The 57,671-nt window shown below is 54.8% G+C and carries 46 protein-coding genes and 1 pseudogene (1 of these 47 running past the window's edge); 28 read left to right on the forward strand and 19 right to left on the reverse strand.

What is annotated here, in order from left to right:
* The 5 genes from rpsA to lpxK all read left to right on the forward strand — a co-directional run.
* On the forward strand, window positions 1-1,531 hold the 3' portion of the coding sequence (gene rpsA, locus JEM67_RS09280) for a 30S ribosomal protein S1 (protein ID WP_004942650.1). It extends 143 nt beyond the left edge of the window; 1,531 of the gene's 1,674 nt are visible here — the last part of the coding sequence; the start codon falls outside the window, past its left edge; the stop codon is at window positions 1,529-1,531.
* A 62-nt stretch (window positions 1,532-1,593) separates the two neighbouring features.
* Entirely contained in the window at window positions 1,594-1,878 is a 285-nt protein-coding gene (ihfB, locus tag JEM67_RS09285) for an integration host factor subunit beta (RefSeq protein WP_004942652.1), read from the forward strand.
* A 253-nt stretch (window positions 1,879-2,131) separates the two neighbouring features.
* Window positions 2,132-4,453: a ComEC family protein gene (locus tag JEM67_RS09290; RefSeq protein ID WP_199635145.1), complete on the forward strand. Its 2,322-nt coding sequence runs from the start codon at window positions 2,132-2,134 to the stop codon at window positions 4,451-4,453.
* Window positions 4,454-4,488: 35 nt separating this feature from the next.
* Window positions 4,489-6,237 carry a lipid A ABC transporter ATP-binding protein/permease MsbA gene (msbA, locus tag JEM67_RS09295; protein WP_199635144.1) on the forward strand — a complete coding sequence of 583 codons (1,749 nt, stop codon included), beginning with the start codon at window positions 4,489-4,491 and terminating at the stop codon, window positions 6,235-6,237.
* Window positions 6,237-7,217, forward strand: a complete 981-nt coding sequence (gene lpxK, locus JEM67_RS09300) for a tetraacyldisaccharide 4'-kinase (RefSeq protein WP_199635143.1) — start codon at window positions 6,237-6,239, stop codon at window positions 7,215-7,217. Before msbA ends, lpxK begins: the two co-directional genes overlap by 1 nt.
* A gap of 1 nt (window position 7,218) precedes the next feature.
* Here the strand turns inward: lpxK and hglS are convergent, their stop codons facing one another.
* Window positions 7,219-8,625 carry a 2-oxoadipate dioxygenase/decarboxylase HglS gene (gene hglS / locus JEM67_RS09305; protein WP_199635142.1) on the reverse strand — a complete coding sequence of 469 codons (1,407 nt, stop codon included), beginning with the start codon at window positions 8,623-8,625 and terminating at the stop codon, window positions 7,219-7,221.
* 527 nt (window positions 8,626-9,152) lie between these two features.
* On the opposite strand from hglS, the gene cspE reads away from it, so the two are divergent.
* The 6 genes and pseudogenes from cspE (at window position 9,153) to JEM67_RS09335 (ending at window position 13,391) form a co-directional block, all read left to right on the forward strand.
* A complete protein-coding gene (gene cspE, locus JEM67_RS09310) occupies window positions 9,153-9,362 on the forward strand; it encodes a transcription antiterminator/RNA stability regulator CspE (RefSeq protein ID WP_020826136.1) in 210 nt (69 codons plus the stop codon).
* A 220-nt stretch (window positions 9,363-9,582) separates the two neighbouring features.
* On the forward strand, window positions 9,583-9,804 hold the full coding sequence (locus tag JEM67_RS09315) for a cold-shock protein (RefSeq protein WP_006320799.1): 222 nt from the start codon (window positions 9,583-9,585) through the stop codon (window positions 9,802-9,804).
* A gap of 111 nt (window positions 9,805-9,915) precedes the next feature.
* A complete protein-coding gene (locus JEM67_RS09320; protein ID WP_199635141.1) occupies window positions 9,916-11,142 on the forward strand; it encodes a winged helix-turn-helix domain-containing protein in 1,227 nt (408 codons plus the stop codon).
* 275 nt (window positions 11,143-11,417) lie between these two features.
* Entirely contained in the window at window positions 11,418-11,600 is a 183-nt protein-coding gene (locus tag JEM67_RS09325; protein ID WP_199635140.1) for a Trm112 family protein, read from the forward strand.
* A complete protein-coding gene (kdsB, locus tag JEM67_RS09330; protein ID WP_013812301.1) occupies window positions 11,597-12,346 on the forward strand; it encodes a 3-deoxy-manno-octulosonate cytidylyltransferase in 750 nt (249 codons plus the stop codon). The genes JEM67_RS09325 and kdsB overlap by 4 nt, the downstream gene beginning before the upstream one ends.
* A 149-nt stretch (window positions 12,347-12,495) precedes the next feature.
* Window positions 12,496-13,391 (forward strand): annotated as a pseudogene (locus JEM67_RS09335) (YcbJ family phosphotransferase).
* Here JEM67_RS09335 and elyC read toward each other — a convergent pair.
* Window positions 13,388-14,161, reverse strand: coding sequence for an envelope biogenesis factor ElyC (gene elyC / locus JEM67_RS09340; RefSeq protein ID WP_199635555.1), 774 nt, complete (start codon window positions 14,159-14,161; stop codon window positions 13,388-13,390). The pseudogene JEM67_RS09335 and the gene elyC overlap by 4 nt on opposite strands.
* A 151-nt stretch (window positions 14,162-14,312) precedes the next feature.
* Here elyC and cmoM point away from each other — a divergent pair, with 151 nt between their 5' ends.
* From cmoM to mukB, 4 genes are read left to right on the forward strand one after another with little or no spacing between them, the layout of a single operon-like run.
* Window positions 14,313-15,098, forward strand: coding sequence for a tRNA uridine 5-oxyacetic acid(34) methyltransferase CmoM (gene cmoM / locus JEM67_RS09345; protein WP_199635139.1), 786 nt, complete (start codon window positions 14,313-14,315; stop codon window positions 15,096-15,098).
* Window positions 15,095-16,417 (forward strand): chromosome partition protein MukF, encoded by a 1,323-nt coding sequence (mukF, locus tag JEM67_RS09350; protein WP_013812305.1) that lies wholly within the window; start codon window positions 15,095-15,097, stop codon window positions 16,415-16,417. Before cmoM ends, mukF begins: the two co-directional genes overlap by 4 nt.
* Entirely contained in the window at window positions 16,398-17,126 is a 729-nt protein-coding gene (mukE, locus tag JEM67_RS09355) for a chromosome partition protein MukE (protein ID WP_006320785.1), read from the forward strand. The genes mukF and mukE overlap by 20 nt, the downstream gene beginning before the upstream one ends.
* Window positions 17,123-21,571: a chromosome partition protein MukB gene (mukB, locus tag JEM67_RS09360; protein WP_013812307.1), complete on the forward strand. Its 4,449-nt coding sequence runs from the start codon at window positions 17,123-17,125 to the stop codon at window positions 21,569-21,571. The genes mukE and mukB overlap by 4 nt, the downstream gene beginning before the upstream one ends.
* Window positions 21,572-21,697: 126 nt before the next feature.
* Here mukB and JEM67_RS09365 read toward each other — a convergent pair whose 3' ends face one another.
* Window positions 21,698-21,919, reverse strand: coding sequence for a hypothetical protein (locus JEM67_RS09365; protein WP_006324566.1), 222 nt, complete (start codon window positions 21,917-21,919; stop codon window positions 21,698-21,700).
* On the opposite strand from JEM67_RS09365, the gene ldtD reads away from it, so the two are divergent.
* The 3 genes from ldtD (at window position 21,918) to JEM67_RS09380 (ending at window position 25,079) form a co-directional block, all read left to right on the forward strand.
* Window positions 21,918-23,636, forward strand: coding sequence for a L,D-transpeptidase (gene ldtD, locus JEM67_RS09370; protein ID WP_233527588.1), 1,719 nt, complete (start codon window positions 21,918-21,920; stop codon window positions 23,634-23,636). The genes JEM67_RS09365 and ldtD overlap by 2 nt on opposite strands.
* 181 nt (window positions 23,637-23,817) lie before the next feature.
* Window positions 23,818-24,366 carry a YcbK family protein gene (locus JEM67_RS09375; RefSeq protein WP_006320781.1) on the forward strand — a complete coding sequence of 183 codons (549 nt, stop codon included), beginning with the start codon at window positions 23,818-23,820 and terminating at the stop codon, window positions 24,364-24,366.
* Between the two features lie 65 nt (window positions 24,367-24,431).
* Window positions 24,432-25,079 carry an MBL fold metallo-hydrolase gene (locus tag JEM67_RS09380; RefSeq protein ID WP_004942704.1) on the forward strand — a complete coding sequence of 216 codons (648 nt, stop codon included), beginning with the start codon at window positions 24,432-24,434 and terminating at the stop codon, window positions 25,077-25,079.
* Window positions 25,080-25,148: 69 nt separating this feature from the next.
* On the opposite strand, the gene JEM67_RS09385 is transcribed toward JEM67_RS09380, so the two are convergent.
* The 5 genes from JEM67_RS09385 to JEM67_RS09405 all read right to left on the reverse strand — a co-directional run bounded on the left by JEM67_RS09385 (window position 25,149) and on the right by JEM67_RS09405 (window position 32,783).
* The gene (locus JEM67_RS09385) at window positions 25,149-26,339 is read right to left on the reverse strand and encodes an amino acid aminotransferase (RefSeq protein ID WP_013812310.1); all 1,191 of its coding nucleotides are present in this window, start codon (window positions 26,337-26,339) and stop codon (window positions 25,149-25,151) included.
* Window positions 26,340-26,583: 244 nt separating this feature from the next.
* Entirely contained in the window at window positions 26,584-27,693 is a 1,110-nt protein-coding gene (ompC, locus tag JEM67_RS09390) for a porin OmpC (RefSeq protein WP_304621737.1), read from the reverse strand.
* Between the two features lie 301 nt (window positions 27,694-27,994).
* Entirely contained in the window at window positions 27,995-29,395 is a 1,401-nt protein-coding gene (asnS, locus tag JEM67_RS09395) for an asparagine--tRNA ligase (RefSeq protein ID WP_013812312.1), read from the reverse strand.
* A 226-nt stretch (window positions 29,396-29,621) separates the two neighbouring features.
* Window positions 29,622-30,827, reverse strand: a complete 1,206-nt coding sequence (gene pncB / locus JEM67_RS09400) for a nicotinate phosphoribosyltransferase (protein ID WP_199635137.1) — start codon at window positions 30,825-30,827, stop codon at window positions 29,622-29,624.
* 255 nt (window positions 30,828-31,082) lie between these two features.
* Window positions 31,083-32,783, reverse strand: coding sequence for a GGDEF domain-containing protein (locus tag JEM67_RS09405; RefSeq protein WP_199635136.1), 1,701 nt, complete (start codon window positions 32,781-32,783; stop codon window positions 31,083-31,085).
* Window positions 32,784-33,230: 447 nt separating this feature from the next.
* Between JEM67_RS09405 and pepN the strand changes: the two genes are divergently transcribed.
* A complete protein-coding gene (gene pepN / locus JEM67_RS09410; RefSeq protein ID WP_199635135.1) occupies window positions 33,231-35,846 on the forward strand; it encodes an aminopeptidase N in 2,616 nt (871 codons plus the stop codon).
* Window positions 35,847-35,887: 41 nt separating this feature from the next.
* On the opposite strand, the gene ssuB is transcribed toward pepN, so the two are convergent.
* From ssuB to ssuE, 5 genes are read right to left on the reverse strand one after another with little or no spacing between them, the layout of a single operon-like run.
* A complete protein-coding gene (gene ssuB, locus JEM67_RS09415; protein WP_199635134.1) occupies window positions 35,888-36,664 on the reverse strand; it encodes an aliphatic sulfonates ABC transporter ATP-binding protein in 777 nt (258 codons plus the stop codon).
* A complete protein-coding gene (ssuC, locus tag JEM67_RS09420) occupies window positions 36,661-37,455 on the reverse strand; it encodes an aliphatic sulfonate ABC transporter permease SsuC (protein ID WP_199635133.1) in 795 nt (264 codons plus the stop codon). Before ssuC ends, ssuB begins: the two co-directional genes overlap by 4 nt.
* A gap of 11 nt (window positions 37,456-37,466) precedes the next feature.
* Window positions 37,467-38,615, reverse strand: a complete 1,149-nt coding sequence (gene ssuD / locus JEM67_RS09425; protein ID WP_199635132.1) for an FMNH2-dependent alkanesulfonate monooxygenase — start codon at window positions 38,613-38,615, stop codon at window positions 37,467-37,469.
* A gap of 17 nt (window positions 38,616-38,632) precedes the next feature.
* Window positions 38,633-39,598: a sulfonate ABC transporter substrate-binding protein gene (locus JEM67_RS09430; RefSeq protein ID WP_199635553.1), complete on the reverse strand. Its 966-nt coding sequence runs from the start codon at window positions 39,596-39,598 to the stop codon at window positions 38,633-38,635.
* A 34-nt stretch (window positions 39,599-39,632) separates the two neighbouring features.
* On the reverse strand, window positions 39,633-40,211 hold the full coding sequence (ssuE, locus tag JEM67_RS09435) for an NADPH-dependent FMN reductase (protein WP_013812320.1): 579 nt from the start codon (window positions 40,209-40,211) through the stop codon (window positions 39,633-39,635).
* Between the two features lie 258 nt (window positions 40,212-40,469).
* On the opposite strand from ssuE, the gene pyrD reads away from it, so the two are divergent.
* Window positions 40,470-41,480 (forward strand): quinone-dependent dihydroorotate dehydrogenase, encoded by a 1,011-nt coding sequence (gene pyrD, locus JEM67_RS09440; protein WP_199635131.1) that lies wholly within the window; start codon window positions 40,470-40,472, stop codon window positions 41,478-41,480.
* A gap of 174 nt (window positions 41,481-41,654) precedes the next feature.
* On the forward strand, window positions 41,655-42,203 hold the full coding sequence (locus JEM67_RS09445) for a cell division protein ZapC (protein WP_013812322.1): 549 nt from the start codon (window positions 41,655-41,657) through the stop codon (window positions 42,201-42,203).
* Window positions 42,204-42,209: 6 nt separating this feature from the next.
* Here JEM67_RS09445 and JEM67_RS09450 read toward each other — a convergent pair whose 3' ends face one another.
* Window positions 42,210-43,313: a YcbX family protein gene (locus tag JEM67_RS09450; protein WP_199635130.1), complete on the reverse strand. Its 1,104-nt coding sequence runs from the start codon at window positions 43,311-43,313 to the stop codon at window positions 42,210-42,212.
* A gap of 103 nt (window positions 43,314-43,416) precedes the next feature.
* Between JEM67_RS09450 and rlmKL the strand changes: the two genes are divergently transcribed.
* The 6 genes from rlmKL (at window position 43,417) to rmf (ending at window position 51,471) form a co-directional block, all read left to right on the forward strand.
* The gene (gene rlmKL / locus JEM67_RS09455; protein WP_143760061.1) at window positions 43,417-45,537 is read left to right on the forward strand and encodes a bifunctional 23S rRNA (guanine(2069)-N(7))-methyltransferase RlmK/23S rRNA (guanine(2445)-N(2))-methyltransferase RlmL; all 2,121 of its coding nucleotides are present in this window, start codon (window positions 43,417-43,419) and stop codon (window positions 45,535-45,537) included.
* A gap of 5 nt (window positions 45,538-45,542) precedes the next feature.
* A complete protein-coding gene (locus JEM67_RS09460; RefSeq protein ID WP_199635129.1) occupies window positions 45,543-47,450 on the forward strand; it encodes an ABC transporter ATP-binding protein in 1,908 nt (635 codons plus the stop codon).
* A gap of 74 nt (window positions 47,451-47,524) precedes the next feature.
* The gene (gene pqiA / locus JEM67_RS09465; RefSeq protein ID WP_013812325.1) at window positions 47,525-48,841 is read left to right on the forward strand and encodes a membrane integrity-associated transporter subunit PqiA; all 1,317 of its coding nucleotides are present in this window, start codon (window positions 47,525-47,527) and stop codon (window positions 48,839-48,841) included.
* Window positions 48,828-50,474, forward strand: a complete 1,647-nt coding sequence (gene pqiB, locus JEM67_RS09470) for an intermembrane transport protein PqiB (protein WP_199635128.1) — start codon at window positions 48,828-48,830, stop codon at window positions 50,472-50,474. The genes pqiA and pqiB overlap by 14 nt, the downstream gene beginning before the upstream one ends.
* Window positions 50,471-51,028, forward strand: coding sequence for a membrane integrity-associated transporter subunit PqiC (gene pqiC / locus JEM67_RS09475; RefSeq protein WP_013812327.1), 558 nt, complete (start codon window positions 50,471-50,473; stop codon window positions 51,026-51,028). Before pqiB ends, pqiC begins: the two co-directional genes overlap by 4 nt.
* A 272-nt stretch (window positions 51,029-51,300) precedes the next feature.
* Window positions 51,301-51,471 carry a ribosome modulation factor gene (gene rmf, locus JEM67_RS09480; RefSeq protein ID WP_013812328.1) on the forward strand — a complete coding sequence of 57 codons (171 nt, stop codon included), beginning with the start codon at window positions 51,301-51,303 and terminating at the stop codon, window positions 51,469-51,471.
* 63 nt (window positions 51,472-51,534) lie between these two features.
* Here rmf and fabF read toward each other — a convergent pair whose 3' ends face one another.
* The 4 genes from fabF to JEM67_RS09500 form a co-directional block, all read right to left on the reverse strand.
* Window positions 51,535-52,809, reverse strand: coding sequence for a beta-ketoacyl-ACP synthase II (gene fabF / locus JEM67_RS09485; RefSeq protein ID WP_013812329.1), 1,275 nt, complete (start codon window positions 52,807-52,809; stop codon window positions 51,535-51,537).
* Window positions 52,806-53,333, reverse strand: a complete 528-nt coding sequence (locus JEM67_RS09490; protein ID WP_199635127.1) for a winged helix-turn-helix transcriptional regulator — start codon at window positions 53,331-53,333, stop codon at window positions 52,806-52,808. The genes fabF and JEM67_RS09490 overlap by 4 nt, the downstream gene beginning before the upstream one ends.
* 130 nt (window positions 53,334-53,463) lie before the next feature.
* The gene (gene fabA / locus JEM67_RS09495; protein ID WP_004942787.1) at window positions 53,464-53,982 is read right to left on the reverse strand and encodes a bifunctional 3-hydroxydecanoyl-ACP dehydratase/trans-2-decenoyl-ACP isomerase; all 519 of its coding nucleotides are present in this window, start codon (window positions 53,980-53,982) and stop codon (window positions 53,464-53,466) included.
* A gap of 68 nt (window positions 53,983-54,050) precedes the next feature.
* Window positions 54,051-55,802: an AAA family ATPase gene (locus tag JEM67_RS09500; protein WP_199635126.1), complete on the reverse strand. Its 1,752-nt coding sequence runs from the start codon at window positions 55,800-55,802 to the stop codon at window positions 54,051-54,053.
* 209 nt (window positions 55,803-56,011) lie between these two features.
* On the opposite strand from JEM67_RS09500, the gene matP reads away from it, so the two are divergent.
* Entirely contained in the window at window positions 56,012-56,470 is a 459-nt protein-coding gene (gene matP / locus JEM67_RS09505) for a macrodomain Ter protein MatP (protein WP_004942789.1), read from the forward strand.
* Between the two features lie 100 nt (window positions 56,471-56,570).
* Here the strand turns inward: matP and ompA are convergent, their stop codons facing one another.
* Window positions 56,571-57,647, reverse strand: coding sequence for a porin OmpA (gene ompA / locus JEM67_RS09510; RefSeq protein WP_199635125.1), 1,077 nt, complete (start codon window positions 57,645-57,647; stop codon window positions 56,571-56,573).
* Window positions 57,648-57,671 lie beyond the last annotated feature (24 nt).

Raw genomic sequence — 57,671 nt, forward strand, 5'->3', positions numbered from 1 at the left:
CCCGGCTGAGCAATTCAAAAACGCACAGGGCGAGCTGGAAATCCAGGTAGGCGACGAAGTTGACGTTGCGCTGGACGCTGTTGAAGATGGCTTCGGTGAAACTCTGCTGTCCCGTGAGAAAGCTAAGCGTCACGAAGCTTGGATCACGCTGGAAAAAGCTTACGAAGAAGCTGAAACTGTCGTCGGTGTTATCAACGGCAAAGTTAAGGGTGGCTTCACTGTAGAGCTGAATGGTATTCGTGCGTTCCTGCCAGGTTCCCTGGTTGACGTGCGTCCAGTACGCGACACTCTGCACCTGGAAGGCAAAGAGCTTGAGTTCAAAGTCATCAAGCTGGACCAGAAACGCAACAACGTTGTAGTTTCTCGCCGTGCGGTTATCGAATCCGAAAACAGCGCAGAACGCGATCAACTGCTGGAAAACCTGCAGGAAGGCATGGAAGTTAAAGGTATCGTTAAGAACCTCACTGACTACGGTGCATTCGTTGATCTGGGCGGCGTAGACGGCCTGCTGCACATCACTGATATGGCTTGGAAACGCGTTAAGCATCCAAGCGAAATCGTCAACGTTGGCGACGAAATCACTGTTAAAGTGCTGAAGTTCGACCGCGAGCGTACTCGTGTTTCCCTGGGCCTGAAACAACTGGGCGAAGATCCATGGGTTGCTATCGCGAAACGTTACCCAGAAGGCACCAAGCTGACTGGTCGTGTAACCAACCTGACTGATTACGGCTGCTTCGTAGAAATCGAAGAAGGCGTTGAAGGTCTGGTACACGTTTCTGAAATGGATTGGACCAACAAAAACATCCATCCGTCCAAAGTTGTTAACGTGGGCGACGTAGTGGAAGTTATGGTTCTGGACATCGATGAAGAGCGTCGTCGTATTTCCCTGGGCCTGAAGCAGTGCAAATCTAACCCATGGCAGCTGTTTGCAGAAACCCACAACAAGGGCGACCGCGTTGAAGGTAAAATCAAGTCTATCACTGACTTCGGTATCTTCATCGGCCTGGACGGCGGCATCGACGGCCTGGTTCACCTGTCTGATATCTCCTGGAACGTTGCAGGCGAAGAAGCAGTACGTGAATACAAGAAAGGCGACGAAATCGCAGCGGTTGTTCTGCAAGTTGACGCAGAGCGCGAGCGTATCTCCCTGGGCGTGAAGCAACTGGCTGAAGACCCGTTCAATAACTACCTGTCTATGAACAAGAAAGGTACTATTGTTACTGGTAAAGTCACTGCAGTTGACGCCAAAGGTGCTACAGTTGAATTAGCAGGCGGCGTAGAAGGTTACCTGCGTGCATCTGAAGCCTCTCGCGACCGCATTGAAGATGCAACTCTGGTTCTGAATGTAGGCGACGACGTTGAAGCTAAATTCACCGGCGTTGACCGTAAGAACCGTGTAGTAAGCCTGTCCGTACGTGCTAAGGACGAAGCTGACGAGAAAGACGCTATCGCAACTGTTAACAACAAGCAGGAAGAAAGCAACTTCTCTAACGCAATGGCTGAAGCTTTCAAAGCGGCTAAAGGCGAGTAATGACGGGGGGCGGTTTTTGACCGCCCCGATACGGTAGTTTAGCTGCAAAGCTTGGAGGACTCATGACCAAGTCTGAACTTATTGAAAGACTTGCTGGCCAGCAATCTCATGTACCGGCGAAAGCCGTTGAGGATGCAGTGAAAGAGATGTTAGAACACATGGCTGCAACGTTAGCCGATGGTGAACGCATCGAGATCCGCGGATTCGGCAGTTTTTCTCTTCACTACCGTGCTCCGCGCGTTGGTCGCAACCCGAAAACTGGTGATAAAGTTGAGTTGGACGGCAAGTACGTTCCTCACTTCAAACCAGGTAAAGAGCTGCGTGACCGCGCCAATATCTATGGTTAGTCACTGACTGCCCATAGAGTTGTTGCTTGTAAAGAATATAAAACGGTGCCTCAGGGCGCCGTTTTTTTTGCCTGCCGCTCAGCTGTTTTCTGATTTCTCAGCCCTCCGTTCTGACTTTGTTTTGCGCGCTACACCGCAGTTTAGTATCAATAAATGAAACCTTTATCGTTAACCTGCAGCCTGTGCCGCGAGCCGTTGCATTGTAGCTGGCGGCTGCCTGAGTACGGGGGAACAATCCTGTCCATGGGGTGCGATGTGCAATAGTTGCACGTCCTTCTGTCGGACGGGAGAAAGGTCGATCAAAACTTCGCTGGATCTGGCGGTTATCGCCGTTGTCTGCGGCATTCTGCCGTTACTGGTGCTACCGCAATTACCCGATGCATTAACAACTTTGCTGGTTGTTTTACCCGCTAGCTTGATGCTGCGTTTCCGTTGGGGAGGCTGCCAATTTATTGGTTGGGGAGCACTGGGATTTTTGTGGGCCACCTTCAATGCCGGTAATCTGGTGGCGCAAGTCGTACAACTGAGCCGTGGGCCGGAGGTGACCGCCGTGGTGCAGGTTGTCGGTGTTACTTTGGTGCCCGCTGCGAGCAAACAAACGCTGATGCGCATCGAACAGGTTAACGGGCGCTGGCTAACGCCATCAATTGCCTTTACCACCGTTTGGCAGCCGGAGGCGCCGCAACTCTGTGCTGGGCAACGTTGGGAACTCCGACTGCGTCTGAGAGCGGTGCACGGAAAACTGAACGAAGGGGGCTTCGATAGCCAGCGTTGGGCGATGGCGCAGCGTCAACCACTGACTGCACAGGTGAAGCGCGCCAGGCTGTTGGAGGGGAGTTGCAACTGGCGGCAGCGTATTATCAGCCATGCCGAGAGCAACATGGGTGACCTGCGTTATAAATCGGTATTGCTGGCTTTAGCGTTTGGCGAAAGAACCGCGTTGGATCCGGCGTTACGCACTCTGATGCTGAAAACCGGCATTGCGCATCTGATGGCGATTTCAGGCCTGCACGTGGCTATGGCGGCCATATTAATTTGGCTGGCGCTGCGGGCGCTTCAGTTCTTGTTGCCTGCTCACCTGATCGGCTACCGCTTCCCCTTGTTAGCCAGTTGGTTTGGTACCTTAGCCTATGTCTGGTTGGCTGGCGCACAACCCCCGGCGGTGCGTACTGCCTTGGCGTTGACTCTGTGGATGTTGCTGCGCCTACGCGGGATTCACTGCACTTCCTGGCAGGTATGGCTGTGGTGCGTGGGGTTAATTCTGGTCTGCGATCCGCTGGCGGTACTGTCAGACAGTTTCTGGTTATCGGTACTGGCGGTAGCCTGCCTGGTCTTTTGGTTCGAATGGGTGCCGTTAAGTGCTCGTTTCCGCTCTGCCTGGTATTGGGCACCGGTGCGTTGGCTGCACATTCAGTTTGGTATCACGTTGTTGCTGGTACCGATGCAGGCCGCTTTGTTTCTCGGCCTGACGTTGACCTCTATGCCGGCGAATCTGTGGGCGGTACCTGTGGTTTCACTGGTGACGGTTCCTTTGATTTTGATCGCGGTAATTTGTGGTGCCTTACCGCTATTGAGCGGCGGATTCTGGTGGCTGGCCGATTTGACACTGCTATGGGTGTTTACGCCGCTACATTATTTGCAGCGTGGCTGGATCGATCTGGGCGCCGCCTCGCTGCTGGTCAGCGCAGCGGGTTGGCTGCTGGTTATCTGCTGGCGTTTTCACTGGTGGTTATGCTATACGGCAGGCTTGACCGCTGTGGCGATATGCTGCGTGCTGTGGCGGGAAAAAGAACCTCCATATCGTTGGCGGGTCGACATGTTGGACGTCGGCCATGGCCTGGCGGTAGTGATCGAAAGAAACGGAAAGGGGATACTGTTCGATACCGGCGATCGCTGGGAGACGGGCAGCGCTGCGGAACGTCATATTTTGCCCATGCTAAATTGGCGGGGTATCGACCTGGAGCAAATTATCATCAGCCACGATCACCTTGATCATACCGGTGGGCTGGAAGAGGTAAGGCAAGCATTTCCACAGGCCACAGTGCGCAGCCCGATACTTGATCCGCTTCATTTACCCTGCGTGGCCGGCGAAAGCTGGCAGTGGCAATCGCTGCAATTTCAGGTGTTATGGCCGCCGAAAGCGCTAAAGCGACCGGTCAATGATGATTCTTGCGTGATCCGCGTCGATGATGGCCGATATAGCCTGCTACTGACCGGCGACGTGGAAAAACAAGCGGAAGCGCAGTTGCTCAGATTACAACGCGATCGGCTGGCATCTACAGTGCTTCAGGTTCCCCATCACGGCAGCAGGACGTCCTCGACGCCGCCGTTTCTGCGTGCGGTAGCGCCGGAGGCGGCTTTGGCGTCCGCATCTCGTTACAACAAATGGCGATTACCCGCCGTTAAAGTTATCGCCAGATATCTGGCAAATGGCATCATATGGCGCGATACTTCGCGGTCAGGTCAGATATCCGTGCTTTTTTTCGACAACGATTGGCAAATTAAAGGCTTTCGTGAACAATTAATGCCCCGTTGGTACCATCAGCGGTTTGGCGTAGAGGGTGATAATGAGTAAAATAGGCCGCTATTTCTTCCGATGCTGGTATTTGCATGATGAATGATAAAGATCTCTCCACTTGGCAGACTTTCCGTCGCCTCTGGCCGATGATCACTCCTTTTAAGACCGGGTTGATTGTGGCCGCCATTGCGTTAGTGCTTAACGCGGCCAGCGATGCCTTTATGTTGTCCTTGCTTAAACCTTTATTGGATGACGGTTTTGGGAAAACCGAGAGCAGCATTTTGCTTTGGATGCCGTTGGCCGTCATTGGCTTGATGGTGGTCCGCGGCCTGACGGGCTTCGTTTCCAGCTATTGCATTTCATGGGTGTCCGGCATGGTGGTAATGCATATGCGCCGCCGGCTGTTTGGCCATATGATGAGAATGCCGGTATCTTTCTTCGATCAGCAGTCAACCGGTACGCTGTTGTCGCGTATCACCTATGACTCTGAGCAAGTGGCCTCATCCTCTTCCAGCGCTTTGGTCACCGTGGTGCGTGAAGGCGCGTCGATAATTGCGTTGTTCAGCATGATGTTCTACTACAGCTGGCAGTTATCGGTGATCCTGATTGTGTTGGCACCGATCGTGTCTATCGCAATCCGCATTGTTTCCAAACGCTTCCGTAGTATCAGTAAAAGCATGCAGAACACCATGGGGCAGGTAACCACCAGTGCCGAGCAGATGCTGAAAGGCCACAAGGAAGTGCTGATTTTTGGCGGCCAGCAGGTGGAAACCGAGCGCTTCAACTCGGTCAGCAACCGCATGCGCCAACAGGGCATGAAGCTGGTTTCAGCATCCTCAATCTCTGACCCGATTATTCAGTTGATTGCTTCGTTAGCGCTGGCATTTGTACTGTACGCTGCGAGCTTCCCGAGTGTGATGGCAACCCTGACCGCTGGTACCATCACCGTGGTGTTCTCGTCGATGATCGCCTTAATGCGTCCACTGAAATCGCTGACCAACGTCAATGCCCAGTTCCAGCGTGGGATGGCTGCTTGCCAAACGTTGTTCTCGATTTTGGATATGGAGCAGGAAAAAGATACCGGCACTCGCGAAGTGGCGCGTGCTAAAGGCGATATCGAATTCCGTAACGTGACTTTCTATTATCCAGGGAAAGAAACGCCGGCACTGCGTGATATCAATCTGAGCATTTCAGAGGGCAGAACCGTAGCATTGGTGGGCCGCTCGGGATCGGGCAAATCGACTATTGCCAACCTGTTGACCCGTTTCTATGACGTTCAGGAAGGTGAAATCCTGATGGACGGGTATGACCTGCGCGAGTATACCTTGGCATCACTGCGCGATCAGGTAGCTCTGGTATCGCAAAACGTACATTTATTTAACGACACCATCGCTAACAATATCGCTTACGCTCGTGAAGAACGTTATGGCCGGGAAGAAATCGAGAAGGCCGCACGCATGGCTTATGCCATGGATTTCATTGAGAAAATGGAGAATGGCCTGGATACGGTGATTGGCGAGAACGGCGTGATGTTGTCCGGTGGACAGCGTCAGCGTATCGCTATCGCGCGCGCACTGTTGCGCGATTGCCCGATTCTGATCCTTGATGAAGCAACTTCGGCGCTGGATACGGAATCAGAACGCGCCATTCAGGCCGCGCTGGACGAACTGCAGAAAAACCGCACCTCACTGGTGATCGCGCACCGCTTGTCGACCATTGAAAAGGCTGATGAAATCCTGGTGGTGGAAGATGGGCGCATCGTTGAACGTGGTGAGCACGCTGCGTTAATCGAACAGCGTGGGGTCTACGCACAGCTTCACCGCATGCAGTTCGGCCAATAATGATCGAGCGCATTTGGTCGGGTAGCTCACTGGTATACCTGCTGTTGCTGCCGCTGTCTTGGCTGTACGGTCTGGTCAGCGGTTTGATTCGGCTGAGTTATCGCTGTGGCCTGCGTAAAAGCTGGCGTGCACCGGTGCCGGTGGTGGTGGTGGGAAACCTTACCGCCGGCGGCAACGGTAAAACGCCAACCGTGATCTGGCTGGTGGAGCAATTGCAACAGCGCGGATACCGGGTGGGTGTGGTATCACGCGGTTATGGTGGCAAAGCGGCATCTTATCCGTTGGTATTGGATGAACACACTACGACCCAGCAGGCGGGCGATGAGCCGGTATTGATTTATCAACGCACCGGTGCGCCTGTAGCCATTTCGCCAAAGCGTGCGGAAGCGGTGCAGGCACTGCTGCAACAGCAGAAACTCGATATTGTCATCACCGATGACGGTTTGCAGCATTACGCGTTGCAACGTGATTTTGAACTGGTGGTGATCGACGGCGTGCGCCGTTTTGGCAATGGCTGGTGGTTACCGGCGGGACCGATGCGTGAACGCGCGTCGCGCCTGAACAGCGTGAATGCGCGGATTGCCAACGGCGGCGTGGCTCAGGCGGGTGAAATTGCCATGCGGTTGCAAGCGCGTGAGGCGGTCAATATCGCCAGCGGTGCGCGTCGGCCGGCGGCTGAGTTACCGCACGTGGTGGCAATGGCCGGGATTGGCCATCCGCCACGCTTTTTCGCCACGCTGGAAAAGCTTGGCGTGGATGTCGAGAAAGAAGTCGCGTTCGCCGATCATCAGGAGTACCAGCATGCTCAACTGGTGGCGTTGGCGTCATCTGAGCAAACGCTGTTGATGACTGAAAAAGATGCGGTCAAATGCCGCATTTTTGCCCAGCCCAACTGGTGGTATTTACCGGTAGATGCGGTTCTTCCCCCCGATCAGGCTGAGTCGTTGCTGCAAAGTATCGAGGCGCTGCTGACTAAATAACTCAAACAGCCAGCGCGTTAAGCCCCAGAGCTTGCGCGCAGGCGTTTATCGAACGCTGTTGCGTTTGTTGGTACAGCGCCAATTCATCTATCACCTCTGCCCCCAAAGCCTGCTCGAAAGCGGCACGGCTCGATGCTGCATTGTACTGAGCATGCCGGTTGTCACCCAGATTAGACTGGAAAATGCCCGCTGCGCTGACCGGTAAGAAGTCTTCATACACCAAAGGCTGAAAGCGAATATGTTCCTGAGCTATCAGTTGCTCCAGCGTAGTGTGTTTATCCAGCGAGTCTTTGGCCGCGAGGCCGCATTCGGTAGGGAAATAGCGGAACCATGCCAGTTGCTGCTCACGCAAGGTTGCATAATCATCTGGAAACGCCTGGAAGTTTTCCGCCAGTAACTGATTGTACCGCTCGGCGTTATTTTCACTTGGCGGCGCCTGCAGCGCATCGTTGGTGGCTTGCAACAGTCGGTCATACAAAGCCCGGCCTTTCGGGGTCAGCGCTACGCCACGTTGCTCGATTTCGCCAAAACGCGCGGTATGGTGTCCGCCTACGGTGCTGCCGTCATGTTCGACAAAGGCCACGCTTTCTTCCAGCGCTTTAAAGCTGGTTTGGCGTAGCAAAATTGGCCGACGGCGAGGCGGCGGGCCTTCGATAACGGCTTTAGGCGTGATTCCCCGGCCAGGCATCGCTTGCTGGACGAGGTCGATATTCAGCGTGCGTGGCGTCAAATGGTTGATATGCGGGCCTTTGAACGCCACTACGTCGGCAATCAAACGGTGCTGATCGTGCAATTGTTGATATTCGGCGGCACTGACGGTCGCCCGGTTGTGCCAACGAAAAGTTTCCAGCGCCTGTTCGATAAATTCACTGGCCTGGCTGTCATCCAACCCGCCCTGAACTTCCTGCAAGACGATCAACTCCAGCACGCGTTCAGTAAAGATGCGGCGGCGGGCCAGCAGTTGCTGGGCCAACTGACGTAACACCGGGCTTTCAATCAGCTCTAACCGTAATAATGAGGTGAAAACCCGGAATGGGCTGATCTGCAGCGCATCTTCATGCACTGCGCGAAACGCAGTGGAATGAACCGGAACACCGGCCACGGCCAGGTCGTAATACCCGACCGGTGACATGCCCATGACGTTAAACAGCCGTCGCAAAGTAGCCAGTTCATCTGCCGTACCTACCCGGATTGCCCCGTGGCGTTCCATGGCCAGTCTTTCGATTTCACCGGTAATTTGTAATTGATGAGCCAATGCGGCATCTTCGCGCAGGACCTGTCGGTTGGTTTCCGCAACCAGTTCGAGTAAATCGCCATATAGAGGTACCTCTTTTTGGTACATATCTGACATGGCGTGAGAGAACCTGGAGCGGATTTCATTCGGTGAGACGAACTGCTGGGCGGTCATGCGCATAGCTCCTTTATTCAGGATAATCTGAAAAATAGTATTTTTTGCGGTAAAAGTGCTGGCTAAAAGGCCATCCGCCTTGTTTTCACCCCAAGTTTAGCTATCTCGGTTGGGTTTTGTTATAGCTTGGACAAGCATATTGGATTTTTATGCGTTAGCTCTCATTTGCCTGGGTGCTGGCGGAAGTAACGGCCGTCTGGAAGGCAATGATTTTGAGTGAGTTCGGTAAAAATAAAGAAATTAATCTATGCACAATCATAGACATAAAAATAAATTCGACGGGATGATAAAAATAGACCAATAAACCCCTTGTGCAAAGGATAGATTTATGAGTAAATGCTCGTCGGCCTGTGATACAGACCTATTTATGTTCGAGTTTAGATTTAAGCAGTTCCTCCAAAAACGTTATCATCTGATTCCGCTTCAAAGACGAACCTTCTAAGTACCTCCCATAAGTAATGTTCCTAAAAACGGCCTAAATTGCCTTATGGCAGGTTTTGTATATATATTTAAAAGGTAAATGTGTAATGTCTAAGAAAACGGGTCAGGTGAAGTGGTTCAACGAAAGCAAAGGTTTTGGTTTCATTGAGCAGAACGACGGTGGTAAAGATGTATTCGTACATTTTTCTGCAATCGCGACCGACGGTTTCAAAACTCTGGCTGAAGGCCAGCGTGTTGAGTATACCATCCAGGACAGCCCGCGTGGGCCGGCTGCCGCCAACGTTGTTGCTCTGTAACTAAACAGGCAATGACGTAAAGAGATCTTAATACAACCATGATGAGGCGTTAACGCTGATTCATTGCGGAAGATATTAAGTTCAACAAGCCCGCATCATGCGGGTTTTTAATTTTTTGCTCACGAGAGGTTTGTTACGAAAAACTTTAGGATGGGCTGGTAGCGTCCAACAATAATAAAAATAACGTTGTTAAGGATGCTCAAGTAAAAGGATATAAGTTATGTTTAAAAATACTGTGTTACAAATGGGCCGTGTGAAATGGTTTGATCAAGCTGCAGGCTATGGTTTTATTTCACCGGTAGATGGTAGCGACGAAATCTATGTTAGCCGTCGTTCTATCGCCAATACTAAAAATAAATCGTTAAACGAAGGTCAGAACGTTGAGTTCTCGATCTATCGCAGCTCCCACGGGCTGTCAGCGGCAGACGTTATCGCGTTCTGACCCACCCCCTTCCTCGCCAGTGCCGGTGCCGCCACCCCCAAGCACTGGCGAAGAAAAATCTTCTGATATCCACTATTATCGAGCAATCGCTTAACGACTTTGGATGTCAGGATGCTTACCCCGGTTATTTCTCTTGCCTCCGCCCGCGCGCTTCATCTTGCCGCACAAGGGCTGTTATCCCCGATTAAACGAAAAGCCAAACCTGACGACGTGGTTACCGCCATTCAACGTATGGGGTTACTGCAAATCGATACTATCAGCGTTGTTGCACGCAGCCCCTATCTGGTGCTGTTCAGCCGCCTGGGCGACTATCAGCCGGAATGGCTGGAACAGGCGCTGGCCAGCCGTCAGCTATTCGAATATTGGGCGCATGAAGCCTGTTTTTTACCCATTGAAGATTTTGGTCTGTTGCGCCATCGCATGCTGCAACCGCAGGGTATGGGCTGGAAATATTCTGAAGAGTGGGTGCAAAAGCATCAAACGGCAATGGACGATCTGCTGTTGCATATCGAAGCCAGCGGGCCGGTGCGTTCGGCGGATTTTAATGCCGAGAAAAGAGGGAATAGCGGTTGGTGGGATTGGAAGCCGGAAAAGCGGCATCTCGAAATCTTGTTCACCGCCGGTAAATTGATGGTGTCTGAACGGCGTAATTTTCATCGTGTCTACGATCTGACAGAAAGGTTACTGCCGCACTGGGATGATGAACGTCATGCGTTACCTGCGGACCATGCGTTGCAGGAAATGCTCAGCCGAACTTGTCGTTACCTGGGGATTTTCAGGGCTGAATGGTTGGCGGATTACTACCGTTTGAAGCGGGTTGCACCGAAAGTGCTGCTGGCATCGCTACAGCAACAGGGCGAAATAATGCCGGTGGTCGTTGATGGGCTGGACGGTGATTTTTACGTGCATCATTCGCTGGCGCAAGAACTGCAGTTGGCAGAGCAGGGGGCGCTAAAATCCAGTGTGACCACCTTGCTTTCTCCGTTTGACCCCGTGGTTTGGGATCGCCGACGTGCGCTTGAGCTGTTCGATTTTGATTACCGGCTGGAGTGCTATACGCCAAAGGAAAAGCGACAGTACGGTTACTTTACCCTGCCGGTGTTGCAACGTGGCGAGTTGATTGGCCGAATCGATGCAAAAATGCATCGGCGACAGGGTTTTTTTGAAATTATCAGTTTCCATCCGCAGGCCAAAGTTCGCTTTGGCAAACAACGTGCGCAGGATCTTCGGCAGGCGATTACCCGCAGTGCAAAATGGCACGGAGCCAAACAGGTGACGCTGGGGGATATTCCGGCGCAACTGGCCGTAGAATGGGGTGAGGGCTGGGAAGTGGAATAACGAACGGCGTCGTCAGCGTGGGTAAAACGAATCTTCAGCGCCGCCCGTTACAATCAGATTGATGCCTTAGTTGCTGAAATTGGCAAACAGGGCGATGATTTTGTGAATACGTTTGATCATGGAAAACGTCTTTTCTGTGACTTGTATCACAAAATTCTACGCCGGCCTCGCAGTCAATTCAATCCCCCGCGCCAGATTAAAAAGCAGCGGTAATTAACCTGGCGCATAGCGTTATGCTATTCTCACGCACTTTAGATCTCCATTCAGGAGGAAGCATGGACCACCGTTTACTCGAAATCGTTGCCTGCCCGGTTTGCAGCGGTAAGCTCTATTTCAATAAAGAAAACCAAGAACTGGTCTGCAAAGTGGACGGCCTCGCCTATCCGCTGCGTGATGGCATTCCCGTACTGCTGGAAAACGAAGCGCGTGCGCTGTCATTGGATGAGAAACACGCATGAGTTTTATCGCGATTATTCCAGCCCGTTACGCATCAACCCGTTTGCCGGGCAAACCCTTGGCCGATATTCACGGTAAGCCAATGGTGGTGCACGTAATGGAACGTGCACGTGAGTCCGGCGCCAGCCGCGTTATCGTAGCGACCGATCACCCCGAGGTGGCCGAAGCGGTCAAAGCCGCCGGTGGCGAAGTGTGCATGACCAGTCCGCATCACCATTCCGGCACCGAACGTCTGGCGGAAGTGATCGAGCACTATGGTTTTGCCGATGACGAAATCATCGTCAATGTGCAGGGTGACGAACCGATGATCCCGTCGGTGATCGTACGTCAGGTGGCAGAAAACCTGGCAGCCAGTCAGGCCGGCATGGCCACTCTTGCGGTACCGATCGACAGCGCGGAAGAAGCCTTTAACCCCAATGCCGTCAAAGTAGTGATGGATGCACAGGGTTATGCGCTCTATTTTTCACGCGCGACGATTCCCTGGGATCGGGAACGTTTTGCTCAATCCAAAGAAAGTATCGGCGACAGCTTGCTGCGCCACATCGGCATTTACGCCTATCGTGCCGGGTTTGTACGCCGTTATGTCAGCTGGGCGCCAAGCCAACTGGAGCAAATTGAGCTGCTGGAGCAGCTGCGGGTGCTGTGGTACGGTGAAAAAATCCATGTGGGGGTCGCTAAAGCCATTCCAACCGTGGGTGTCGATACGCCGGAAGATCTGCAGCGCGTGCGCGACAGCATCAAGGGCTAAGCATTAAAAGCCGGCACGTCGCCTGGCGTGTCGGCGGTACAATTTCCCGTATTCTTTATCCCCATTTTGTTGATCTGCGTTGAGGATTTTTTTTGCTCGTCGTTCGATGATGTCAGCGTCTCCTCTTTTTCTCTTGAGGTTATTTCCTTATGGAGCAGTTACGCGCCGAACTGAGTATTGTGCTGGGCGAATCCATCAGCCGACTGGAACGCGTCAGCGAACAGCCTTATGCACACATGTACTCGTTGTATGATCAACAGGGTCACGCGATCCCGCTGATGGCAAAAAGCTTTGTCTGTCAGGGTATCGCCCAGCAGGAGGCCTATAAGTTGTCGATGCTGGCGCGTGAAGGGGATATCCGCCTGCCGACGGTGTATGGCGTGGTCTATACCCATCAGGCACCCTATAAAGAGATCCTGTTGATCGAGCGTCTGCGGGGGGTGTCGGTGGAGGCGCCGACGCGCACGCCGGACCGCTGGAATATGCTGATGGAACAGATCGTTGATGGCGTATTGGCTTGGCACCGTATCGACAGCCACGGCTGCGTCGGCACGGTTGACAGCACGCAGGAAAACGACTGGTTTTGCTGGTATCAGCAGCGGGTCGAGGTGCTGTGGTCGACGCTCGGGAACCTCAACTCGCCGCAGCTGACGATGGCCGATCGCCGCTTGTTGTACCGCACGCGGGAGGCGCTGACCCATTTTTTGTCGGTTTCGACGATCCTTGTGTGCTGGTGCACGGCAACCTGTCATTGCGTAGCATGCTGAAAGATGCCAAAAGCGACCAACTGCTGGCGATGCTCAACCCTGGGATGATGCTGTGGGCACCGCGTGAATATGAGCTGTTCAGGTTGTGCGAGGCCGGGATGCCCAGCCAACTGATGTTTTATTATTTGCAGCGGGCACCGGTGTCGGAGTCGTTCCTGGTTCGGCGTTGGCTGTATGGCGTGTGGGAAGCGGCAGGGCGGTTAATTCACACCGGCAAGCTGGATCGGCAGCTGTTTGACCATGCGTCTAAACAGCTGCTGCCCTGGCTTGCCGGCTAGTCGGCAGAGGCTTCTTCTGCCCCTTTGAGCGATTGCCACAGGCTGCCCAGCGTTTCATACCAGGCACGTTCGCTGTGGCCAAGGAACATGGCTGAAGGTACCACGCGATCCCAAATATTTAACCTGGAGCTGATGGCCAACTGATTGGCCGGCGCCGGGATAGGGTGCAACCCCTTGGCTTCAAAAAAGCGCATCGCTCGCGGCAAATGGTTGGCCGAGGTCACCAGAATAAACGGTTGCTGGCCGACCAGCTTCGACACCTGTAACGCCTCTTGCTCGGTATCCATCGGGCGATCCAACAGCACCATATCGCTACGAGGCACCCCCAGGCTTTCCGCTACCCGCGCCGCAGTTGCCGCGTTGCTCAAGGTATTGGCGCCGCCGGCACCGGTGAACACCATCTTGGTCCCCGGATGCGCGAGATATAAGCGCACGCCCTCCGTCACTCGTGGCAGGCTGTTACCTATCAGGTTGGAGCTGGGAGCCCAATCCGGGTTAAAGGTATAGCCGCCACCCAGTACCACGATATAATTCACCTGGTCATTGCCACGATAGGTTACATATTCAGATTCTATCGGTCGCAACAGCCGGTCGGCCACCGGTTGCAGGCTGAAAAGCAGTAAAAACAGCCAGCTCAGTGATAAAATGACTCTGCCGCTTTTTTGCCAGCGGGTGAACCACAGCAGCAACAGCGCCAGCCCCATCAACAGTAGCAGCGCAGGTAATGGCATTAAAATGGCGCCAATGAACTTTTTCAGGTTGAACAGCATCAAAAATCAGGTCCTTTTGGGCGAAAAAACGGCATCCGGGCACAATCAGGCCGCAAGAAGATTCATTCTAAGCCAGTCTGTGCCAAAATAGCAGGTTTGAATGGGCTGGCGCTTTGCCCCCATCAGGATAAGATCAGCGGAGCCGTTGTCCATGCAGGATCGCAATTTTGACGATATTGCTGAAAAGTTTGCGCGTAATATTTACGGCACCACCAAAGGGATGATCCGTCAGGCGGTAGTCTGGCAGGACCTGACCACGCTGCTGGCCCAGTTGCCGCAGCGGCCGCTGCGCATTCTGGATGCAGGCGGCGGCGAAGGCCACATGGCCTGCCAACTGGCAGAATTAGGACATCAGGTGTTGTTGTGCGATCTCTCTGGTGAGATGATCCAACGCGCTGCGCAGTTGGCTGAACAAAAAGGTGTGAGCCAGAACATGCAATTCATACAAAGTTCAGCGCAGGATATTGGTCAACACTTGGAACAGCCGGTTGATCTGATATTGTTCCATGCGGTGCTTGAATGGATTGCTGAACCTGAGGTGGCGTTGCAGGCGTTGTTCAACTGCCTGCTACCCGGTGGCGGGTTGTCATTGATGTTCTTTAATGCCAACGGCCTCTTGATGCGCAACGTGGTGTTGGGTAATTTCCAACTGGTGAATCCAGAGGTCAGAAGGCGCAGAAAGCGCTCTTTGTCGCCGCAATATCCGCACAGCCCGCCGCAGGTTTATGGCTGGCTGGAGCAAATGGGCATGCGCATCAGCGGGAAAACCGGCGTGCGGGTGTTCCACGATTATCTGCAGAGCAGGCAGCTACAGACGCAAAAATTTGAAGAGTTACTGGCGCTTGAACAGCACTATTGCCGGCAGGAGCCGTACGTGAGTTTGGGGCGCTATATTCACGTCATGGCGCATAAACCAAACCTGAAGGACGAACTATGAGTGAATTTTCCCAGACAGTACCCGAACTGGTCGCCTGGGCACGGAAAAATGATTTCTCTATTTCGCTCCCTACGGAGCGTCTCGCGTTTTTGCTCGCTATCGCCACCCTTAACGGCGAACGACTGGACGGCGAGATGAGCGAAGGTGAGCTGGTTGATGCATTTCGCCATGTCAGCAAGGGTTTCGAACAGACGCATGAAACGGTGGCGGTCCGCGCCAACAATGCGATTAACGACATGGTGCGCCAGCGCCTGTTAAACCGCTTTACCAGCGAGCTGGCAGACGGCAATGCGATTTACCGCCTGACCCCGTTGGGCATCGGTATCACCGATTACTATATCCGTCAGCGCGAATTCTCTACGCTGCGCCTGTCTATGCAGCTGTCGATCGTGGCGGAGGAGCTAAAGCGCGCCGCCGATGCCGCCGAAGAGGGCGGAGATGATTTCCATTGGCACCGCAACGTGTTTGCACCGCTGAAATATTCGGTGGCGGAAATCTTCGACAGTATCGACATGACCCAACGGCTGATGGATGAGCAACAGCAGGGCGTGAAGGAAGATATCGCCGCGCTGCTGAATCAGGATTGGCGCGCGGCGATCTCGAGCTGTGAGATGCTGTTGTCCGAGACTTCCGGCACGCTGCGCGAGCTGCAAGATACGCTGGAGGCGGCGGGTGACAAGTTGCAGGCCAACCTGTTGCGCATTCAGGATGCGACGCTGGGTGGGATGGAACTGGGTTTCGTCGACAAACTGGTGTTCGATCTGCAAAGCAAGCTCGACCGCATTATCAGCTGGGGCCAGCAGGCGATTGACCTGTGGATCGGTTACGACCGTCACGTGCATAAATTTATCCGTACCGCGATCGACATGGATAAGAACCGCGTGTTCGCCCAACGCCTGCGCCAATCGGTGCAAAACTATTTCGACAACCCATGGACGCTGACCCACGCCAACGCCGACCGTCTGCTGGATATGCGCGACGAAGAACTGGCGCTGCGCAGCGAGGAAGTGACTGGGGAACTGCCGCCGGATCTGGAGTTCGAAGAGTTCAGCGAGATCCGCGAACAACTGGCGGCAATGATCGAACAGGCGCTGAAGATTTATCAGGAACAACAGATGCCGCTCAATTTAGGGGCGGTAATGCGCGATTATCTGGCGCAATATCCGCGTGCGCGTCATTTCGACGTAGCACGTTTAGTGGTCGACCAGGCTGTGCGCCTTGGTGTGGCTGAAGCAGATTTTTCAGGGTTGCCGGCGCAATGGCAGGCAATCAATGATTACGGAGCCAAGGTCCAGGCCCATGTCATCGACAAATATTGAACAAGTAATGCCAGTCAAGCTGGCCAAGGCACTGTCTAACGCGCTGTTCCCGGCGCTCGACAGCCAACTGCGTGCGGGTCGTCACATCGGTATCGATGAGCTGGACAACCATGCCTTCTTAATGGATTTCCAGGATGAACTGGAAGAGTTTTACACCCGCTACAGCGTGGAACTGATCCGTGCACCGGAAGGGTTTTTCTACCTGCGCCCGCGTTCCACTACCCTGATCCCGCGTTCGGTATTGTCCGAGCTGGACATGATGGTAGGTAAAATCCTGTGCTATCTCTATCTCAGCCCAGAGCGTCTGGCGCATGAGGGGATTTTCAGCCATCAGGAGCTGTATGACGAGTTGCTGAGCCTGGCGGATGAGACCAAATTGCTGAAGTTCGTTAACCAGCGTTCCACAGGCTCGGATCTCGATCGTCAGAAACTGCACGAAAAAGTGCGCACCTCGCTGAACCGCCTGCGTCGTCTGGGCATGGTCTATTTCATGGGCAATGACAGCAGCAAGTTCCGCATCACCGAAGCCGTGTTCCGCTTTGGCGCCGACGTGCGCAGCGGTGACGATCCGCGTGAAGCGCAACTGCGCATGATTCGTGACGGTGAGGCGATGCCGGTTGAAAACAGTCTGTCGCTGAATGACGAGAGCGAAGCTGAAGACCAGCAGGTTGATAACACTCCGGACAGTGCAGAGGATGAACAGGAATGATTGAACGCGGTAAATTTCGCTCGCTGACGCTGGTTAACTGGAACGGCTTCTTTGCTCGTACCTTTGATCTGGATGAGCTGGTGACCACGCTGTCCGGCGGTAACGGGGCCGGGAAATCCACCACTATGGCGGCTTTCGTCACCGCGCTAATCCCCGATTTGACGCTGCTGCACTTTCGTAATACCACCGAAGCCGGCGCCACCAGCGGTTCACGCGACAAAGGCTTGCACGGCAAGCTGCGCGCCGGGGTCTGTTACTCCACGCTTGATGTGATCAACTCACGCCATCAGCGCGTGGTGGTTGGCGTGCGTTTGCAGCAGGTGGCTGGCCGCGATCGCAAGGTGGACATCAAGCCGTTCACCATTCAGGGCCTGCCGACCGCAGTGCAGCCGACTGAACTGCTGACCCAAACGGTAGGCGAGCGCCAGGCGCGCGTACTGACGCTGCAGGAACTGAAAGAGCGTGTCGAAGAGATGGAAGGCGTGCAGTTCAAGCAGTTCAACTCCATTACCGATTACCACGCGTTAATGTTCGATCTGGGCGTGCTGCCGAAACGCCTGCGTTCGTCCGCCGATCGCAGCAAGTTTTACCGCCTGATCGAGGCCTCGCTGTACGGCGGGATCTCCAGCGCCATCACCCGATCGCTGCGCGATTATCTGTTGCCGGAAAACAGCGGCGTGCGCAAGGCGTTCCAGGATATGGAAGCGGCACTGCGTGAAAACCGCATGACGCTGGAAGCGATCCGCGTCACTCAGTCGGACCGTGACCTGTTCAAGCACCTGATTTCCGAAGCCACGTCCTACGTGGCGGCAGACTACATGCGCCATGCCAACGAACGGCGCATTCATCTGGACGGCGCGCTGGCGCTGCGCAGCGATCTGCTGGGCAGCCGTAAACAGCTGGCCACCGAGCAGTATCGCCACGTGGAAATGGCGCGTGAGTTGGCAGAGCAGAGCGGCGCGGAATCCGATTTGGAAACCGACTACCAGGCTGCCAGCGATCACCTGAATCTGGTGCAGACGGCGATGCGTCAGCAGGAAAAGATCGAGCGTTATGAAGGCGATCTGGAAGAGCTGACCTACCGCCTGGAAGAACAGAACGAAGTGGTTGCCGAGGCCAGTGAGCAGCAAGCCGAAAACGAAGCGCGCGCCGAGGCGGCCGAACTGGAAGTGGATGAACTGAAAAGCCAGCTCGCCGACTACCAGCAGGCGCTCGACGTGCAGCAGACCCGCGCCATTCAGTATCAGCAGGCGTTGCAGGCATTGGAACGCGCTCGTTCCCTGTGCCAACTGCCAGAGCTGACCGCTGAAAATGCCGAACAGTGGCTGGATACTTTCCAGGCGCGCGAGCAGGAAGCGACGGAAGCCTTGCTGATGCTCGAGCAGAAACTGAGCGTGGCCGACGCCGCGCACGGTCAGTTTGAACAAGCTTATCAACTGGTGGGTAAAATCGCCGGCCAGGTCAGCCGCAGTGAAGCCTGGCAATGTGCGCGCGAATTGTTGCGCGATTGGCCTTCGCAGCAGCACCTTGCCGAACGTGTGCAGCCGCTGCGCATGCGCCTGAGCGAACTGGAACAGCGTCTGCGCTCCCAACAAGATGCCGAGCGTCTGCTGCAGGAGTTCTGCAAGCGCCACGGTCAGGAGTACCAGCCGGACGATCTCGATGCGCTGCTGCAAGAGTTGGAAGAGCGTCTGGAGTCGCTGTCGCAGAGCGTCAGTGACGCCGGTGAGCGACGGATGGAAATGCGTCAGGAACTGGAGCAGATCCAGCAGCGTATCCGCGAGCTGACCGCCCGTGCGCCCGTCTGGTTGGCGGCACAGGACTCCCTGAGCCAGCTTAGCGAGCAGAGCGGTGAAGAACTGGAAAGCAGCCAGCAGGTGACCGAGTTCATGCAGCAACTGCTGGAGCGCGAACGTGAAACTACCGTTGAGCGCGACGAAGTGGCTGCCCGCAAGCGTGAAGTTGAAGCGCAAATCGAACGCCTTAGCCAGCCTGGCGGTGCCGAAGATCAGCGTCTGGTGACGTTGGCCGAACGTTTTGGCGGCGTGCTGCTCTCTGAAATCTACGACGATGTCACCATCGACGATGCGCCTTACTTCTCGGCGCTGTACGGCCCATCGCGCCACGCGATCGTGGTGCCGGATCTGTCGCTGGTGCGTGAGATGCTGGAAGGTCTCGAAGACTGCCCGGAAGATCTCTATCTGATCGAAGGGGATCCGCAGTCGTTCGATGACAGCGTGTTCGCCGTCGAAGAGCAGGACAGGGCGGTATTGGTCAAAACCGCCGACCGTCAGTGGCGTTATTCGCGTTACCCGGAAGTGCCGCTGTTTGGCCGTGCCGCGCGTGAAAACCGCCTGGAAGTGCTGCATGCCGAGCGTGAAACGTTGGCTGAGCGCTACGCGACGTTGTCGTTCGACGTGCAAAAGACCCAGCGTTCGCATCAGGCTTTCAGCCGGTTTATCGGCTCCCATCTGGCGGTGGCGTTTGACGCCGATCCGGAAGCGGAAATCCGTGGCCTTAATTCCCGTCGCGGTGAAATCGAGCGTGCGCTGAATAACCATGAAGCGCAGAACCAGCAGCAGCGGCAGCAGTACGATCAGGCGAAAGAGGGCATCTCGGCACTCAACCGGCTGATGCCATTGGTGTCACTGTTGAACGACGACACTCTGCAGGACCGGGTGGAAGAGATCCGCGAAGAGCTGGAAGAGGCGCAGGATGCCGCGCGCCATATTCAGCAACACGGCGTCTCCCTGGCCAAGCTGGAACCCTTGCTGTCGGTGTTGCAAAGCGATCCGCAACAGCATGAACAGCTGCAGCAGGATTACACCCAGGCGCAGAGCGTACAGCGCCAGGCCAAGCAGCAGGCGTTTGCTCTGATCGAAGTGGTACAGCGTCGTGCGCACTTTGGCTATACCGACTCCGCCGGCATGCAGAACGCCAACAACGATCTTAACGACAAGCTGCGCCAGCGTCTGGAGCATGCGGAAGCGGAACGTACCCGCGCCCGTGAGCAACTGCGTCAGTATCAAACCCAATTTACCCAGTACAGCCAGGTGCTGGCATCGCTGAAAAGTTCGTATGACGCCAAGCGCGACATGCTGAAAGAGCTGAGTCAGGAACTGGTAGATATCGGCGTGCAGGCGGATGCCAATGCCGAAGCGCGTGCACGAGCGCGTCGTGACGAGCTGCATGCGGCGCTGAGTACCAACCGCGCTCGCCGTAATCAACTGGAAAAACAGCTGACCTTCTGCGAAGCGGAAATGGACAGCCTGCAGAAGAAACTGCGCAAGCTGGAGCGCGACTATTACCAACTGCGTGAGCAGGTGGTGACCGCCAAGGCGGGCTGGTGTGCGGTCATGCGCATGGTGAAAGACAACGGCGTTGAACGCCGTCTGCACCGTCGCGAACTGGCTTATATGGACGGTGACGAGCTGCGCTCGATGTCGGATAAGGCACTGGGTGCGTTACGTCTGGCGGTGTCGGATAACGAACATCTGCGCGATGTTCTGCGCTTGTCGGAAGATCCAAAACGCCCGGAACGCAAGATTCAGTTCTATATCGCGGTGTATCAGCATCTGCGCGAGCGTATCCGCCAGGATATCATTCGTACTGATGACCCGGTTGAGGCCATCGAACAGATGGAGATCGAGCTGGGTCGCCTGACCGAAGAACTGACCGCACGTGAGCAGAAGCTGGCGATCAGTTCCAAGAGCGTGGCGAATATCATCCGCAAAACCATCCAGCGTGAACAGAACCGCATCCGCATGCTCAACCAGGGTCTGCAGGCAGTGTCTTTCGGCCAGGTGAAGAGCGTGCGGCTGAACGTCAACGTGCGCGAAGCGCATGCGACGCTGCTGGACGTGCTTGCCGAGCAGAGGGAGCAGCATCAGGATCTGTTCAACAGCAACCGTCTGACCTTCTCTGAAGCTTTGGCCAAGCTGTATCAGCGCCTGAATCCGCAGATTGATATGGGGCAACGCACGCCGCAGACTATCGGCGAAGAGCTGCTGGATTACCGTAACTATCTGGAGCTGGAAGTGGAAGTGTTCCGCGGCTCTGACGGTTGGCTGCGTGCCGAGAGCGGCGCGTTGTCTACCGGGGAAGCGATAGGGACCGGGATGTCGATTCTGGTGATGGTGGTGCAGAGCTGGGAGGAGGAGTCACGCCGTCTGCGTGGCAAGGATATCTCACCTTGCCGCTTGCTGTTCCTCGATGAGGCGGCGCGACTGGATGCCAAGTCTATCGCAACGCTGTTCGAGCTGTGCGATCGTCTGGAAATGCAGCTGATTATCGCTGCGCCGGAAAACATCAGCCCGGAAAAAGGCACCACTTATAAGCTGGTGCGTAAGGTGTTCCAGAACCATGAACACGTGCACGTAGTGGGGCTGCGCGGTTTCGCCAACGAGTTGCCTGCACCGGGCACTGCTGCGGTAGAAACGCCGTAAACGCCAAAAAAGCCCGCTAATAATCTGAAAATAGCCGCCCTGGGGTGGCTATTTTTTTGTGTGCATGGATGATAGTCCTGCTTTTTTATCCGCTAAAAACCGGGTAGCTTAATGACATAACAGTTATTAGCGGCGTCCAAGGGCAAAATGGCCTTTCTGTTCGTATACTGAAATTAACAAGCGGTTTTTGATGTATTTTTTGTGAGCATACAGGGGGCAATGGATGTTGCTTAAAAATGGAAACACTTTACGGCGTCTGGCGCTGAGCTGCGCAATCGCATCTGGACTTGCGTCGTCGTTACCCGCATGGGCAACCGTGCCTGCGTTTCCGGTAGCGTCATCCGGCATGTCAGTTGCGCAAAGCCGTTCGGAATTATTGGCAGCATTGCCGAAAGGAATGACACCGCACTATCTTTCAACGCTGGCTCCTTTGTACGCCGCTAACCGGATGCAACTGATGTGGCAGGATCGCGAGGCGATTCAGCAGTTCCAGCAGCAGTTGGCCGAGCTGGCCATGTCCGGTGTGCAGCCACAGTTTACCCAATGGGTGAAGCTGCTGACCAATCCGGCGATTAGCGGCGTAGCGCGCGACGTTGTCCTGTCTGATGCTATGCTGGGGTATTTGCAGTTCGCTTCAGCCATCGGCGCCAACGGTAACAGCTGGCTGTATAGCAATATTCCCTACAAGCTCGGCCTGCCGCCTAATGCGGTGATTAATCAATGGCAACTGGCGGTGCGTCAGGGCAAGACGCTGGCTTATGTCACCAAACTGGCACCGCAGCACCCGCAATATGCCAAGATGCATCAGGCGCTGCGCGACATGCTGGCCGACAACCGTCCATGGCCGCAGATGGCTAACGGTCCGAGCCTGCGCCCCGATCAACTGAGCAACGACATCGCCGCCCTGCGTGAGATCCTGGCCCGCAATGGCATGCTGACCACTACCGCAGTATCGGTGCAAACGCAGGAGCCGCCTGCGGTACTGACCGGCTCGCGCAATGAACCGGACGATGGTGGCTTGTCAGTCGATGAAGAAAAAAGCCGCGAGAGCAAAAGTGTGGTTATCAGCCCGTCTGCCGCACCGGTAAAAGATCTTGCCGCATCGCCGGAATCGCCATTCGCACAGCAACCTGCCGGCCCGGTGACCGTTACTGATAACGCTTATACCCCCGATCTGGTCGAAGGCGTTAAACGCTTTCAGAAATGGCAAGGCTTGACCGCCGACGGCGTGATTGGCGCCCGTACCCGCGAATGGCTCAACGTGTCGCCGCAAACGCGCGCTTCGCTGTTGGCATTGAATATCCAGCGTTTGCGCATCCTCCCAGGCTACGTCGACACCGGGATCATGGTTAACATTCCCAATTACTCGCTGACTTACTACCAGAACGGCAATGAAGTGCTTTCCTCACGGGTCATTGTCGGTCGGCCTAGCCGCAAGACGCCGCTGATGAACAGTGCGCTGAACAACGTCGTGGTCAACCCGCCGTGGAATGTGCCGACTACGCTGGTACGCGAAGATATTGTGCCAAAGGCAATGCGTGACGGCAGCTATTTCCAGAAACACGGCTATACCGTGCTTTCCGGCTGGAGCAATGACGCTGAAGTCATTAACCCGGCGATGATTGACTGGAACATGGTGTCTGCGCGTAATTTCCCTTACCGCATTCGCCAGGCACCAGGCGCCACCAACTCACTGGGGCGTTTCAAATTCAACATGCCGAGCTCGGATGCTATCTATCTGCACGATACGCCGAACCATAATCTGTTCCAGAAAGATATTCGTGCCCTGAGTTCCGGTTGCGTGCGCGTTAACAAGGCATCTGATTTGGCTAATATGCTGCTGCAAGATGCCGGCTGGAACAATACCCGCGTTTCCTCCACCCTTAAAGGGGGAAATACCACCTACGTAAATATCCGACAGCATATTCCGGTTAAATTGTATTATTTAACCGCCTGGGTTTCTGATGATGGAAAGCCACAATTTCGTACAGATATTTACAATTACGATGATACGGTGAGATCGGGTGCACAAATTTTGGCTCAGGCCGAAAAATTAATGCAATAAATGCAGTAATTATAAATAAATAACGGTCTGAATATCGGACCATGATGCAGGCACTCATTCAGTGGGTGCCTGCAAACCGCGGGACATCACGGGTTGACTCAGGCTGTGTGGGCGGTTATGGTTCGGGCAGTGCGCTGTTTTGTGCATATATTTTGATATTCTTGCCGGGTTTAACAGAAACATGGACAAAATTGATCATCATCGCCGCAAATGGCTGGCATTAGGTAGCGCCGCCATGGGCATAGCTCTGCTTCCAGGGCAGGCTTTTGCCAGTCTTTCTACTTCACGCCCACGCATTCTGGTCGTAAATAACATGCATACGGGCGAAACGTTGAAGGCCGAATTCTTTGATGGGAAGGGGTATAATAAAGACGAGCTGGTTCGTCTTAATCATCTTTTCCGTGATTATCGCGCCAATAAGGTTAAGCCGATCGATCCCCGTCTGTTTGATCAGCTCTATCGTCTGCAAGGTCTGTTGGGTACCAACAAGCCGGTGCAGTTGGTTTCAGGTTACCGCTCCCTGGATACCAACAATGAGCTGCGTGAGCGCAGCCGTGGTGTGGCCAAGCACAGCTATCACACCAAAGGTCAGGCGATGGACTTCCATATCGAAGGTATCCAATTGAGTAATATCCGTAAAGCGGCGTTAAAAATGCGCGGTGGTGGTGTAGGATATTACCCACGTAGCAACTTTGTACACATCGATACCGGCCCGGTGCGGACCTGGTAATCGTTGTACACCCTTGTGAATAGCGCCAGCCTGCGAGGGTGTGGCGCTGTTGTCGTTGGAGCCTTATGAAATACCAAATTATTCCCGTTACCGCCTTCAGTCAGAACTGTAGCCTGATCTGGTGTGAAAGCACGCAGCAGGCGGCATTGGTCGATCCCGGTGGCGAGGCAGAAAAATTGAAGGCCGAAGTGGCGAAGCAGGGCGTTACGATCACGCAGATCCTGCTGACGCACGGCCATCTCGATCACGTAGGTGCCGCGGCGGAACTGGCTGAGCATTATCAGGTGCCGATTTACGGCCCGGATAAGGAAGATGCTTTCTGGCTGGACGGCTTGCCGGCGCAGAGCCGGATGTTTGGGCTGGAAGAGTGTGCGCCGCTGACGCCGACCCAATGGCTGCAAGAAGGCGACAAGGTGCAGGTGGGCGAGATGACGTTCAACGTGTTGCATTGCCCTGGCCACACCCCTGGCCATATCGTCTTTATTAATGAAAAGGCGCGGCTGGCGTTGGTGGGCGACGTGCTGTTTAACGGCGGTGTCGGGCGCAGCGATTTCCCGCGTGGCGATCATCAGGCGCTGATTAACTCTATTCGTACCAAGCTGTTGCCGCAGGGCGATGACATGGCGTTTATCCCGGGCCATGGGCCAATGTCCACCTTTGGCCAAGAGCGTGAAACCAACCCGTTCCTGCGTGAAGAGCCGGCTATCTGGTAAGGTTATTTCCCGGCGGAAATAACTAAGGGGCGCTAAAAGCGCCCCTTTTGTATTTGCAGCAGCAACGTTTTACAGCACGGCGACGATGGCCTCGCACAGCGGCGCCATATTGTCCGGCGTCATGCCCGCAACGTTAACGCGACCGGAGTTGACGGCATAAACGCCAAACTCTTCGCGCAGGCGCAGCACCTGCTCTTTACTCAACCCGCTGAACGAGAACATACCGTTCTGGTTGATGATAAAGCCGAAGTCCTGCTCTGCGCCTTTCTCCTGCAGGGTATTGACGAACAGCTGACGCATACGGTGGATGCGCTGACGCATATCGGTCAGTTCCTGCTCCCACAACGCACGCAGCGCATCGTCGCCCAGGATGGTCGCCACGATGGCGGCGCCGTGCGACGGTGGGTTGGAGTAGTTGGCACGAATGGCGGCTTTCACCTGGCTGAACGCGCGATCTGCGGTTTCCGCATCGGCAGCTACGACCGTGCAGGCACCGACGCGTTCATTGTACAGGCCGAAGTTCTTCGAGTACGAGCTGGCGACGATCAGTTCCTGATGCTTGGCGGCGAAAATACGCAGGCCCTGCGCATCTTCTTCCAATCCCTTCGCAAAACCCTGGTAGGCGAAGTCAAACAGTGGTAACCAACCGTTAGCCACAGACAGCTCGGCCAATTGTGCCCACTGCTCAGCCGTTGGGTCGATGCCGGTTGGGTTATGGCAGCAACCGTGGAACAGCACCACATCGCCGGCCTGAGCCTGTTTCAGGCTGCGGAGCAGGCCATCGAAGTCCAGCGCATGATTGGCGGCGTCGTAGTAAGCGTACTCCAACACTTCCAGACCGACCGCACCAAACACGTTGTTGTGGTTCGGCCAGCTTGGGTTGCTGATCCAGATGCGTTTCGCGCTGGTCTGGTTGGCGATGAAGTCAGCTGCAACACGCAGGCCGCCGGTGCCACCAGGCGTTTGTGCAGTGCGCGCACGCTTGTCGGCAATAATTGGGCTTTGTTTGCCGAACAGCAGCTCTTGCGTGCAGTTGGCGAACGCCGGGATGCCTTCAATGCCGAGATAGTTTTTGGTGGTTTCATTTTCCAGCAGATATTGCTCAGCTTTTTTCACGCTGGTCAGTACCGGGGTTTTGCCGGTTTCATCTTTGTAAACGCCAATCCCTAAGTTGATTTTATTAGGGCGGGCATCCGCGCGGAAAATGTCGGTCAGACCCAGGATTGGGTCGGCGGGTGCAGCAGTGATTTTTTCAAACATGTCAGGTGCTTCCATGGCTCGGAGTTAAGCAGACAGAAGCATCAGGGTAGCGCCAGTTATGCGCTTTGCCAACCGTTTGCGAGAAAAACACATCGATCTTGTGAAGGGGGCAGGTTCAGCATAAAAAATGAGGGAGAAGGGGGCGTTGGCAGAATAAAAAGTTACTCGCGGCACAAAAACAAAAACAGGGCCGAAACCCTGTTTTTAACTCATACGGCGGTGAACCGCCGTCAAGTGTGACAACTTAGAACTGGTAAACCAGACCAACACCTACGATATCATCGGTAGCGGTGCCAGTGGCTTTAGTGAACTCGTTGTCGTCCAGCAGGTTGATTTTGTAATCAACATAGGTGGACATGTTTTTGTTGAAGTAGTAAGTGGTACCAACAGAAACATATTTAACCAGGTCGGCATCGCCGCCGCCGAAGCTTGAGTTATGATCGGTATGGCTAGCCAGGTTTTTACCTTTAGACTGCAGGTAAGACACTTCTGGACGCAGACCGAAGTCGAACTGGTACTGAGCAGTCACTTCGAAGTTCTGGGTTTTATTCGCGATACCGGCATCGAAATCACCGTATGGCGTCATGTTACGGGTTTCGGAGTACATGGCTGCCAGGTAGACGTTGTTCGCGTCGTATTTAGCGCCCACGGTCCACGCATCAGCTTTGTCGCCTTTAGCGGCAGAGTTGTTGGTTTGTTTGTCAGTACGGTCAGAAGACGCGTATGCAGCACCGAAGCTTACGCCTTCGCCGATGTCATAAGTAGAAGACAGGCCCCAACCGTCGCCGTTTTGTTTCTTCAGAGCGCGGCCGTCGTTTTCGTTTTTACCCTGGTACTGAACAGCGAAGTTCAGACCATCAACCAGACCGAAGAAGTTGTTGTTACGGTAAGTAGCAACGCCGTTGGTACGGCCGGTCATGTAGTTGTCGGTGTAGGTGTAGGTATCGCCACCGAACTCTGGCAGCATATCTGTCCAGCCTTCCACGTCGTACAGTACGCCGTAGTTACGGCCGTAGTCGAATGAACCGTAGTCAGCAAATTTCAGACCTGCGAAGCCCAGACGAGTCTTGGTGCCTTCGGTGCCTTGAGATTCAGCGTGGTTAGCCTGAACGTTGTATTCCCACTGGCCGTAACCGGTCAGTTGGTCATTAATCTGGGTTTCACCTTTGAAGCCGAAACGAACATAGGTCTGGTCGCCGTCATTGCCTTTGTCGTCGGAGAAGTAGTGCAGACCGTCAACTTTGCCGTACAGATCCAGCTTGTTGCCGTCTTTGTTGTAGATTTCAGCTGCGTTTGCTGCACCAGCAGCTAACAGAGCCGGGATTACCACTGCAAGAATGTTGCGCTTCATCATTATTACCCTCATTGGTGTTATTCGGACACCTTTGCCACTGCCGCCAATAATTCTTTTGGAACTATTGTAGATAGATTGGTGTCGTCCTGTGTCTGAACGCAGTGTTCCATTCGCAGACAGGTTAATCTAGAACGAAAATGCTACCAATGTCCTAATGAGGTTTCAAAAGGAAAGTGTATGTAACAAAATGTAATATTAAGGGAACTTTGTGACGCGGGTCAATATTAGAAAATGCGAAAGGCCAGCAAAGCTGGCCTTGGTTTTGTAACTAAATTATTTGGAAAATGTTTAGGCTGATTAATTAAAAGCTTGCGTTACGCGGGGTGCGTGGGAACGGAATGACATCGCGCACGTTTTGCACGCCGGTAACGTAGGCGATTAAACGCTCAAAACCTAAACCGAAACCGGCATGAGGAACGGTGCCGTAGCGACGCAGATCACGATACCACCAGTAATCTTCTTTATTCAGGCCCATCGCTTCCAGGCGCTGATCCAAGACATCCAGACGTTCCTCACGCTGGGCACCCCCGATGATCTCGCCAATGCCAGGAGCCAGCACGTCCATGGCTGCAACGGTTTTGCCGTCGTCGTTCATGCGCATATAGAAAGCTTTAATGTCTTTCGGGTAGTTTTTCACAACCACCGGCGCTTTAAAGTGTTTCTCGGCCAGATAGCGCTCATGCTCGGAAGACAGGTCGATGCCCCAGGATACCGGGTTTTCGAAGGTTTGGCCGGAGGCGATCAGGATTTCCACCGCTTCGGTGTAATCTACCTGGGCGAAATCGGAAGAAACAAAGCGCTTCAGGCGCTCAATCGCATCTTTGTCCACACGCTCGGCGAAGAACTGCATGTCATCCATACGCTCGTTCAACACGGCCTGGAACACATACTTCAGCATTTTTTCCGCCAGTTCGGCGATATCTTCGAGGTTGGCAAACGCCACTTCCGGTTCGATCATCCAAAATTCAGCCAGGTGGCGGCTGGTGTTGGAGTTCTCTGCGCGGAAGGTGGGGCCGAAGGTATACACTTTCGACAACGCACAGGCGTAAGTTTCGCCGTTCAACTGGCCGGAAACGGTCAGGAAAGCTTCTTTGCCGAAAAAGTCCTGGCTGAAATCAACCGCGCCTTTATCGGTGCGCGGCAGATTTTCCAGATCCAGCGTTGAAACCCGGAACATTTCGCCGGCGCCTTCGGTATCGGAAGCGGTGATAAGCGGGGTGGAAACCCAGAAGAACCCGTTCTCGTGGTAGAAACGGTGGATCGCCTGCGCCAGCGTATGACGCACGCGGGCCACGGCGCCGATCAGGTTGGTGCGTGGACGCAGGTGAGCGACCTCGCGCAGGTACTCGATGCTGTGACGTTTAGCCGCCATCGGGTAAGTGTCCGGATCGTCAACCCAGCCAACCACTTTGATGGCGGTCGCCTGCAGTTCGAAACTCTGGCCTTCGCCCGGAGAGGCAACGACTTTGCCGGTGACTTCAATCGAGCAGCCGGTGGTCAGATGCAGCACTTCATCCTGATAATTCGGCAGAGAATTATTAACGACGGCCTGTAACGGATCAAAGCAGGAACCGTCATAGACGGCCAGGAAGGAGATACCAGCTTTAGAATCTCTCCGGGTACGCACCCAACCGCGTACGGTGACTTCACTGTCAACCGCAGCACGACCTTGCAGTACGTCGACTACAGGCACTACGCTCATAGATTTCTCTCTTTATAATTTGGTTTAGAAATAGCTTAAAACCCAACAATATGGGGATGGTGCTATGTTACTTGCCGCGATGCAGAGCACAAGCAGAAATCGCCGGATTGGTACAACATTTCTTGGGGCTGGGCGAAAAGGGGGCAGCGGAAAGTGTCTTATAAAGGAGAAAAAAGCCGGTCTGAAGTTTTCAGCCGGCTTTTTAGCATTTGCAACGCATGGTCGCTTAGCTGGCTTTTTTCACCAGCGGCAGATCGAAGGCTTTGCGCAACGCCTTCACGAAGGCCTGATCCTGACAGATGGTTTTACCCGGACTGTCGGACAGTTTAGCCACTGGCTTGCCCTTGCATTCAACCAGTTTGATGACGATATTCAGCGGTTTTACGCCCGGAATGTCGCAGGTCAAGCGCGTGCCGATGCCGAACACCAGGTTGATGCGTTGATCGAAGTGGCGATAAAGCGCCAGCGCCTTGTCCAGATCCAGGTTGTCGGAGAACACCAGCGTTTTGCTCATCGGATCGATACCCAGCTTCTGGTAATGCGCGATGGCTTTTTCACCCCATTCAAACGGGTCGCCGGAGTCATGGCGCAGCCCCTGATAACGCGGCGCGAATTGTGGGCCGAAATCACGCAGGAAGGCGTCCATGGCGATGCAGTCGGTCAACGCGATGCCGAGCTGGTCTGGATACTCGTCCAACCAGGCCTGCAATGCTGCTCGTTGACTGTTGGCCAACACCGGGCTTATCTGCTGATGCGCCTGGAACCATTCATGCGCCTGGGTGCCTACCGGCGTCAGGCCGAGTTGATGCGCCAGATCGTAATTGCTGGTACCGACCAGGTAGGGGAATTCGTTTTTCAGCGTGCTGACGATCGCCTGCTGCACGCTTTTGGAGAAACGGCGACGGGTGCCGAAGTCCATCAGTTTGAAGCGGGAGATATCCACATCGGCGCTCACGGCTTTAAACTGCGCCAGTTTGCTGCGCAGATGCGCTACCGCCATGTCCGGCATGACCTGCGGTGAACGGTGACGGTGCACCACTTCGCTGATCACCGCCAGCAGGGGGACTTCCCACAAAATCACTTCGCGCCACGGGCCGGCAATGCGGATATGCAGCCTGCCGTCACGATTGTCGATCTGAACCTGCTGCGGGTCATAGCGGAAATCACGCAACCAGCTTAGGTAGTCCTGACGGAAGAAAGGCAACCCTGAAAGATAGCCAAATTCAGCCTCGGTCAGCGCCAGTTGGCTCATCAGCGCGACTTGCGCACGGATTTCGTCGGCATATTCGCCCAGCAGTTCATCTCCACGGCAGCGAAATTCCGCCGCCACGCTGATCGCGGGGTAGCGATGGAACACGGCTTGCTGCATATGAAGCTTGTAAGCGTCAGTATCAAGCAGTGATGTCAAAATCGGGGAAGCGTATTGAGTCATAGCGCGTTACTGCATCCTCGTCAGGCGCGAGTCCAAATCCGGATAGTCATAAAAAAGTTGAGCGAGTATACCCGGATTATCCTGTTATTGAAGCTGCATCACACCACAAATCGCCGGAGCGGGTCGAGGATTAAACGTGCCTTTATGCCGGCCTGCCGTCAGGTTTCAGGCAGAAAAGCCAGATAAGCCTGTAAGGTGAATGACTTAGCCTAATTAGTCATAAAAATTATAATGTTAATTATTTTAAACAACAATTCAGATAAAACCGGTCGGTGTGTGAATGCTGATCCGGTCCTTGCCGTTTTTCTTGCAGAAATAGAGCGCTTCATCCGCCTGTTTGATCGCCGTCGGCAACAGGCCGAGGCTGTTCACCTGGGCAATACCGCAACTGGTCGTGAAACGCACGGTTTGCCCATCATCGAGGGTGAGGGTGAGTTGGTGGGTGCGCTCGCGGAGCTTAGACATAATTTCTCGCGCATTATCAAGCGTGCAGTTGCAGAGGATCACGGCGAATTCTTCACCGCCATAGCGGCAGAAAATGTCGCAGGAGCGGAAGGCGTCCTGCAGCAATTTGCCGAAGGCCACCAGTGCACGGTCGCCGATATCATGCCCGTAACTGTCATTCAGTTTTTTGAAATTATCGATATCAATCAAACAAAAGGCTAACGGGTAGCTGCGCGCTGCCAGGGATTCGCATTCACGGAAGAACTTGCGGCGGTTATAGATATTGGTCAGGGGATCAAGAAACGAAGAGGCTTCCAGCTCCTTGATCAACAGATGTTTTTCATTTTCCAGCGTCACCTTTTCCAATTGATACTGTTTTAGCTGTTTAATGGCATCGCTGATGGCGATTAACTCCTGGCCGTAAAACACTTCATTGCGATCGATGTTCATATTGCCGCGCGACAACCGCAAAATATTATTATGCGTTTTAGTCAGCCAGCGGCTGATATTTGAACAGTAAACCAGGGTCGGCAGGAAAATAAACAGCACGATCAGACCACCGAGAGAAATCAAGCCATAAATAGCCGTCTGGCTGGTGTAGATCTTATGCTGTGATGCGACGATTTCCAGTTCAAAACTGCGTTGATAAAGCCGTTGCGAAAGCTCACTCAGATTTTTGACGTACTGATAAATAAAATCGGCGGAGTAGAGGGTATGATTATCGATTGAGGTATACAACCCTTGGGTAATCCGGTCGAGCTGCCCTTTCGAAAGCTGGCGGAGCAGCTCATTCACCAGCAGGGTGGTGGGGACATCGTTGTAGGTCAGCTTCATAAAGATCAGTCGGGTGCTTAGTGCATTCAACACCCCGGTGAGCTGTACGGCTTTCAGATAGGCGTCTTTGCGCTCCAGCTGATTGGTGTTCACGTCAATGACCTGATCGATTAATTCGGTCAGGGACATATTCAGTCGGTTATTCAGGCGCACGGCTTCCAGAAACAGAAACGAGTCGGCATCGATCATGCGGGTATCGTAGGTATAACGGTAGTAGCTTTTGCTGGTCTGAGAAATGTAGTAGGCGCTGTTGATATTAAACAGATTGGCATTGGCATCGGTAACATATGAAAGCTGTCGATTATCGTTATCCAGCAATTGTTCCATTAGGCCGAGCATGGAAAGCGCGGCGATTTTTTGCCGTATGCCGAGCTGTTGCGAAATCTTGCTGTCGATATGCGGCTTGAACCGGGCAATTTTTTCGCGCGCCAGGCTGTCGGCTTCCTGCCATTGCGCCGGGGTAATGTTCGCATTAACCCGGCTCAGACGTTTTAAACGGTGCGCCAACAGGGTGGCTTGAAACGCTTCCGAGATCTCTTTGGCGCGACTCACCTTATACAGGTTAAGTTGATTGTCGCGATAGTCTGCATGGGCTTCAATCAGCTCATCGGAAATAAATATGGCGAACGATGACATCAGGGCAAAGGTAAAAAAATAGATCAGATATTTTACTTTCATATTGCCGTGAGTCCTTAAACCAGATTTATCAATTATATCATCGAGGCAGCTGATATGTCTTAACTATACCCCCGGAACCTCTGTCACCGGGAGACGTTCTGCGGGCAGGGGTTTAGGGTTGGGAACGGCCTTGAAACAAGGGTCATTGCCCATGGCGATGAAGTATCGACCGGCCTGTATCTGAAAGACGGCTTTTAGCATTAAATGCTGATTTTTGCTCTGCATCAGGTGAAGGAGCCTGATGGCGCGGGCCGTTCGGCGACAACATTAGGATCCACCTCCGATTTATCCGTTCCAGTACCCCGGCATCTCTGGGCTTTTTTCGTGGCTGTGATACAGTTTATTTACAATCAGGATCATCAACATTTTCGCGCCTCTGCCGCGGCTGAAATAAGCCAATGATGACAACCTGGCACCTGTAACTCACTGAGACGTCAAAGGGTTTTTATGACACAACTGCCACAGGCGAAGTATCGCCACGATTATCGCGCGCCAGACTACAGCATCACCGACATTGATTTGGATTTTGAGCTGGACGCGGAAACGACACGCGTCACTGCAGTCAGCAAGATTAAACGTCAGGGCGCTGCCGAGGCGGCGCTGGTGCTGAATGGCGAAGATCTGACGCTGGTAAGTATTCAGATCGACGGGCAGCCGTGGAGCGCCTATCAGTTGCAGGATAACAAGCTGGTTATAGAGAAATTACCAGCACAATTTACCATGACCATCGTCAATGATATTCACCCGGCGAAGAATACCGCGCTGGAAGGGCTGTACCTGTCAGGCGAAGCGTTGTGTACCCAGTGTGAGGCGGAAGGTTTCCGTCACATCACCTATTACCTGGACCGCCCGGACGTGTTGGCGCGCTTCACCACCCGCATTGTGGCGGATAAGGCGCGTTATCCCTTCCTGCTGTCGAACGGTAACCGCGTAGGCCAGGGCGAACTGGAGGATGGGCGCCACTGGGTACAGTGGCAGGATCCGTTCCCAAAACCTTGCTACCTGTTTGCGCTGGTGGCCGGCGATTTCGATGTGTTGCGCGACAGCTTTACCACCCGCTCCGGGCGCGATGTGGCGCTGGAATTGTTCGTTGATCGCGGCAATTTGGATCGTGCCGATTGGGCGATGACCTCACTGAAGAACTCGATGAAATGGGACGAAACCCGTTTCGGTCTGGAATACGATCTCGACATTTATATGATCGTGGCCGTCGATTTCTTCAATATGGGGGCGATGGAGAACAAAGGGCTAAATATCTTCAACTCCAAATACGTGCTGGCGAAAGCGGAAACCGCAACCGATAAGGATTACCTGAATATCGAAGCGGTGATTGGCCACGAATATTTCCACAACTGGACCGGCAACCGCGTGACCTGCCGCGATTGGTTCCAGCTCAGTCTGAAAGAAGGCCTAACGGTGTTCCGCGATCAGGAGTTCAGCTCAGATCTGGGTTCACGTTCGGTCAACCGCATCGATAACGTGCGTGTCATGCGCGGCGCGCAGTTCGCCGAGGACGCCAGCCCGATGGCGCACGCCATTCGTCCGGATAAAGTGATCGAAATGAACAACTTCTACACCCTGACGGTGTATGAGAAAGGGTCCGAAGTGATCCGCATGATGCATACGCTGCTGGGTGAAGAACAGTTCCAGAAGGGCATCCAACTGTATTTCGAGCGCCATGACGGCAGCGCAGCAACCTGCGATGATTTCGTTCAGGCGATGGAGGATGCTTCCAATGTCGATCTGTCGCTGTTCCGTCGCTGGTACAGCCAGTCCGGCACGCCGTTGCTGACCGTTCGCGATGAATACGATGCGGAGCACCAACAATACCGCCTGCACGTCAGCCAAAAAACCGAACCGACCGCCGATCAGCCAGAGAAGTTGCCGTTGCATATTCCGCTGGATATCGAATTGTACGACGCCGAAGGCAACGTGATTGCCCTGCAGAAAGACGGTGCGGCGATCGGTAACGTGCTGAACATCACTGAAGCCGAGCAGACCTTCGTGTTTGACGGTGTGGCGCACAAGCCGGTACCTTCGCTGTTGCGCGAGTTCTCCGCACCGGTGAAGCTGGATTATCCGTACAGCGATCAGCAACTGACTTTCCTGATGCAGCACGCGCGCAATGAATTCGCCCGTTGGGACGCGGCGCAGAGCCTGCTGGCTACCTATATCAAACTGAACGTTGCCAAGCATCAGCAGAAACAGCCGCTGTCTCTGCCGTTGCACGTTGCCGACGCGTTCCGTGCCGTGCTGCTGGACGAGAAACTGGATCCGGCACTTGCCGCGCAAATCCTGACGCTGCCTTCGGAAACCGAGATTGCCGAGCTGTTTGCCACTATCGATCCGGAAGCGATCGCCGCGGTGCATGAATCGATTGTCCGTTGCCTGGCAAAGGAAATGGCCGACGAATGGCTGGCGGTTTATAACGCCAACAAAACCGACGGTTACCGGGTGGAGCATGCCGATATCGGCAAACGTGCTCTGCGCAACCTGTGCCTGGGTTATTTGGCCTTTGGCGATGAGGCGCTGGCCGATCGGCTGGTGGCTGAGCAGTATCGTCAGGCGGATAACATGACCGATTCGCTGGCTGCGCTGGCTGCGGCGGTAGCGGCGCAGTTGCCGTGCCGCGATGCGCTGCTGGCGGCGTTCGATGAACGCTGGCATCAGGATGGGTTGGTCATGGACAAGTGGTTCGTGCTGCAGGCGAGCAGCCCGGCGGCGGACGTGCTGACCCAGGTACGCGGCCTGCTGAAGCACCGTTCGTTCAGCCTGAGCAATCCAAACCGTACTCGCTCGCTGATCGGTGGTTTCGCTTCCGCCAACCCGGCGGCGTTCCATGCGGCGGACGGCAGCGGTTATCAGTTCCTGGTGGAGATCCTCGGCGATCTTAACCAGCGCAACCCGCAGATTGCCGCTCGTTTGATTGAACCCTTGATCCGCCTGAAACGCTATGATGCTTCGCGTCAGGCCCTGATGCGCAAGGCGCTTGAACAGTTGAAAGGGCTGGAAAACCTGTCCGGCGATTTGTTCGAGAAGATCAGTAAAGCGCTCGACGCGTAAAAACTAACCAGGGACGGCGCTGCGACATGCCGTCCCTGGTTTCAATTCGTTGCCCTGCGTGGGCTTTCAACCACCGGCGGGGGCGGAGACAGCACTCTATCCAGCACCTCGGCTTCCAGTTTCGCCAATCTGGCCGACCCCTTACGGCGCGGGCGCGGCAGATCAATCGTCAGATCCAGCCCGATACGGCCCTCTTCAATCAAGATCACCCGATCCGCCAGCGCAATGGCTTCGCTGACATCATGAGTCACCAACAGTACGGTGAAACCATGCTGCTGCCACAGGCCTTCAATCAGTCCCTGCATTTCAATCCTTGTTAACGCATCAAGCGCGCCCAAAGGCTCGTCCAGCAACAGCAGACGAGGACGGTGGATCAGCGCGCGCGCCAGCGCCACTCGCTGTTTTTGTCCGCCGGACAGCGCTGCCGGCCATTCATTGGCGCGATCGGCCAACCCAACGGCTTCCAGTGCCTGCAACGCATCGGCACGCCAGTCGCCGCGCAGGCCAAGGCCAACGTTATCGATCACCTTTTTCCACGGCAGCAGGCGTGCATCCTGAAACATCAGACGGGTATCCTCTTTGGCGCTGGCGAGGGGAGCATTTCCGCTAAGCAGCTCGCCGCTGCTGGCTTTTTCCAACCCGGCCATCAAACGCAGCAGCGTGCTTTTGCCACAACCGCTGCGGCCGACCACGGCGACAAATTGCCCGGAGCTGATGCGCAACTGAATATTGTCCAGCACCGTTCGGTTGCCATAGCGTTTGGCAATAGAGTCCAGGGTAACCGGGGTGCCTTGGGGAATACGGGCGGGAGTCGTCATAGCGCTTCTCCTGGTTTAAGTTGATAAGCCGGATGCCAGCGCAACCAGACGCGTTCCAGCAACTGTGCGCTGACGTCCGCCAGCTTGCCGAGCAGGGCATACAGCACAATCGCCACCACCACCACGTCGGTCTGCAGAAATTCGCGGGCGTTCATCGCCAGATAACCAATCCCCGAGTTGGCGGAAATGGTTTCGGCCACGATCAGCGTCAGCCACATAAAGCCCAGAGCGAAACGCACGCCGACCATGATCGAGGGCAACGCGCCCGGCAATACCACCTGGGTAAATAACCGGAAACCGCTCAGGCCATAGCTGCGCGCCATTTCAAGCAGGCCGCTATCGATATTCTTGATACCGTGATAGGTATTCAGATAGATAGGGAACAAGGTGCCCAGCGCGACCAGAAAAATCTTGGCGGATTCATCAATGCCGAACCACAAGATCACAAGCGGGATCAGCGCCAGATGCGGCACGTTGCGGATCATCTGCACCGAGCTGTCTAACAGGCGCTCGCCCCAACGCGACAAACCGGTGATAAACCCCAGAACCAGCCCGATGCTGCCGCCGATGCTAAAGCCGATCAGCGCGCGCCAACTGCTGATGGTCAGGTGTTGCCACAGCTCGCCGCTTTTGGTTAGCGTCCAGAAAGCGGTCACTACCGCGCTTGGCGCGGGCAGAATGCGATTAGACAGCCAGCCGGCCTCAACCGAGATTTGCCAGATAACCACCAGTGTGACCGGTAACGCCCAGGGTGCCAGCCGGTGCAAGATGCGTTGTGTGCCTTTTGCCATACCGCTTCTCCTCAGCTTTGCGACGCTTTTTGCGGAATGTAAATATTAGCGACCACTTCACCTTGCGGTTTGACTGGCCGACGCCGAGCAGGGACTTCGTTTTCCGCCAGATCGAGATGTGGGAACAGCAACTCGCCGACGCGATAGGCTTCTTCCAGATGCGGGTAACCGGACAAAATAAAGGTATCGATGCCCAGATCGGCATATTCCTGCATGCGTGCCGCCACCGTCGGGCCATCGCCGACCAGCGCGGTGCCGGCGCCACCGCGTACCAGGCCAACACCGGCCCACAGGTTAGGGCTGATCTCCAGATTGTCTTTCTTGCCGCCGTGGAGCGCCGCCATGCGCCGTTGCCCTACGGAATCAAAACGGGCGAAGGCTGCCTGTGCGTTGGCGATGGTCTCTTCATCCAGATTGGCGATCAGCCGGTCGGCCGCCCGCCAGGCTTCTTCTGTGGTTTCACGCACGATCACATGCAGACGAATGCCGAAACGCACCGTGCGGCCTTTGGCTGCGGCTTTGGCGCGCACTTCGGCAATTTTTTCTCTTACCTGTGCCGGTGGCTCCCCCCAGGTGAGGTACATTTCAACCTGTTCGGCGGCCAGATCCTGAGCGGCGGCGGAAGAACCGCCAAAATACAGCGGCGGACGCGGCAGTTGCACCGGCGGATACAGCAGTTTGGCACCTTTCACCTGAATGTGTTTGCCGTCAAAATCGACGGTTTCCCCTTCCAGCACCTTGCGCCAAACGTGAGTGAACTCTGCCGAGGCCTCGTAGCGTTCTTCGTGATTCAGGTGCAGGCCTTCTGCCGCCAGTTCTTCGGGATCACCGCCGGTGACGAGGTTAAACAGAGCGCGGCCGTTGGAAAGGCGATCCAGCGTTGCGGCCTGGCGGGCGGCCAACGTGGGCGAAATGATGCCGGGGCGCAGCGCTACCAGGAACTTCAACCGTTGGGTGATTGGGATCAGCGAGGCTGCGACCAGCCAGGAGTCTTCGCACGAGCGGCCTGTGGGGATCAGCACGCCGCCAAAGCCCAACCGGTCAGCGGCCTGAGCGATCTGCTGCAAATAGCCGTAATCGACACTGCGGGCACCTTCTGTACTGCCAAGATAATGGCCGTCGCCGTGCGTAGGTAAAAACCAGAATACGTTTAGGCTCATAGCTTGTTCTCCAAAAATTATTGCGCGCTCGGGTGCCAGATGCGTTGAGAGATATCGACCTTCACCGGCACTAAACGGTTGGCATAAAACAGATCGGCGGTTTGCTGCTGGGCGGCAATGGTGTGCGCATCCAAAGGTTTGATGGCGGTCGGCGGGCGGTGATCCAGATAAGTGGCGATCACCTTTTCCGGCAGGCCCATGGCGTTTGCCAACAGCGTGACGCTCTGTGCGCGATCGCTACGGGTCAGCGCATCGGCTTGGGTCAGCACCTCAAGAACCTGGCTGACAAAGGGGCCGTGCGCCTGTACGTAGGGGCGAACCGCCAAATAAAACGAACCGGTTTGATTCAGACCACTGCCGTCGCCCAGCACCCGTACGCCGCCTTGCAGCAATGCCGCGGAATAGTACGGATCCCAAATCGCCCAAGCATCAACGTTGCCTTGTTGGAAGGCGGCGCGGGCATCGGCCGGGGTCAGGTAAACGGGTTGGATATCGGTAAATTGCAGCCCGGCTTTCTGCAGCGAGCGCAACAGCAGGTTGTGGGAGCTGGAACCTTTCTGGAAGGCAACCTTATGGCCTTTCAGCTCGGCGACGGTTTTGATCGGGCTGTTTTCCGGCACCAGGATCACTTCCGCCTTGGGTTTTGGCGGCTCTACGCCGACATAAAGCAGATCGGCGCCGGCGGCCTGGGCGAAGATTGGCGGGATATCGCCGGTGCTGCCCAAATCGATACTGCCGACGTTCAGCGCCTCGAGCATTTGCGGGCCGGCGGGGAATTCTATCCAGCTGATTTTGGTCGAGGGAAAACGCTGTTCCAATAGCTGATGGGTTTTTGCCAATACCAGGCTGACCGATCCTTTTTGGTAACCGATGCGGAACTGCGCCGGATCCTGCGCGTTGGCGGCATTGCTCCACGCAAGGGAGAGAATGCCGGCCAATGTGCCTGCGCCAAGCCAGCGGCGGAGTGAAGAAAGTCGCTTCATCATGATGTCCTTTTCCTTTTTATTCTCTTCTCAGTCAGGCAGTCTGACGGGCAAACAGGGAAGGGGAGAGCTTTACCGTGGGCGGTTTGCGACGGCCGAGCGCCAGATAAAAACTTTCCAGCGCCTCTTCCAGGCGGGTTGCCACGCCGTCAGACAGGTTGATTTCTTCGCCGTTCAGCACCACCTGGCTATCATCGGCAAACACGCCGTGCAGCACTTCCTGCGCTTTCAACGCCGCCAGCACCGGCTTCAGGGCGTAGTCCACCGCCAGCATGTGGCCAATAGAGCCGCCGGTGGCCAGCGGCAACACGACCTTATGGTCCAGGGCGCGTTCCGGCAGCAAATCCAGCAGGGTTTTCAGCGCGCCGGAGAACGAGGCTTTATAGACCGGCGTCGACACCAGCAAACCGTCTGCCTGCGCTAACTGCTCGGCAAAGGCTTTGATCGCCGGGCTGTTAAAATTGGCGTAGAGCAAATCCTCGGCATCGAAATCGTGCAGCGTGTAGGCAATCACTTCTACACCTTGCTGCTGCAGCCAGTTTTGACTCAGGGTCAGCAGCGCGGCTGAGCGCGAGGGGATGCGGGGGCTGCCGGCCAGTGATATAACGCGCATTGCCACTCCTTATAACTAAAAGTTAGGTTTAATCAGGAAATGTTTGTGATCTGTTTTAAACCTATCAGTTAGGAGCGGGTTGCTTAAATCTCATTTTTTGATTTTGATATGCGTAAATGCGGATTGGCGGCGATCTGGGGCCGTTAAAGGAAAACGATTGCGTAAAAAACGCTTTTTTTTGCTTTTAATCAATTCCAATTGATCAGGGGATGCCGGATAATCGGCCCCCGGTTTGCAACCGGGAAATCAGGAGAGTACATGTACTACCCCATCATCAGGAAAGCGTTGTTCCAGCTCGATCCCGAGCGTGCGCATGAATTGACCTTTCATCAGCTTCGCCGTATCACCGGCACCCCGTTAGAATTTCTCATTCGTCAGTCTGTGCCGGCCAAGCCGGTTAGCTGCATGGGGCTCTCTTTTAAAAACCCATTGGGGTTGGCCGCCGGTCTGGATAAAGACGGTGAGTGCATCGATGCATTCGGCGCCATGGGGTTTGGCTTTGTCGAAGTTGGCACCGTGACGCCGCGCCCGCAACCGGGCAATGATAAACCGCGCCTGTTCCGCATCGTGGAAGCCGAAGGCCTGATCAACCGCATGGGCTTTAATAACCAGGGTGTGGATAATCTGGTTGAAAACGTTAAAAAATCCCATTTTGGCGGCATTCTGGGGATTAATATCGGCAAGAATAAAGATACCCCGGTTGAGCAAGGAAAAGACGATTATCTGATCTGCATGGATAAAGTTTATCCGTATGCCGGCTATATCGCGATTAACATTTCGTCACCAAATACACCGGGCTTACGATCCCTACAGTATGGTGAAGCGTTAGACGATCTTTTAGCCGCCATTAAAAATAAGCAGCAGGAATTGCATGCGCGGCATCACAAATATGTACCGGTCGCGGTAAAGATCGCGCCGGATCTTTCTGAAGAAGAATTGATCCAAATAGCCGACAGCCTGGTGCGGCATAATATTGATGGCGTGATCGCGACCAATACTACGCTGGATCGCAAGTTGATCCAGGGGTTGAATTACTGCGAGCAAACGGGGGGCCTTAGCGGTCGTCCGCTGCAGGCGAGCAGCACCGAAGTGATCCGCCGTTTGTCGATTGAGCTGCAGGGCCGCTTGCCGATTATCGGTGTCGGCGGAATAGACTCCCTGACCGCCGCGCGGGAAAAAATGGCGGCCGGTGCTTCGCTGGTGCAAATTTATTCCGGTTTTATCTTCCACGGTCCGCGTCTGATTAAAGATATCGTTAACTACATCTAATATTTTTTCTTTGATTTTCAGCCGGGGGTTTATTTCTTCCCCCGGCTCGTCTATATTTTGTCCACTGGCATAAATATCGTTCGCGGAATTATCCGATGTTTGAGCTACTTTATCGGTGATAAAATCGCCTTTTGGGTAAATAGAGTGTGGCATGGGCAGCGAGAAGGATAAGAGATGAAGATAAAACCTGACGATAATTGGCGTTGGTATTTTGATGCTGAACACGATCGGCTAATGCTGGATTTAGCCAATGGGATGATCTTCCGCTCACGCTTCCCGGCCAAAATGTTAACGCCGGATGCCTTCGATGAATGCGCCTTTTGCGTTGATGACGCTGCGCTTTATTTTAATTATGAAGAGCAGTGCAAACAGATAAAGCTCAGCCATGAGCAACGCGCCGAACTGGTATTAAACGCTCTGGTGGCCTATCGCTTCCTGAAACCCTTGATGCCGAAAAGCTGGCACTTCGCCCAGCAGCATTATCCGCTGCAGCCGAAGAACGGTGAATTGGCGGCGGTGAAGGTGATGGACAGCGGCTCAGATGCCCGCTTATTGGTCGTTGAAGCCGGCGATAACGCCAGCTTGTGTCTGCTGGCGCAAAATCAGCTGTCGCTGGCCGGACGTACCATGGTGCTGGGTGATGCGATCAAGGTGATGCACGATCGCCTTAAACCCTGTGCGCAGGATGAAGCTTCCGCCCCGGCCTACGACAGGGCGGTATAAGGCGGATCACGCCAGCGTCAAATCGCTTTTCGGAATACAGCTGCAGGAAAGAATGGTGCCGTTGCCCGCTACCGCACTTTTCTTCAGCGGTGCCACTTCGCCACTGACCAACTCAATACGGCAACTGCCGCAAATCCCCGCACGGCATGAATAAGGCACGCGGATCCCTTGCTGTTCCAACTGCTCCAGCAAAATCTGCTGATTATTGCCGGTAAACACCTTCCCTGCGTATTCGATGGTGACGCTCTGCGCACTGTCTTGCGGCGCCTGCATGCTTTCGACCACTTTACCTGCGCCATAAGGGCGTGGCGGCTTGGTCGATAACACTTCCACCGCATCGCCAACGCGGATAATACCGTTGTTGCGCGCCACCATATTCTGGCCAAAATCGATATCGCCGTTATCGGCGGTGCGGAATTTTTGCAGGGTGCTCAGTGGCTCACCGCTGGGGTGTTTGCGCCCGCGCTCGGTGCTGACGGTGGTGAGCACGCAGCGGCTGCACGGTTTTACCAGATCGAACATCACGTCACCGACGCGGATCACCTGCCAGCCGTCTTCGGCCCAGGCGCTGGCACCGGTCACCACCAGATTGGGGCGGAACTGTTCGAGCTTGATACTGCCAGGGCAGCGTTGCTGCAAATCATTGAACGAGGCTTCGTTAATCAGCAGATAAGGATAACCGTCGGCGAAAGATAAAGGGATTTCCGGGTGTTTTTTGACTCTCCGGGTCAAATCAGGGCCTAGCCAGCGTAGCTGTACCTCACGCTGGAAATAACCACTCAGCCAACTGTTGATCGCCGGCGGTGCAATCAAGGCGGTGAAATGATTGCCCCACACTTCGGTTGGCTGCGCTTCGGCAGCAAAATCTGCGAAACGGATAGCTGCGCTTTCCCCGTCCGGTGCGGTCAGAAACAGGCCGTCCGCCAGCAGTGCAGGCGTAAACAATACCATCTGCGGATATTGGCGTGCTGTAATAAAGGTGCCATCCGGCTCGGTGATCATAAAGGTGCGATCGAACGCCAGACCACTGCTGGAAACTTGTGCGTGAGAAAGTTGCAAACCCCGAAGCGATTTAACCGGATGAACGTAAAGTCTGGAAAGCGTAATCACCCTTATCTCCGTACGATTATTAAATAGAAGGGAGCAACTTTATGACAAGCGGTCTGGATTAGCTATAATGCGCAACAATTTTCTTTTTGGTGATAAGTACGATATGAACTCTCTGTTTGCCAGCACGGCGCGTGGACTGGAAGAACTGTTAAAAAGCGAACTGGAAGCGCTGGGCGCTCACGCCTGCAAAGTGGTGCAGGGTGGGGTACATTTTCAGGGTGACGATCGTCTTCTGTACCAAAGCCTGCTGTGGAGCCGCCTGGCCTCACGTATTCTGTTGCCGCTTAATGAATTCCGCGTACACAGCGATCTGGACCTGTATCTTGGCGTGCAGGCGATCGACTGGACGAACATTTTTGGCGTGGATAAAACCTTCGCCGTTCACTTCAGCGGCGTTAACGAAGAGATCCGTAACAGCCAATATGGCGCGCTGAAGGTCAAGGACGCCATTGTAGACAGCTTCACCCGCAAGATCGACCAACGTCCGACGGTGGCAAAGCAACAGCCGGACATTCGAGTTAACGTATTCCTGCAGCGCGATATGGCCAGCGTAGCGCTCGATTTGAGCGGCGAAGGTCTGCATCAGCGCGGCTACCGTGATCTGACCGGCCAGGCGCCGTTGAAGGAAAGCCTGGCGGCCGCGATTGTACAGCGTTCAGGCTGGCAACCGGGCACGCCGATGCTTGACCCGATGTGCGGTTCAGGCACCTTGCTGATTGAAGCGGCGATGATTGCCTCCGATCGCGCGCCGGGCTTGCACCGTCAGCACTGGGGCTTTACCGCCTGGAACGGCCACAATGTCGATTTGTGGCGTGAAGTGATCACCGAAGCGCAGGTGCGCGCGCGCCGTGGTCTGCAGGAAACCACCTCGCGTTTCTTCGGCTCGGATATCGATCGCCGAGTGATTGAGATGGCGCGCGGCAATGCCCGCCGCGCCGGCGTTGCCGAACTGATTACTTTTAACGTCGGCGACGTCAGCAAACTGACCAACCCGCTGCCGGAAGGCCCAACGGGCACCGTGGTCAGCAACCCGCCTTACGGTGAGCGACTGGAAAGCGAACCGGCGCTGATCGCGCTGCATAATATGCTGGGCCGCATTATGAAGAGCGCCTTCGGCGGCTGGCAACTGTCGCTGTTCAGCGCGTCGCCGGAGCTGCTGAGCTGCCTGCAACTGCGCGCCGAACGCCAATTCAAGGCTAAAAACGGTCCGCTGGATTGCGTACAGAAAAACTACCAATTGGCGGAGAACCCGCAGGGTGCCAGCGGCGTGCTGGCGGCGGAAGACTTTGCCAACCGTCTGCGCAAGAACCTGAAAAAACTCGACAAGTGGGCCAAGCAGCAGGGCATTGAATGTTATCGACTGTACGACGCCGATCTGCCGGAATACAACGTCGCGGTTGACCGCTACGGCAGCAAAGTCGTGGTGCAGGAGTATGCGCCGCCGAAAACCGTCGATGCGCAGAAGGCGCGTCAACGTCTGTTCGACGTGATCAATGCTACGCTGTCGGTGCTGGACCTGCCGTCAAACCAACTGATCCTGAAAACCCGTGAGCGTCAGAAGGGCAAAAACCAGTACGAAAAGCTGGCTCAGAAAGGTGAGTTCTTGCTGGTGGAAGAGTTCAATGCCAAGCTGTGGGTTAATCTGACCGATTATCTCGATACCGGTTTGTTCCTCGATCACCGCATCGCGCGCCGTATGTTGGGCGAGATGAGCAAAGGCAAAGACTTCCTCAACCTGTTCGCTTATACCGGCACAGCCAGCGTTCACGCCGGATTGGGCGGCGCGCGCAGCACCACTACCGTGGATATGTCGCGTACCTACCTGGAATGGGCAGAGAAGAACCTGCGCGTCAATGGCCTGACCGGTAAACAGCATCGATTGATCCATGCGGACTGCCTGTCATGGCTGCATAATGCCGACGAACAGTTCGACGTGATCTTTATCGATCCGCCGACGTTCTCCAACTCCAAGCGAATGGAGAACACCTTTGACGTCCAGCGCGATCACCTGATGTTGATGCAAGATTTAAAACGGTTGCTGCGCCGTAACGGAACCATCATGTTCTCGAACAACAAGCGCGGTTTCCAGATGGATATGGCCGGCCTGAGCGAACTGGGTCTGGAGGCGAAAGAGATCACCGCCCAGACGCAGTCGCAGGACTTTGCCCGTAACCGTCAAATTCATAACTGCTGGCTGCTCACCCATGCCGGCGAAGGAAAATAATTACTATGTCGTTAATCAGCATGTCCGGCGCCTGGCTGTCCTTCAGCGATGCGCCGCTTTTAGACAACACCGAAATTCATATTGAAGACAACGAACGCGTTTGTCTGGTTGGGCGCAACGGCGCCGGTAAATCCACGCTGTTGAAGATCCTCGGCAAAGAAATTCCGCTGGACGATGGCCGGGTGATTTACGAGCAGGATCTGATTGTGGCGCGTCTGCAGCAGGATCCTCCGCGCAATATCGGCGGTACGGTATTCGATTTTGTCGCCGAAGGCGTAGCCGAGCAGGCGGAACATCTGAAAGCCTATCACACGATTTCGCATTTGGTGGAAACCGATCCCAGCGAGAAAAATCTGACGCGTATGGCGCAGATTATGGAGATCCTCGATCACCAGGGCCTGTGGCAACTCGACAGCCGCATCAGCGAAGTGCTGTTGCAATTGGGGCTGGACGGCGACGCAGAGTTGTCCTCGCTCTCCGGCGGTTGGCTGCGCAAGGCCGCTCTGGGCCGTGCGCTGGTCAGCTCACCGCGCGTGTTGCTGCTCGACGAACCGACCAACCACCTGGATATCTCAACCATCGACTGGTTGGAAGGTTTCCTGAAAGAGTTCCAGGGCAGCATCGTGTTCATTTCCCATGACCGTTCCTTTATCCGCAACATGGCGACGCGCATTGTCGATCTCGATCGCGGCAAGCTGGTGTCCTGGCCGGGTAACTACGATCTGTACCTGCTGAGCAAAGAAGAAGCGCTGCGGGTGGAAGAGCTGCAAAATGCTGAGTTCGACCGCAAGCTGGCTCAGGAAGAAGTCTGGATCCGCCAGGGCATCAAGGCCCGCCGTACTCGTAACGAAGGCCGTGTCCGCGCCCTGAAAGCGCTGCGTAACGAGCGTTCGGAACGTCGTGAAGTGATGGGCACCGCCAAGATGCAGGTGGAAGAAGCGGTACGTTCCGGCAAGATCGTGTTCGAGATGGAGGACGTTAACTATCAGGTCGGCGACAAAGTGCTGGTGCGTAATTTCTCCGCTCAGGTGCAGCGTGGCGACAAGATTGCGCTGGTTGGCCCTAACGGTTGCGGTAAAACCACGTTGCTGAAACTGATGCTCGGTCAACTGAAAGCCGACAGTGGCCGTGTACACTGCGGCACCAAGCTGGAAGTGGCTTACTTTGACCAGCATCGCGCCGATCTGGATCCGGAACGCACGGTGATGGACAACCTGGCGGAAGGCAAGCAGGAAGTGATGGTCAACGGCCGGTCCCGCCACGTGTTGGGCTATCTGCAGGACTTCCTGTTCCACCCAAAACGCGCGATGACGCCGGTGAAAGCGCTGTCGGGCGGCGAACGTAACCGCCTGTTGCTGGCCAAGCTGTTCCTGAAACCGAGCAACTTGCTGATCCTCGATGAACCAACCAACGATCTCGACGTCGAAACGCTGGAGTTGCTGGAAGAGTTGATCGATGGCTATCAAGGCACCGTGCTGCTGGTGAGCCACGATCGTCAGTTCGTTGATAACTCGGTGACCGAGTGTTGGATCTTCGAAGGCAAGGGCGTGATCAGCACCTTCGTCGGCGGTTACTACGATGCGCATCATCAACGCGCTACAGCGAAACCGATCCGTCAGGTTGCCGCCGCCGATCAGAACAAACCGTTGGCGGAAAAAAAGGCTGAACAGCCGAAGAAATCAGCGGTTAAACTGAGCTATAACCTGTTGCGCGAGCTGGAACAGTTGCCACAGCGGCTGGAACAGCTGGAAACGGAAATCGAAGCGCTGCAGGCGCAAATGAGCGACGCGGATTTCTTCACGCGTCCACACAGTGAAACACAGCAGGTGTTGACGGCGCTGGCCGCCGCTGAAGGGGCGCTGGAAGAAGCGTTCGCCCGTTGGGAAGAGCTGGAAGCGATGAAAAACGGCTAACCGTTGAGAATACCGTCCGCGCGCTGCTGCGGGCGGTATTGCCGTACCGGTGAGCAACGTTATTAAGGAGGAATATGGTGTGTTCCCACGACAATCACGAGCAGCACAGCCACGCAAAGCCTGCTGAACAGCAACGGGACAACCTGATGCTGTGCCCGCAGTGTGACATGTTGGTGGCGTTGCCGCCGCTGGTATATGGCACAAAAGCGGTGTGCCCGCGCTGTAAAACGACCCTCAGCTCCCGCTGGGAGGAACCGCGCAAGCGGCCCATCGGTTATGCCGTCAGCGCTTTGTTTATGCTGCTGCTGGCGAATATTTTCCCTTTTATCAATATGCGCGTTGCCGGTATCGGTAACGAAATCAAACTGATCCAGATCCCGCAGGTGATGGTGGCTGAAGATTACGCCAGCATGGCCACGCTGTTTATGGTATTCGTTCAGTTGATCCCTGCGTTTTGCATGGTAGCTATTATTCTGTTATGCGCCAAGGTACGCATCCCTCTTGGCCTGAAAGAGTGGATGGCCAAGATGCTGTTCCAGTTCAAAACCTGGTGCATGGTGGAAATTTTTCTCGCCGGGGTTCTAGTCAGTTTCGTCAAGCTGATGGCCTACGGGGATATTGGCGTCGGCAGCAGCTTTGGGGCTTATTGCCTGTTTTGCTTACTGCAGGTGCGTGCCTTCCAGTGTGTGGATCGCCGTTGGCTGTGGAACGACATAGAGCCGATGCCGCACATCGATCGCCCGGTGATGGTGGGGCGGACCGGATTACGCCAGGGTTTGCGCTCCTGCCCGTGTTGTACGGCGATCCTGCCGGCGGAGCTGGCTCATTGCCCACGCTGCCATACCAATGGTTATGTGCGTCGCCGTCACAGTCTGCAATGGACGCTGGCGCTGCTGTTTACGTCGATCATGCTGTATATTCCGGCGAATCTAATGCCTATTATGGTTACCGAGGCGTTGGGCAACAAAATCACTTCCACCATTATGGCCGGGGTGATCCTGCTGTGGGGGGAAGGATCTTATCCCGTGGCGATGGTTATCTTCATCGCCAGTATTATGGTGCCTTCGCTGAAGATGTTGGCGATTGGTTGGCTGTGCTGGGATGCCAACAGCAAACGGCAAGACAGGGCCGACAGCGAACGAATGCACCTGATTTATGAAGTGGTTGAGTTTGTCGGCCGCTGGTCAATGATCGACGTGTTTGTTATTGCCGTGCTTTCGGCATTGGTACGGATGGGACAATTGATGAGTATTTATCCTGCTACTGGCGCGCTGCTGTTCGCCCTGGTGGTGATCCTCACCATGTTTGCAGCCATGACGTTTGATCCCCGGCTGACCTGGGATCGCGTAAACGAGACAATAAAAAAGGAGCCGCAAGGTGACGGAAAATAATCATAGCGTCGCGGAAGTTGAAAAGATCAAGCGCTGGTCGCCGGTGTGGATTGTTCCCATCGTCACCGCGTTGATCGGCGCGTGGATCCTGTTTTACCACTTTAGCCATCAGGGGCCGGTGGTGACCTTGGTTACCACCACTGCCGAAGGACTGGAGGCGGGCAAAACCAAAATCAAGAGCCGTAGCGTTGACGTCGGCGTCGTCGAGAGCGTGACGTTGAGTGACGACCTAAGCAAGGTGATGGTGCAGGCGCGGCTTAACTCTGGCATGGAGAAACTGCTGCATCAGGATAGCGCCTTTTGGGTAGTTAAACCGCAGATTGGCCGCGAAGGCGTTTCCGGCCTGGGTACGCTATTGTCCGGCGCCTATATCGAACTGCAGCCGGGTACCAAGGGCAAGGCAGGCAAGGATAATTACCAATTGCTGGATGCGCCGCCACTGGCGTCTCCGGACGCCAAAGGGCTGCGCATCGTGATCGACAGCGAGAAATCGGGTCAGTTGAACGCCGGTGACCCGGTGCTGTTCCGTGGTTATCGCGTCGGTTCGGTAGAGACCAGTTATTTTGATCCCAAGCAGCGCGCCATGCGCTATCAGCTGTTTATCTCGGCGCCTTATGATCAACTGGTGACCAGCAACGTGCGCTTCTGGAAAGACAGCGGCGTGGCGTTCGACATGTCGGCGCAGGGCATGCGTGTGGAAATGGGCTCGTTGGCAACGTTATTCAGCGGCGGTGTAAGTTTTGACGTGCCGGACGGTTGGGATCGCGGTGAACTGGCGAAAGAGAAGGCGGAATATCAGTTGTTCGATAACCAGCGCAGCATCCAGGATTCGCTGTATACCGTACACAAGGATTACCTGATGTTCTTCTCCGACTCGGTTCGCGGTTTGCAGCCGGGCGCGCCGGTAGAATTCCGTGGCATTCGCCTTGGTACGGTCGCGCAAGTGCCGTTCTATAAAGAAGGCATGGCGCAACGTTTGGACAATGACTACCGCATTCCGGTGTTAATCCGCATTGAACCGGATCGCTTCCAGAAACAGCTGGGTGGCAATTTCGATATCGAAGGCCATCTGAAAGATGCGGAATCACGCGGTATGCGCGCTTCTCTGAAGTCCGCCAACCTGCTGACCGGCTCTCTGTATATCGATCTGGACTTCTATCCGCAGGAGAAAGCCTGGAAAGGGCCGCGTGAGCTGTTCGGTTATCCGTTGATGCCGACTACCAGCGGCGGTTTGGCGCAGATCCAGCAGAAACTGATGCAGACGCTGGATAAGATCAACTCGTTGCCATTGAATCCGATGATCAACGAAGCGACCAAAACCCTGGCGGAAAGCCAGAAAACCATGCAGTCGACGCAGAAAACCATGCAGTCGCTGAACGACATCATCGCCAGCAAAGAGATGAAGGCGCTGCCGCAGGATATGCAAAAAACGCTGCAGGAACTGAATCGCAGTGTGAAAGGTTTCCAGCCAGGTTCTCCGGCCTACAACAAAATGGTCGGTGATATGCAACGTCTTGATCAGGTGCTGCGTGAGCTGCAACCGGTGCTGCGTACCCTGAACGAAAAGAGCAACGCGCTGGTATTTGAAGCCGCGGGCAGTAACGATCCTCAGCCGAAGAAGGCCAATAAATGATGAAATGGATTCCGGTAGCCCTGGCGCTGTTACTCAGCGCCTGTAGCAGCACCCCACAAAAAACCTACTACCAACTGCCGGCGCTGGGTGCGCCTGCACCGGTCAGTACCGGCACTGCGACACGTCAGCTGTGGTTGGAACACGTCAGCGTGGCGGATTATCTGGCGCAGAACGGTGTGGTTTACCAGACCAATGACGTGCAGTACGTGATCGCTCAGAACAACCTGTGGGCCAGCCCGCTCGATCAACAACTGCAGCAGACGCTGGTCACCAACCTGAGCAGCGCGCTGCCAGGGTGGGTGGTGTCTTCTCAGCCGATGAGCAGCGAGCAGGATGTGCTTAACGTCACCATCAGCGGCTTCCACGGCCGCTTTGACGGCAAGGCGATTATCCGTGGCGAGTGGGTGTTGAATCATCAGGGCAATCTGACCAAACGGCCGTTCAGCCTGGAATTGAAACAGGGCGAGGATGGCTACGACGCACTGGTGCGTACGTTGGCGCAGGGCTGGCAGCAGGAAGCCCAGGCTATCGCCTCCCAGGCGGGACGTTTTTAGTCATAATTTGTACTAAAACGGTCTAATCCCTTCCGGCGAGAGATATTAAAACTTTTCTCCGGGAGGGATTTTTATTTTATTTCAATGAATTATCGTGTTTTCCAGCATATCAGCCACTTAGCCAATTCTGCGGGTATAGCTCACAAATATGACATTGGCGTGAATTTTGCGCATTGATCTTCCCTTCATTTAGCGCTATTGCTTATACGTGGCTGCATATAAAGCAGCCATTGTTTTCTTTCCAACTGACCAAAAAGTGAGGGAAACGAGGCATGAAGAGACAGAAACGCGATCGTCTGGAAAGGGCGCATTCGAAAGGTTATCAGGCAGGTATTTTAGGACATCCGAAAGATCTTTGTCCTTATAAAACAACTGTGGACAGCCGGTCTCAATGGCTGGGAGGTTGGCGAGAAGCCATGGAAGACAGGGCTGTGACCGCTTAAGCGGCTCCCTGTCATAAAAAGGAACAACCTCCGCTCAAGGCGGAGGTTTTTGTTTAAGTCGTATTACCCCTGCCAACGTTTCAGCAAGATACTCGCGTTTACACCGCCAAAACCAAAACCGTTCGACAACGCATAATTGATGGCCATAGGCTGCGCTTTTTTCGCCACCAGATGTAGGCCCTCGGCTGCCGGATCCGGATTATCCAGATTCAGCGTGGCCGGTGCGATCTGATCGCGTAGTGCCAGCGCAGTAAAGATGGTTTCCAACCCGCCCGCGGCGCCCAGTAAATGGCCGGTCGCGGATTTGGTAGAGGTCACCGCCACGCCGCCGTCGGTACCGAACAGGTGTTTAATCGCGTTGATTTCCCCCAGATCGCCCACTGGTGTGGACGTGGCGTGGGCGTTCAGATGTTGGATCTGTTCGGGTGAGACACCTGCCTGTTTCAAGGCAATTTTCATTGCACGGTAGGCGCCATCGCCATCTTCTGCGCCGGAGGTCATGTGATAGGCGTCCGCACTGGTGCCGTAACCGACAATCTCCGCCAGCGGCGTTGCTCCGCGAGCCAGCGCATGTTCCAGCGTTTCTATGACCAGCATGCCGGCACCTTCGCCCATGACAAAGCCGTCACGAGCGCTGTCGAAAGGCCGCGACGCTTTTTCTGCCGCTTCTGGCGGCGTAGTGGACATGGCGCGCGCGGCTGCGAAGCCCCCCAGGCTGACGGTGTCGATAGCGGCCTCTGTACCGCCACACAGCGCGATGTCAGCCTCATCGTTACGAATCATACGTACTGCGTCGCCGATGGCCTGTACGCCTGCTGCACAAGCGGTAACGGGGGCGCCAATCGGGCCCTTGAACTGGTGTTTAATCGAGACGTGGCCGGCGGCCAGGTTAACCAGGAAGGACGGAATGGTAAATGGCGACAGGCGTTTGGTACCACGGCTGTCAGTGGTACGCACCGCGTGGGCAATAGCAGGGAAACCGCCGATGCCAGAGGCGATCACGGTTGCGGTGCGTTCTTGTTTCTCTTCCGTATCCGCGACCCAGCCCGCTTGGCGGATCGCTTCATCGGCCGCCGCCATGGCGAAAAGAATAAAGCGGTCCATTTTTTTCTGATCTTTTGGCGCCACGGAAAGGTCGGGATCAAAGCCCGCTTCGGCATCCTGTTCCAGAGTAGGAACCTGACCACCGATTTTTACCTGCAGGTCGGCCACGATCGCTTCCGGAAGGGGACGAATGCCTGACTGGCCATTTAGCAGGCGCTGCCAGATAGCCTCTACGCCGCATCCCAGTGGTGAAACGGCACCCATGCCGGTAATGACTATACGACGACTGTTCATAGTGACTCCTTGGATAATTCGGGGGGTAATGCAGAATGATTTTGTTGCATCAGGGCTGCACGCCGACGTATACCGTCGCTTGCCGCCGGCCCTGGCGCTAAAGTGATGTTATGCAATGCGATCGGCTGGCGGTTGACGCTGTCGACCAGTTGCACATATATCGGTTGCCCGGTACGGCGATCGACCAATTCGGCGGTAATGCCTTCATCGGCCAGGTGGGTGTTGCCCCAGTGAAACAGAGCCGCCAGCACCGGGAAAAAATCCTGGCCGCGTTCGGTGAGCAAATACTCATAACGTACCGGCCGCGTCTGATAACGCTGTTTATGAAAAATGCCGCTTTCCACCAGATCTTTTAGGCGGCGAGTCAGTATGGTGGGTGAAAGGCCGAGGCTTTGCTGGAATTCATCAAACTTTGACAGTCCTTGAAACGCATCGCGAAGTATCAGGATGCTCCACCATTCTCCGACGCGATCCAGCGAGCGTGCTATCGGGCATGGCATGTTATCAAAACGGGTTCTTTGCATGGCACACCTCTTGAGTTACTACAATAATTGTAGTAACTGATTGGCCGTTATGAACGTGAGCTTTGCAGTTCACAACAAGATAACGGCGGGGAAAACAAACGGCGGCCGGGAAGGGCCGCCGTCACTGCGATTAGAACGCAGCAGTGTCCTTGAACAGGCCCACTTTCAGATCGCTGGCGGTATAAATGACCTGGCCATCGACCAGCACTTCACCATCAGCCACACCCATAATCAGTTTACGGGTGATGACGCGTTTGAAGTTAATGCGGTAGGTGACTTTCTTCGCGGTTGGCAGTACCTGGCCGGTGAATTTCACTTCACCCACGCCCAACGCACGGCCTTTACCTTCGCCGCCCAGCCAGCCGAGATAGAAACCTACCAGCTGCCACATGGCGTCCAGACCCAGGCAGCCTGGCATCACGGGATCGCCGATAAAGTGGCAACCGAAGAACCATAGGTCCGGATTGATATCCAGTTCCGCTTCCACATAACCCTTGTTGTGGGAGCCACCGTCTTCGGTCATCTTGACCACGCGGTCCATCATCAACATGTTACCTGCCGGCAACGGCGGGCCACCGGCGCCAAACAGCTCGCCACGGCCGGATGCTTCGAGGTCTTCTTTCGTATAGGAGTCGCGTTTTTCTACCATGTTCTCAGTAAGCCTTATTTTATTGAAGGACGCAGATTAGCTAACACGTGTACGCTGAACAAGTCCGATCAGCCGTGGTTGAACCAGTTAAGCCAACGAAACGGCCATGGCCAGCGCCGACGTTCCTGCGGATTCACCTGCGCAATTCGTTCCTGAATAGCAGCTAACAGATTCGGTTGCTGTTCATCAGAGTAGGGGTAACCGGTAAGTAATGGCAAGGCTTCTGCGGCGCTGTCGACGGCCCACAGATGGAATTGCCCTTCGCGCACCGCATCGACCACATCCTGGCGCAGACACAGGTGACGCACGTTAGTTGCTGGCAGAATGATGCCCTGTTTGCCCGTCAAACCGCGACGCTGGCAAACTTCAAAAAAGCCTTCGATCTTCTCGTTGACGCCGCCAATCGGCTGCACATTGCCGAATTGATCGACTGAGCCGGTTACCGCAATCTGCTGGGTGATCGGTTGTAGTGATAACGCACTGATCAATGCACACAGTTCGGCCAGCGAGGCGCTATCGCCATCTACTTCACCGTAGGATTGCTCAAACACGATTGAAGCGGAGAAGGGCAGCGGCTGATCCAGTTCCAGCTCAGAAATCAGAAACGCCTGCATAATCATCATGCCTTTGGCATGCAGGTTACCGCCAAGCTCGGCCTTACGCTCAACATCGGTAAATTCGCCGTCGCCAAGATGCACAACGCAGCTGATGCGGGACGGTTCGCCGAAGCTGCGTGGATGCCCAGGGTATTCCAGCACGGAGAGTCCGTTGATCTGGCCGACAACTTCGCCTTCGGTCTCAATCAGAATTTGGCCCAGCTCGATCTCATCCTGCATCCGTTCGGCAAGGTAGCTTTCGCGCCACTCGCGTGCATTCAAAGCAGCTTCAAAGGCTTTGGCTGTAATACTTTCTTCTTCTGCGTACAGTGCTGCTTCAGAAAGCTGCTGGCCGATCCATAGCGGTGAAAGTGGCAGGTTGCCCTGATCGCCACTGTAGCGCACAGCTTGTATCATCAATAGAGGCCAGGCATCCGCCGCCAACGAGGGCAGTTGTTGTTCATCGATAACGGTATTGACGTAGCTGCACCACTGCACCATATCCTCGGCTTCGGTGAGCTGCAGGTCATCTTCGTATTCGCCGTAGACAGCCTGCTCGCTAAGTTCCGGCTCGATATCATGGAAGTCGGCAAGACCGTGACGATCGCCAACTACGATCAGACGCAGCTCAAGCGGCATCGATGGAATAGTGACCGGAAGCGGGCGTGTTTCATCAGGAGAAACCCAATGGAACTGGCGTTGGGTGATCATTTGCTTCAACCGCAGCCATAGCAGCGGCTGGGCCAGCAGAGAACGTGCCGACAGGATCAGCACGCCGCCGTTGGCCTGATGCACCAGGCCCGGCTGCAGCGAGATTTCATCATTATGAATTCTGACACAGCCAAACAGTTGCTCCGGTTCCACCCATTCCTGAAACACGCAGGCACCACCGGCGGCAAAGGGTTCATCACCCTGACGGGCAGGCTCTACGTTTATCTTGCTGCCCTGGATCACATAGTGGCTGCCTTTGAACGCAGTGTTCTGCGGCTGCAATGGCTCAACCGCACGGGCAATCAATGCCAGATATTCGCGGGTTTCCTGCGCTTTCAGCAACATGAAACGCGGTGGCGACTGTGGGTGGCAAAACAGCGTCAGTGCATTTTCCAGCCGAGGCTGAATAGAGGCAAAGGACACAGGTGCCAATTGAGCAGCGGTATCAAATATCGCTTGATAAGGCGTAACGTCCGGCAACAGAGATTGCCATTCAAGTCGGTTATTGGTCAAAGTGTTAGATGCAATCGTCAAAAAGGGAAAGGGCGATTATACAAGAATAACGCCAGCTTGATACATACAGAGTCACAGTTGGTATCAGGGAGTTTGACATCGCGCGATGACTGTGCAAAAAACAGTCTAAAAGGGGGCGTAATTGCCGGGGAAATTCGGCGCAAAGCTGTTATGCTTAATAAAGTTACGCGGTCACTGAAGAGTTCAAGATGAAATATCAGCAACTGGAAAACCTGGAGAGTGGTTGGAAATGGAAATACCTGGTGAAAAAGCACCGGGAAGGTGAATCTATTACCCGCCACATTGAAAACAGTGTAGCTCAGGAAGCCATTGACGAGCTGCTTAAGCTGGAAAATGAGCCGGTAAAAGTGCTGACCTGGATTAGCAGGCATATGAATCCGGAACTTGATAACCGGATGAAACAAACTATCCGCGCAAGGCGTAAACGTCATTTTAACGCAGAACATCAACACACGCGTAAAAAATCTATCGATCTGGAGTTTCTGGTTTGGCAGCGTCTGGCCGCGCTTGCCCGTCGCCGCGGGGTGACGCTGTCAGAGACGGTAGTACAACTGATCGAAGATGCCGAACGTAAAGAGAAGTACGCCAGTCAGATGTCGTTACTGAAACAGGATTTGAAGGCGATCCTCGGTAAAGACGAAGAGTAACCGGCCAGCCTGGTAAGAAAAGGGGCCGTTATTGCAAAGGTCACTGGCTAATAGACAAAAAAACCCCGCAATGCGGGGTTTTTTACTAAGAAGTGGTAACTTAGCCCTGTGGCTGAGTCACAACGTCTTTGATGCCTTTAACTTCGATCTCTACGCGACGATCTGGTGCCAGGCAAGCGATCTGCGCTTTAGTAGCACGGCCAGCTTTGTAGCCACAGGTGTTGCCAGTGACGGAATCAGCTTCGCCCATACCACGTGCGGAGATTTTGTCTGAAGGGATACCTTTAGAAACCAGGTAATCAACAACGCTTTGTGCGCGTTTTTCAGACAGTTTCTGGTTGTACTGGTCAGAACCCACTGCGTCGGTGTAACCCAGAACTACAACAGAACCGTCTTTAGGATCCATGGAACTCAGCTGAGTGTACAGCTGGTCCAGAGCCTGTTGGCCTTCTGGTTTCAGAGTTGCTTTGTTGAAGTTGAACAGCACGTCAGACTTCAGAGTGAAACGCTTGGTTTCAACAACTGGAGCCGGAGCTGGTGCTGGTGCTGGTGCAACAACATCATCCTGACCGAAACGGTAAGAAACACCCAGGCTCAGCATGGTGTTGTCTGGACGTGCGCCGACAGTACCTGCATCACCGATGTTGCTAACGAACTGGTAGTCCAGGCGAGTAGCCCAGTTTTTGGTCAGTGCGTATTCAACACCCACTGCAGCCAGCGGAGAAACGCCGGTGTCGTGGTCGCTCAGACGAGTGCCATTGCCGTAGTTAGCTTTGGAGTCTGCACGCCATACCATACCACCCAGACGAGTGTAGATATCCAGATCGTCAGCAATTGGGTAGCTCAGTTTAGCTGCCAGTTGAACGCCCTGTGCTTTGAAAGCACCGTTGTTCACGCTGCCTTTGTAAGGCATACGGCCAAGCCAGTCATAGCCCAGCTCGAAGCCCAGGTATTGGTTCGCCTGGTAACCCAGGAACGCGCCAGCACCCAGTTGATCTTTATGGGTCGGACCATTGCCGATACCATTCTGGTAACCGTTGCCGTAGAAACCAGTGTCATGGTACTGGGACCAGCCCAGTTTAGCACCGGTGTACCAGGTATTATCTTTTGGGGCGGCTTGCGCTACGGTAGCGAAACCAGCCAGTGCCACTGCTAATGCGATAGCTGTCTTTTTCATTTTGCGCCTCGTTATCATCCAAAT

The sequence above is a fragment of the Serratia sp. PAMC26656 genome (assembly GCF_016469055.2).
Taxonomy (GTDB): Bacteria; Pseudomonadota; Gammaproteobacteria; order Enterobacterales; family Enterobacteriaceae; genus Serratia; species Serratia plymuthica.

What these genes read in the sequence shown, in the direction of transcription:
- JEM67_RS09365 (WP_006324566.1), bottom strand. Translation starts at nt 21,919, where the DNA reads ATGCCGGATGACGCTACCGGAAACGCAGGCACGGTTGCCCATGCGGGT.
- fabF (WP_013812329.1), bottom strand. Translation starts at nt 52,809, where the DNA reads ATGAACAGTCGTCGTATAGTCATTACCGGCATGGGTGCCGTTTCACCA.
- pqiC (WP_013812327.1), top strand. Translation starts at nt 50,471, where the DNA reads ATGATGAAATGGATTCCGGTAGCCCTGGCGCTGTTACTCAGCGCCTGT.
- JEM67_RS09380 (WP_004942704.1), top strand. Translation starts at nt 24,432, where the DNA reads ATGAAATACCAAATTATTCCCGTTACCGCCTTCAGTCAGAACTGTAGC.
- pqiA (WP_013812325.1), top strand. Translation starts at nt 47,525, where the DNA reads ATGGTGTGTTCCCACGACAATCACGAGCAGCACAGCCACGCAAAGCCT.
- JEM67_RS09460 (WP_199635129.1), top strand. Translation starts at nt 45,543, where the DNA reads ATGTCGTTAATCAGCATGTCCGGCGCCTGGCTGTCCTTCAGCGATGCG.
- ihfB (WP_004942652.1), top strand. Translation starts at nt 1,594, where the DNA reads ATGACCAAGTCTGAACTTATTGAAAGACTTGCTGGCCAGCAATCTCAT.
- rlmKL (WP_143760061.1), top strand. Translation starts at nt 43,417, where the DNA reads ATGAACTCTCTGTTTGCCAGCACGGCGCGTGGACTGGAAGAACTGTTA.
- JEM67_RS09320 (WP_199635141.1), top strand. Translation starts at nt 9,916, where the DNA reads ATGCTTACCCCGGTTATTTCTCTTGCCTCCGCCCGCGCGCTTCATCTT.
- JEM67_RS09375 (WP_006320781.1), top strand. Translation starts at nt 23,818, where the DNA reads ATGGACAAAATTGATCATCATCGCCGCAAATGGCTGGCATTAGGTAGC.
- rmf (WP_013812328.1), top strand. Translation starts at nt 51,301, where the DNA reads ATGAAGAGACAGAAACGCGATCGTCTGGAAAGGGCGCATTCGAAAGGT.
- ldtD (WP_233527588.1), top strand. Translation starts at nt 21,918, where the DNA reads ATGTCAGTTGCGCAAAGCCGTTCGGAATTATTGGCAGCATTGCCGAAA.
- JEM67_RS09325 (WP_199635140.1), top strand. Translation starts at nt 11,418, where the DNA reads ATGGACCACCGTTTACTCGAAATCGTTGCCTGCCCGGTTTGCAGCGGT.
- msbA (WP_199635144.1), top strand. Translation starts at nt 4,489, where the DNA reads ATGATGAATGATAAAGATCTCTCCACTTGGCAGACTTTCCGTCGCCTC.
- asnS (WP_013812312.1), bottom strand. Translation starts at nt 29,395, where the DNA reads ATGAGCGTAGTGCCTGTAGTCGACGTACTGCAAGGTCGTGCTGCGGTT.
- ssuD (WP_199635132.1), bottom strand. Translation starts at nt 38,615, where the DNA reads ATGAGCCTAAACGTATTCTGGTTTTTACCTACGCACGGCGACGGCCAT.
- pncB (WP_199635137.1), bottom strand. Translation starts at nt 30,827, where the DNA reads ATGACTCAATACGCTTCCCCGATTTTGACATCACTGCTTGATACTGAC.
- kdsB (WP_013812301.1), top strand. Translation starts at nt 11,597, where the DNA reads ATGAGTTTTATCGCGATTATTCCAGCCCGTTACGCATCAACCCGTTTG.
- JEM67_RS09385 (WP_013812310.1), bottom strand. Translation starts at nt 26,339, where the DNA reads ATGTTTGAAAAAATCACTGCTGCACCCGCCGACCCAATCCTGGGTCTG.
- lpxK (WP_199635143.1), top strand. Translation starts at nt 6,237, where the DNA reads ATGATCGAGCGCATTTGGTCGGGTAGCTCACTGGTATACCTGCTGTTG.
- JEM67_RS09430 (WP_199635553.1), bottom strand. Translation starts at nt 39,598, where the DNA reads ATGAAGCGACTTTCTTCACTCCGCCGCTGGCTTGGCGCAGGCACATTG.
- ompC (WP_304621737.1), bottom strand. Translation starts at nt 27,693, where the DNA reads ATGATGAAGCGCAACATTCTTGCAGTGGTAATCCCGGCTCTGTTAGCT.
- JEM67_RS09405 (WP_199635136.1), bottom strand. Translation starts at nt 32,783, where the DNA reads ATGAAAGTAAAATATCTGATCTATTTTTTTACCTTTGCCCTGATGTCA.
- ssuB (WP_199635134.1), bottom strand. Translation starts at nt 36,664, where the DNA reads ATGACGACTCCCGCCCGTATTCCCCAAGGCACCCCGGTTACCCTGGAC.
- mukB (WP_013812307.1), top strand. Translation starts at nt 17,123, where the DNA reads ATGATTGAACGCGGTAAATTTCGCTCGCTGACGCTGGTTAACTGGAAC.
- pyrD (WP_199635131.1), top strand. Translation starts at nt 40,470, where the DNA reads ATGTACTACCCCATCATCAGGAAAGCGTTGTTCCAGCTCGATCCCGAG.
- ssuC (WP_199635133.1), bottom strand. Translation starts at nt 37,455, where the DNA reads ATGGCAAAAGGCACACAACGCATCTTGCACCGGCTGGCACCCTGGGCG.
- mukF (WP_013812305.1), top strand. Translation starts at nt 15,095, where the DNA reads ATGAGTGAATTTTCCCAGACAGTACCCGAACTGGTCGCCTGGGCACGG.
- ssuE (WP_013812320.1), bottom strand. Translation starts at nt 40,211, where the DNA reads ATGCGCGTTATATCACTGGCCGGCAGCCCCCGCATCCCCTCGCGCTCA.
- pepN (WP_199635135.1), top strand. Translation starts at nt 33,231, where the DNA reads ATGACACAACTGCCACAGGCGAAGTATCGCCACGATTATCGCGCGCCA.
- cspE (WP_020826136.1), top strand. Translation starts at nt 9,153, where the DNA reads ATGTCTAAGAAAACGGGTCAGGTGAAGTGGTTCAACGAAAGCAAAGGT.
- JEM67_RS09290 (WP_199635145.1), top strand. Translation starts at nt 2,132, where the DNA reads ATGTGCAATAGTTGCACGTCCTTCTGTCGGACGGGAGAAAGGTCGATC.
- elyC (WP_199635555.1), bottom strand. Translation starts at nt 14,161, where the DNA reads ATGCTGTTCAACCTGAAAAAGTTCATTGGCGCCATTTTAATGCCATTA.
- fabA (WP_004942787.1), bottom strand. Translation starts at nt 53,982, where the DNA reads ATGGTAGAAAAACGCGACTCCTATACGAAAGAAGACCTCGAAGCATCC.
- matP (WP_004942789.1), top strand. Translation starts at nt 56,012, where the DNA reads ATGAAATATCAGCAACTGGAAAACCTGGAGAGTGGTTGGAAATGGAAA.
- JEM67_RS09490 (WP_199635127.1), bottom strand. Translation starts at nt 53,333, where the DNA reads ATGCAAAGAACCCGTTTTGATAACATGCCATGCCCGATAGCACGCTCG.
- mukE (WP_006320785.1), top strand. Translation starts at nt 16,398, where the DNA reads ATGTCATCGACAAATATTGAACAAGTAATGCCAGTCAAGCTGGCCAAG.
- ompA (WP_199635125.1), bottom strand. Translation starts at nt 57,647, where the DNA reads ATGAAAAAGACAGCTATCGCATTAGCAGTGGCACTGGCTGGTTTCGCT.
- cmoM (WP_199635139.1), top strand. Translation starts at nt 14,313, where the DNA reads ATGCAGGATCGCAATTTTGACGATATTGCTGAAAAGTTTGCGCGTAAT.
- hglS (WP_199635142.1), bottom strand. Translation starts at nt 8,625, where the DNA reads ATGACCGCCCAGCAGTTCGTCTCACCGAATGAAATCCGCTCCAGGTTC.
- JEM67_RS09315 (WP_006320799.1), top strand. Translation starts at nt 9,583, where the DNA reads ATGTTTAAAAATACTGTGTTACAAATGGGCCGTGTGAAATGGTTTGAT.
- JEM67_RS09445 (WP_013812322.1), top strand. Translation starts at nt 41,655, where the DNA reads ATGAAGATAAAACCTGACGATAATTGGCGTTGGTATTTTGATGCTGAA.